Origin of the sequence: uncultured Sneathiella sp. (assembly GCF_963973085.1) — a bacterium.
Taxonomy (GTDB): Bacteria; Pseudomonadota; Alphaproteobacteria; order Sneathiellales; family Sneathiellaceae; genus Sneathiella.
Genome location: NZ_CAXAXA010000006.1, coordinates 169,298 through 226,968, shown reverse-complemented (window position 1 = coordinate 226,968; position 57,671 = coordinate 169,298). Strand labels below are relative to the sequence as shown.

General features: G+C 56.4%; 51 protein-coding genes and 2 tRNA genes (2 of these 53 running past the window's edge). 29 read left to right on the top strand and 24 right to left on the bottom strand.

The window, feature by feature from the left end:
- Positions 1 to 377 carry the 5' end (the start) of a glucose 1-dehydrogenase gene (locus AACZ19_RS15400; RefSeq protein WP_339635366.1) on the bottom strand. It extends 391 nt beyond the left edge of the window, so the window shows 377 of its 768 coding nt (coding positions 1-377); the start codon lies at positions 375 to 377; its stop codon lies off the left edge, out of view.
- A 200-nt stretch (positions 378 to 577) separates the two neighbouring features.
- On the opposite strand from AACZ19_RS15400, the gene AACZ19_RS15395 reads away from it, so the two are divergent.
- Together AACZ19_RS15395 and AACZ19_RS15390 are read left to right on the top strand one after the other, a co-directional pair.
- Entirely contained in the window at positions 578 to 1,882 is a 1,305-nt protein-coding gene (locus AACZ19_RS15395; RefSeq protein ID WP_339635365.1) for a diguanylate cyclase, read from the top strand.
- Between the two features lie 71 nt (positions 1,883 to 1,953).
- Entirely contained in the window at positions 1,954 to 2,598 is a 645-nt protein-coding gene (locus AACZ19_RS15390; protein ID WP_339635364.1) for a DsbA family oxidoreductase, read from the top strand.
- On the opposite strand, the gene mfd is transcribed toward AACZ19_RS15390, so the two are convergent.
- Entirely contained in the window at positions 2,599 to 6,093 is a 3,495-nt protein-coding gene (gene mfd / locus AACZ19_RS15385; RefSeq protein WP_339635363.1) for a transcription-repair coupling factor, read from the bottom strand.
- Between the two features lie 6 nt (positions 6,094 to 6,099).
- The gene (locus AACZ19_RS15380) at positions 6,100 to 6,378 is read right to left on the bottom strand and encodes a succinate dehydrogenase assembly factor 2 (RefSeq protein WP_339635362.1); all 279 of its coding nucleotides are present in this window, start codon (positions 6,376 to 6,378) and stop codon (positions 6,100 to 6,102) included.
- 154 nt (positions 6,379 to 6,532) lie between these two features.
- Between AACZ19_RS15380 and recG the strand changes: the two genes are divergently transcribed.
- The gene (gene recG, locus AACZ19_RS15375; protein ID WP_339635361.1) at positions 6,533 to 8,623 is read left to right on the top strand and encodes an ATP-dependent DNA helicase RecG; all 2,091 of its coding nucleotides are present in this window, start codon (positions 6,533 to 6,535) and stop codon (positions 8,621 to 8,623) included.
- Here recG and AACZ19_RS15370 read toward each other — a convergent pair.
- The gene (locus AACZ19_RS15370) at positions 8,615 to 9,385 is read right to left on the bottom strand and encodes a DUF502 domain-containing protein (protein WP_339635360.1); all 771 of its coding nucleotides are present in this window, start codon (positions 9,383 to 9,385) and stop codon (positions 8,615 to 8,617) included. The genes recG and AACZ19_RS15370 overlap by 9 nt on opposite strands.
- Before the next feature lie 182 nt (positions 9,386 to 9,567).
- Here AACZ19_RS15370 and AACZ19_RS15365 point away from each other — a divergent pair, with 182 nt between their 5' ends.
- The 3 genes from AACZ19_RS15365 (at position 9,568) to AACZ19_RS15355 (ending at position 12,630) form a co-directional block, all read left to right on the top strand.
- Positions 9,568 to 11,325: an ATP-binding protein gene (locus AACZ19_RS15365; protein WP_339635359.1), complete on the top strand. Its 1,758-nt coding sequence runs from the start codon at positions 9,568 to 9,570 to the stop codon at positions 11,323 to 11,325.
- A gap of 98 nt (positions 11,326 to 11,423) precedes the next feature.
- A complete protein-coding gene (locus AACZ19_RS15360; protein WP_339635358.1) occupies positions 11,424 to 12,179 on the top strand; it encodes a glucose 1-dehydrogenase in 756 nt (251 codons plus the stop codon).
- Entirely contained in the window at positions 12,172 to 12,630 is a 459-nt protein-coding gene (locus tag AACZ19_RS15355) for a cupin domain-containing protein (protein WP_339635357.1), read from the top strand. Before AACZ19_RS15360 ends, AACZ19_RS15355 begins: the two co-directional genes overlap by 8 nt.
- 5 nt (positions 12,631 to 12,635) lie before the next feature.
- Here AACZ19_RS15355 and AACZ19_RS15350 read toward each other — a convergent pair whose 3' ends face one another.
- The gene (locus AACZ19_RS15350) at positions 12,636 to 13,199 is read right to left on the bottom strand and encodes a peptidylprolyl isomerase (RefSeq protein WP_339635356.1); all 564 of its coding nucleotides are present in this window, start codon (positions 13,197 to 13,199) and stop codon (positions 12,636 to 12,638) included.
- A 229-nt stretch (positions 13,200 to 13,428) separates the two neighbouring features.
- Here AACZ19_RS15350 and AACZ19_RS15345 point away from each other — a divergent pair.
- Both AACZ19_RS15345 and AACZ19_RS15340 read left to right on the top strand, forming a co-directional pair.
- A tRNA-Lys gene (locus tag AACZ19_RS15345) sits at positions 13,429 to 13,504 on the top strand.
- Positions 13,505 to 13,646: 142 nt separating this feature from the next.
- Entirely contained in the window at positions 13,647 to 14,279 is a 633-nt protein-coding gene (locus tag AACZ19_RS15340) for a MarC family protein (protein ID WP_339635355.1), read from the top strand.
- A gap of 10 nt (positions 14,280 to 14,289) precedes the next feature.
- On the opposite strand, the gene AACZ19_RS15335 is transcribed toward AACZ19_RS15340, so the two are convergent.
- The 4 genes from AACZ19_RS15335 to AACZ19_RS15320 all read right to left on the bottom strand — a co-directional run bounded on the left by AACZ19_RS15335 (position 14,290) and on the right by AACZ19_RS15320 (position 17,775).
- Positions 14,290 to 14,946, bottom strand: a complete 657-nt coding sequence (locus AACZ19_RS15335) for a hypothetical protein (RefSeq protein ID WP_339635354.1) — start codon at positions 14,944 to 14,946, stop codon at positions 14,290 to 14,292.
- Between the two features lie 94 nt (positions 14,947 to 15,040).
- Positions 15,041 to 16,375 (bottom strand): ABC transporter substrate-binding protein, encoded by a 1,335-nt coding sequence (locus AACZ19_RS15330; protein ID WP_339635353.1) that lies wholly within the window; start codon positions 16,373 to 16,375, stop codon positions 15,041 to 15,043.
- A 75-nt stretch (positions 16,376 to 16,450) separates the two neighbouring features.
- Positions 16,451 to 17,650 carry a cytochrome P450 gene (locus AACZ19_RS15325; RefSeq protein ID WP_339635352.1) on the bottom strand — a complete coding sequence of 400 codons (1,200 nt, stop codon included), beginning with the start codon at positions 17,648 to 17,650 and terminating at the stop codon, positions 16,451 to 16,453.
- A 38-nt stretch (positions 17,651 to 17,688) separates the two neighbouring features.
- Positions 17,689 to 17,775: transfer RNA gene (locus AACZ19_RS15320), tRNA-Leu, on the bottom strand.
- A gap of 232 nt (positions 17,776 to 18,007) precedes the next feature.
- On the opposite strand from AACZ19_RS15320, the gene AACZ19_RS15315 reads away from it, so the two are divergent.
- Positions 18,008 to 18,529, top strand: coding sequence for a fasciclin domain-containing protein (locus AACZ19_RS15315; RefSeq protein ID WP_339635351.1), 522 nt, complete (start codon positions 18,008 to 18,010; stop codon positions 18,527 to 18,529).
- A 103-nt stretch (positions 18,530 to 18,632) separates the two neighbouring features.
- On the opposite strand, the gene AACZ19_RS15310 is transcribed toward AACZ19_RS15315, so the two are convergent.
- A complete protein-coding gene (locus AACZ19_RS15310) occupies positions 18,633 to 19,406 on the bottom strand; it encodes a competence/damage-inducible protein A (RefSeq protein WP_339635350.1) in 774 nt (257 codons plus the stop codon).
- Between the two features lie 108 nt (positions 19,407 to 19,514).
- On the opposite strand from AACZ19_RS15310, the gene sfsA reads away from it, so the two are divergent.
- The 4 genes from sfsA to purB all read left to right on the top strand — a co-directional run bounded on the left by sfsA (position 19,515) and on the right by purB (position 23,253).
- A complete protein-coding gene (gene sfsA / locus AACZ19_RS15305) occupies positions 19,515 to 20,216 on the top strand; it encodes a DNA/RNA nuclease SfsA (RefSeq protein ID WP_339635349.1) in 702 nt (233 codons plus the stop codon).
- A gap of 54 nt (positions 20,217 to 20,270) precedes the next feature.
- A complete protein-coding gene (map, locus tag AACZ19_RS15300; protein ID WP_339635348.1) occupies positions 20,271 to 21,095 on the top strand; it encodes a type I methionyl aminopeptidase in 825 nt (274 codons plus the stop codon).
- Entirely contained in the window at positions 21,085 to 21,864 is a 780-nt protein-coding gene (radC, locus tag AACZ19_RS15295; RefSeq protein WP_339635347.1) for a DNA repair protein RadC, read from the top strand. The genes map and radC overlap by 11 nt, the downstream gene beginning before the upstream one ends.
- Before the next feature lie 93 nt (positions 21,865 to 21,957).
- A complete protein-coding gene (gene purB / locus AACZ19_RS15290) occupies positions 21,958 to 23,253 on the top strand; it encodes an adenylosuccinate lyase (RefSeq protein ID WP_339635346.1) in 1,296 nt (431 codons plus the stop codon).
- A 53-nt stretch (positions 23,254 to 23,306) separates the two neighbouring features.
- Here the strand turns inward: purB and AACZ19_RS15285 are convergent, their stop codons facing one another.
- Positions 23,307 to 23,630, bottom strand: a complete 324-nt coding sequence (locus AACZ19_RS15285; protein ID WP_339635345.1) for a DUF1476 domain-containing protein — start codon at positions 23,628 to 23,630, stop codon at positions 23,307 to 23,309.
- Positions 23,631 to 23,923: 293 nt separating this feature from the next.
- Between AACZ19_RS15285 and purC the strand changes: the two genes are divergently transcribed.
- The 7 genes from purC to AACZ19_RS15250 are packed head-to-tail and all read left to right on the top strand — an operon-like array spanning position 23,924 to position 29,585.
- Positions 23,924 to 24,688: a phosphoribosylaminoimidazolesuccinocarboxamide synthase gene (gene purC, locus AACZ19_RS15280; RefSeq protein WP_339635344.1), complete on the top strand. Its 765-nt coding sequence runs from the start codon at positions 23,924 to 23,926 to the stop codon at positions 24,686 to 24,688.
- Positions 24,689 to 24,729: 41 nt separating this feature from the next.
- Positions 24,730 to 24,972, top strand: a complete 243-nt coding sequence (gene purS / locus AACZ19_RS15275; protein WP_339635343.1) for a phosphoribosylformylglycinamidine synthase subunit PurS — start codon at positions 24,730 to 24,732, stop codon at positions 24,970 to 24,972.
- Between the two features lie 21 nt (positions 24,973 to 24,993).
- Complete coding sequence (gene purQ, locus AACZ19_RS15270) at positions 24,994 to 25,683, top strand: phosphoribosylformylglycinamidine synthase subunit PurQ (RefSeq protein ID WP_339635342.1); 690 nt, start codon at positions 24,994 to 24,996, stop codon at positions 25,681 to 25,683.
- Positions 25,684 to 25,691: 8 nt separating this feature from the next.
- Positions 25,692 to 27,893, top strand: coding sequence for a phosphoribosylformylglycinamidine synthase subunit PurL (gene purL / locus AACZ19_RS15265; protein ID WP_339635341.1), 2,202 nt, complete (start codon positions 25,692 to 25,694; stop codon positions 27,891 to 27,893).
- An 11-nt stretch (positions 27,894 to 27,904) separates the two neighbouring features.
- Complete coding sequence (locus tag AACZ19_RS15260; RefSeq protein ID WP_293959716.1) at positions 27,905 to 28,144, top strand: BolA family transcriptional regulator; 240 nt, start codon at positions 27,905 to 27,907, stop codon at positions 28,142 to 28,144.
- Positions 28,145 to 28,172: 28 nt separating this feature from the next.
- Positions 28,173 to 28,511: a Grx4 family monothiol glutaredoxin gene (gene grxD / locus AACZ19_RS15255; protein ID WP_339635340.1), complete on the top strand. Its 339-nt coding sequence runs from the start codon at positions 28,173 to 28,175 to the stop codon at positions 28,509 to 28,511.
- A 39-nt stretch (positions 28,512 to 28,550) separates the two neighbouring features.
- Complete coding sequence (locus tag AACZ19_RS15250) at positions 28,551 to 29,585, top strand: alpha/beta hydrolase (protein WP_339635339.1); 1,035 nt, start codon at positions 28,551 to 28,553, stop codon at positions 29,583 to 29,585.
- Here the strand turns inward: AACZ19_RS15250 and prfB are convergent.
- From prfB to AACZ19_RS15235, 3 genes are all read right to left on the bottom strand, one after another.
- A protein-coding gene (prfB, locus tag AACZ19_RS15245; RefSeq protein ID WP_339635338.1) for a peptide chain release factor 2 occupies positions 29,582 to 30,698 on the bottom strand; the annotation gives its coding sequence in 2 pieces (ribosomal slippage) (positions 29,582 to 30,628 and positions 30,630 to 30,698; 1,116 coding nt in all). The genes AACZ19_RS15250 and prfB overlap by 4 nt on opposite strands.
- A 57-nt stretch (positions 30,699 to 30,755) precedes the next feature.
- Complete coding sequence (locus AACZ19_RS15240) at positions 30,756 to 33,194, bottom strand: penicillin-binding protein 1A (protein ID WP_339635337.1); 2,439 nt, start codon at positions 33,192 to 33,194, stop codon at positions 30,756 to 30,758.
- Positions 33,195 to 33,306: 112 nt separating this feature from the next.
- Positions 33,307 to 34,503: an N-acetylmuramoyl-L-alanine amidase gene (locus AACZ19_RS15235; protein ID WP_339635336.1), complete on the bottom strand. Its 1,197-nt coding sequence runs from the start codon at positions 34,501 to 34,503 to the stop codon at positions 33,307 to 33,309.
- 514 nt (positions 34,504 to 35,017) lie between these two features.
- On the opposite strand from AACZ19_RS15235, the gene AACZ19_RS15230 reads away from it, so the two are divergent.
- A complete protein-coding gene (locus AACZ19_RS15230) occupies positions 35,018 to 37,642 on the top strand; it encodes an Rne/Rng family ribonuclease (RefSeq protein ID WP_339635335.1) in 2,625 nt (874 codons plus the stop codon).
- Positions 37,643 to 37,674: 32 nt separating this feature from the next.
- On the opposite strand, the gene AACZ19_RS15225 is transcribed toward AACZ19_RS15230, so the two are convergent.
- Positions 37,675 to 38,835: an aminotransferase class I/II-fold pyridoxal phosphate-dependent enzyme gene (locus tag AACZ19_RS15225; RefSeq protein ID WP_339635334.1), complete on the bottom strand. Its 1,161-nt coding sequence runs from the start codon at positions 38,833 to 38,835 to the stop codon at positions 37,675 to 37,677.
- Between the two features lie 18 nt (positions 38,836 to 38,853).
- Positions 38,854 to 40,317: a gamma-glutamyltransferase gene (locus tag AACZ19_RS15220; RefSeq protein WP_339635333.1), complete on the bottom strand. Its 1,464-nt coding sequence runs from the start codon at positions 40,315 to 40,317 to the stop codon at positions 38,854 to 38,856.
- Between the two features lie 40 nt (positions 40,318 to 40,357).
- On the opposite strand from AACZ19_RS15220, the gene AACZ19_RS15215 reads away from it, so the two are divergent.
- On the top strand, positions 40,358 to 41,707 hold the full coding sequence (locus AACZ19_RS15215) for a M48 family metalloprotease (RefSeq protein ID WP_339635332.1): 1,350 nt from the start codon (positions 40,358 to 40,360) through the stop codon (positions 41,705 to 41,707).
- 17 nt (positions 41,708 to 41,724) lie between these two features.
- On the opposite strand, the gene mscL is transcribed toward AACZ19_RS15215, so the two are convergent.
- Complete coding sequence (gene mscL / locus AACZ19_RS15210) at positions 41,725 to 42,147, bottom strand: large-conductance mechanosensitive channel protein MscL (protein WP_339635331.1); 423 nt, start codon at positions 42,145 to 42,147, stop codon at positions 41,725 to 41,727.
- Between the two features lie 233 nt (positions 42,148 to 42,380).
- On the opposite strand from mscL, the gene AACZ19_RS15205 reads away from it, so the two are divergent.
- A complete protein-coding gene (locus AACZ19_RS15205; RefSeq protein ID WP_339635330.1) occupies positions 42,381 to 43,166 on the top strand; it encodes a DsbA family protein in 786 nt (261 codons plus the stop codon).
- A 15-nt stretch (positions 43,167 to 43,181) separates the two neighbouring features.
- On the opposite strand, the gene hppD is transcribed toward AACZ19_RS15205, so the two are convergent.
- Complete coding sequence (gene hppD / locus AACZ19_RS15200; protein WP_339635329.1) at positions 43,182 to 44,240, bottom strand: 4-hydroxyphenylpyruvate dioxygenase; 1,059 nt, start codon at positions 44,238 to 44,240, stop codon at positions 43,182 to 43,184.
- A 63-nt stretch (positions 44,241 to 44,303) separates the two neighbouring features.
- Between hppD and AACZ19_RS15195 the strand changes: the two genes are divergently transcribed.
- Positions 44,304 to 44,789, top strand: coding sequence for a MarR family transcriptional regulator (locus AACZ19_RS15195; RefSeq protein WP_339635328.1), 486 nt, complete (start codon positions 44,304 to 44,306; stop codon positions 44,787 to 44,789).
- On the opposite strand, the gene AACZ19_RS15190 is transcribed toward AACZ19_RS15195, so the two are convergent.
- On the bottom strand, positions 44,786 to 45,556 hold the full coding sequence (locus tag AACZ19_RS15190; protein ID WP_339635327.1) for a DUF3750 domain-containing protein: 771 nt from the start codon (positions 45,554 to 45,556) through the stop codon (positions 44,786 to 44,788). The genes AACZ19_RS15195 and AACZ19_RS15190 overlap by 4 nt on opposite strands.
- A gap of 710 nt (positions 45,557 to 46,266) precedes the next feature.
- On the opposite strand from AACZ19_RS15190, the gene aroQ reads away from it, so the two are divergent.
- Genes aroQ through aat form a run of 4 tightly spaced genes read left to right on the top strand, consistent with a single transcriptional unit; the run spans position 46,267 to position 49,204 of the window.
- Positions 46,267 to 46,704 (top strand): type II 3-dehydroquinate dehydratase, encoded by a 438-nt coding sequence (aroQ, locus tag AACZ19_RS15185; RefSeq protein WP_339635326.1) that lies wholly within the window; start codon positions 46,267 to 46,269, stop codon positions 46,702 to 46,704.
- Positions 46,705 to 46,725: 21 nt separating this feature from the next.
- Positions 46,726 to 47,184, top strand: coding sequence for an acetyl-CoA carboxylase biotin carboxyl carrier protein (accB, locus tag AACZ19_RS15180; RefSeq protein ID WP_339635325.1), 459 nt, complete (start codon positions 46,726 to 46,728; stop codon positions 47,182 to 47,184).
- A 14-nt stretch (positions 47,185 to 47,198) separates the two neighbouring features.
- A complete protein-coding gene (accC, locus tag AACZ19_RS15175) occupies positions 47,199 to 48,539 on the top strand; it encodes an acetyl-CoA carboxylase biotin carboxylase subunit (protein WP_339635324.1) in 1,341 nt (446 codons plus the stop codon).
- Between the two features lie 14 nt (positions 48,540 to 48,553).
- Positions 48,554 to 49,204: a leucyl/phenylalanyl-tRNA--protein transferase gene (gene aat / locus AACZ19_RS15170; RefSeq protein ID WP_339635323.1), complete on the top strand. Its 651-nt coding sequence runs from the start codon at positions 48,554 to 48,556 to the stop codon at positions 49,202 to 49,204.
- Here aat and AACZ19_RS15165 read toward each other — a convergent pair.
- The 3 genes from AACZ19_RS15165 to AACZ19_RS15155 are packed head-to-tail and all read right to left on the bottom strand — an operon-like array spanning position 49,141 to position 50,504.
- On the bottom strand, positions 49,141 to 49,605 hold the full coding sequence (locus tag AACZ19_RS15165; RefSeq protein WP_339635322.1) for a DUF2155 domain-containing protein: 465 nt from the start codon (positions 49,603 to 49,605) through the stop codon (positions 49,141 to 49,143). The two genes, aat and AACZ19_RS15165, sit on opposite strands and share 64 nt — an antisense overlap.
- Before the next feature lie 15 nt (positions 49,606 to 49,620).
- Positions 49,621 to 50,094, bottom strand: a complete 474-nt coding sequence (gene mlaD / locus AACZ19_RS15160; protein WP_339635321.1) for an outer membrane lipid asymmetry maintenance protein MlaD — start codon at positions 50,092 to 50,094, stop codon at positions 49,621 to 49,623.
- 47 nt (positions 50,095 to 50,141) lie between these two features.
- Entirely contained in the window at positions 50,142 to 50,504 is a 363-nt protein-coding gene (locus AACZ19_RS15155; protein WP_339635320.1) for an NADH:ubiquinone oxidoreductase subunit NDUFA12, read from the bottom strand.
- Positions 50,505 to 50,961: 457 nt separating this feature from the next.
- Between AACZ19_RS15155 and AACZ19_RS15150 the strand changes: the two genes are divergently transcribed.
- A complete protein-coding gene (locus AACZ19_RS15150; protein ID WP_339635319.1) occupies positions 50,962 to 54,624 on the top strand; it encodes a vitamin B12-dependent ribonucleotide reductase in 3,663 nt (1,220 codons plus the stop codon).
- 222 nt (positions 54,625 to 54,846) lie between these two features.
- Here the strand turns inward: AACZ19_RS15150 and AACZ19_RS15145 are convergent, their stop codons facing one another.
- Positions 54,847 to 56,529, bottom strand: a complete 1,683-nt coding sequence (locus AACZ19_RS15145; RefSeq protein ID WP_339635318.1) for an EAL domain-containing protein — start codon at positions 56,527 to 56,529, stop codon at positions 54,847 to 54,849.
- A gap of 133 nt (positions 56,530 to 56,662) precedes the next feature.
- A protein-coding gene (gene aspS, locus AACZ19_RS15140; protein ID WP_339635317.1) for an aspartate--tRNA ligase crosses the window boundary here: on the bottom strand, positions 56,663 to 57,671 show its 3' portion. Its footprint extends 776 nt past the window's final position; 1,009 of the gene's 1,785 nt are visible here — the last part of the coding sequence; its start codon lies off the right edge, out of view; the stop codon is at positions 56,663 to 56,665.

Here is a 57,671-nt window from a genome sequence, read left to right as displayed (position 1 = left end):
TGCGCAACAAAAAAGGCCCCCTTCCCGTTTGTATTCATGACGTAATCGAAATCCTCTTCCGTCACCTTTTCGGCGCGGCACTGGGCACTGACGCCGGAATTATTGACAAGGATATTGACCGGCCCCATCTCCGTCTCGGCGGCGCTCAGCGCCTCATGGATGCTGCCGACATCCGTGACATCCATCCGCACCGGCAGGGCGCGCCCGTCGAACGCCGCAATCTCCTTCGCCAGCGCCTCCAGCTTTTCGGTCCGCCGCGCCGCCAGCGTGACTTTCGCCCCCGCCCGCGCCAGCGTCAAGGCGAACTGCCAGCCGAGCCCTGAAGAAGCGCCTGTTACCAGTGCATGCCTGCCTTCGAGAGTGTGGGGCGACGTCATGTAATTTCTCCTGCTTCGAATTTGTTGTTCTTGTCTCTGACGGGCTTACATGATTTCCCCTCCTCGCGTCAAAATCAAGGTTCCTTTTCAACTTCCACCTCTTGCAACTTTCCGGATTTGGACAGATGCGCCGGAAACTCACGTATTTTTAAGATTTTTTATTTAAAACGGGAGGGATTGACTATGGGAGATCTTGTAAAATGCGTTACGCCGCCAATCTTTTGGTTGTCTCCGACAGCCCGGCCAACACCATAGAACCCTGCCTTATTGAGGCAGGATATCGCTGTACGCGGCTGTCATTTCTCGCCATGTTCGAGCAGGATTTTGGAGATCAGTCGTTTGATCTCATCCTGATAGATGGGGAGAACAACGCCGCCAATGTCAATGTGAAGGACATTGCGATGATGGCGTCAGCCCATAATTTTCCGACGCTGGTTGTGGGGCCGGCGGATATCAAATGCCGTATCCAGACTATCTCTCCTGGTTATTGCGATCTTGAGCTGCTCAGTCGTGTCCGTGCCCTCGTCCGCCTTGAAACAATGGAACAGGAGCTTGTCCGGCGCATTGCGACGACGGAAACCTATGGGGTCGATATTAGCGGTGTAACCTCGCCGGAGCCGGATATCGGGGAGGCCAATATCCTGATCGTCGGCAACAAGACAGTCGTGCTTGGAAACATTCTCCTACGTCTGGATACCCGGACGAATATCCATATCTGTAAGAACCCGGACATGGCGATCGATGATTTGCGGACGAGGCGCTTTGATGCGGTTATTCTCTCCGGGGTCGGCCATGGCGACAGCAACCTGCGTCTTTGCTATGACATCCGCGCCGACACGAAGCTTTATAACCTGCCGGTGCTGATGGTCCTTGAGAATTGTGAAAATCGCCGCGCCGCCTATGTGCATGGCGTCTCCGACATCATTCTGCATGAGACAGAGATGGATGCACTGGTCAACCGTGCGGGTCTTCAGATTCAGCAGCATCGATATCGCTTCGCCATCCAGAAACTTTTCCGCATTGCCAAGCCGCATCCGGTGGCGGACGGCCCAACAGATCTCTATTCCAGTGGCTTCATGCGGGCACATCTACCGAAGATGTTTTCCGAGCACGCGGCGCAGCACAAGGTGATGACCGTCGCCTCCCTTAAAATCGCAAATTTTGATGAGGTGACGGCGGACTATGGCTATCCGTCCGGGGACCAGCTTCTCCGACAGGTCGGCTCCACCCTCTCCAGCCTTGTGCGGGGGGAGGATTTCTGTTGCCATTACAGCACCGGTCATTTCGTGATCGCCCTGCCCGCCACCCGCCGGCAGGAGGCGATGATTGCCTTGAAACGGGTGGAGGGGGTTCTGAAAAACACAGACTTCGCGCTTCCCGGAACAGCGATGCCGATCCGGGCGGAACCGCTGATTGGTATGGCAGAAGTCAGCTCCGGTGACAGCATAGAAGATGTCGTCGAGCGCGGCCTCACGCTGCCAATGGTGGATGAGAAGGCGGCCTGAGCCCCATTTTGGCAGACTGATCGTTCCAATATTTTCTTGTCCCCCGCCTTAGCGGACCCTATATTCCGGATATGAAAATAGATATTGTCTCCGATACCGTTTGCCCATGGTGCTTCATCGGCAAGCGCAAACTAGAGGAAGCCCTGGCCGCCCGGCCGGATCTGGATGTTGAAATCACCTGGCATCCGTTTCAGCTTCATCCCGACATGCCCGCCGGTGGTGCCGATCGCAAGGAATTTATTGCGCAGAAATTCGGCAGTCAGGAGCGCGCAAAAGAGCTTTACGAGAATGTAAAGAATGCAGGGAAAGCTGTTGATATTCCTTTTGAATTTGGAAAAATAGAACGCTCTCCCAATACGCTCGATTCCCATCGGCTGCTGCGCTGGGCCCATTCGGCAGGCTGTCAGGATGCAATGGTGGAAATCCTGTTCCGGCGCTTCTTCCTTGATGGCGAAGATATCGGCGATAGAGCCGTCCTGCTTGCCGCGGCCGAGGAAGCCGGCATGGATATGGATCTGGTGGCGGAATTATTCGAGAAGGACGCCGATCGCGACCTTGTCAGCCAGGAGGATATGCGTGCCCGGCAGATGGGTATCTCCGGCGTGCCGTTCTTCATCCTGAATGACAAATATGCGCTTTCCGGCGCGCAAGATTCTTCCGCCTTTCTCGCAGCCTTCGACAAGATCGAAGCCGAGGGCGGTCGGGCGCCGGAGTAATCACGCGGCGCGAGCGATCTTCGCGAGGTTCTGCGCGAGCCAGAGCACCCCTTTCAGGCGATCCTCCGGATGCTCCCAGCTGCGGCTGTGAACCAGCTTGTGATCCCCGCGCAGTTTGGTCGATCCCGGTGCACGGGAGATGAACTCCACCAATCCACCCGGATTGTCGAACTTGTTGTCCCGGAAACTTAACACAGCTCCCTTCGGCCCGGCCTCGATCTTCTCGATATTGGCCTCGCGGCAGAAATACTTGATCGTCATCACCTCGACCAGATGGGAGACTTCGTCGGGGAGCGGCCCGAAGCGGTCCACAAGCTCGACGGCGAATGCGTTAATCTCTTCCGCCGTTTCCTGCGCCGCGATCCGCCGGTACAAATCCATCCGGAGCGAGAGATCGGCGACATAATGCTCCGGGATCAGGACGGAGGTGCCGATATTGATGCTTGGTGACCATTTATCCTCCGCCTCCCCTGCACTGCCGAGTTCCGATCCGCGCGCATTGGCGACCGCTTCTTCCAGCATTTCCTGATACAGCTCGAACCCGACTTCCTTGATATGGCCCGATTGCTCATCACCGAGCAGGTTTCCGGCCCCGCGAATATCAAGGTCATGGCTGGCCAGCGTGAACCCGGCGCCGAGTGTATCGAGCGATTGCAGCACCCGCAGGCGCTTTTCCGCGGCATCCGTCAGGCGTTTTCGGGGTGGTAGCGTCAGATAGGCATAGGCCCGGGTTTTCGATCGGCCGATACGCCCCCTGATCTGATAGAGCTGCGCCAGGCCGAACATATCCGCGCGATAGGTAATCAGCGTATTGGCGGACGGGATATCCAGACCGGATTCGACAATATTTGTCGCCACCAGCACGTCATGCGCGCCGTCATAGAACGCGTTCATCACGCTATCGAGTTCCTTCGCCGGAAGCTGGCCATGGGCGGTGACATATTTCACCTCCGGTACATTATTGCGCAGAAAATCCCCGATGGAGGGCAGATCGGAAAGCCGCGGGCAGACGATAAAGCTCTGACCACCCCGGTAATGTTCGCGCAGCAGGGCTTCGCGCAGCACTACCGGATCGAAGGGCAATACGAAAGTCCGGATGGCGAGCCGATCGACTGGCGGTGTCGCGATGATGGAAAGATCGCGAATGCCGGTCATGGCAAGTTGCAGGGTGCGCGGGATCGGTGTCGCTGTCAGCGTCAGCACATGCACATCGGCACGAAGCTCTTTCAGCCGCTCCTTATGCGCGACTCCGAAATGCTGCTCCTCATCGACGATGACAAGCCCCAGGTCCTTGAACTTGACGGATTTCGCCAGCAGTGCATGGGTGCCGATCACGATGTCCACTTTTCCGTCAGCAAGATCGGCCTTGGCCTGATTGGCTTCCTTCGTGGTGACCATGCGCGAAAGCTGGGCGATCTTTACGGGAAGATCGGCAAAGCGTTCTTTAAAGCCTTTGAAATGCTGTCGCGCCAACAGGGTCGTCGGGGTGACAATGGCCACCTGCTGTCCGGCCATGGCGGCGGTGAAGGCTGCCCGGAGCGCAACTTCCGTCTTGCCAAACCCGACATCGCCACAGATCAACCGGTCCATCGGCCGCCCGCTCGACATATCGGCGAGCGTATCCTCGATTGCCTTCTGCTGATCCTCCGTTTCCTCGAACGGGAAACCGGCGCAGAATTCAGCATAGAGCCCGTCCGGCGGCGAGAGCCGCTCGGCCTTGCGAAGCTGGCGCGCGGCGGCGATCTTGATCAGCTGGTCGGCCATTTCCATGACCCGCTTTTTCAGCTTCGCCTTGCGCGCCTGCCAGCCGGAGCCCCCGAGCTTGTCCAGAACCACCGTCATGTCGCTGCCGCCATAGCGCGACAGCATCTCGATATTCTCGACCGGCAGGTAGATCTTGTCGCCGCCCGCATAGAGCAGGGTCACGCAATCATGAGGCGCGCCGGATATCTCGATGGTCGTCAGCCCTTCATACTGGGCGATACCGTGATCGACATGGACCACATAGTCGCCAGGTGACAACTGCGAGGCTTCGGCGATGAAATTCTCGCTCCGCTTGGAGGATTTGCGCGGCCGCACCAGCCGGTCGCCGAGGACATCCTGCTCGCCGATAATGACGAAATCCGGCGTCTCGAACCCTTTTTCGAGCGGGAGAACGGCGAGATTGGGAATATTGCTCCCGGTCGTGCCTTCGAAATAATCAACCTCCCGTATGGGTTCAATGCCATGATCGGCCAGCACTGTTTTATTTCGCGCCCTTGAACCATTGGTGAAATAGCTTAGGATAACCGTCCTGTTTTCCTTCAGTTTTTCGACGACGTGACTTTTCAGATACTCATAGATATTGGCTTCATGGCGGGCCCGTTCGGGGGCGAAGTCCCGCCCAGCATGGCCATCCGCATCGATGACATGCGCGCCTTCCGCCCCGCTTTTGAAGGGCGAGAACTGACCGGCGGCCCGGCTGGTGATGACGGCCTGCCATTCCTCGGGATCGAGATAGAGCTGCGCGGGCGGAAGGGGATTGTAGTCGGCATTGCCTGTCGGCGCCGCCTCGCGCCGGCTCTCATAATAGTCCATGACCGTATCATGCCGTGCGGCGAGCGCCTCCTCGATCATATGATCGAGAAACAGGTCCGCCTCGGGAAGATAGTCGAAAATCGTTGCCATCCGTGCATGAAAGAGCGGCAGCCAATGCTCCATCCCAGCATGACGGCGTTTCTCGCTGACCGCCTCATAAAGCGGATCATCCTGGGTGATCGCGCCGAAAGCCGCTCGGTAGCCGGAGCGAAACAGCGGCACCGAGGTATCATTCAGGAGAAATTCCGATGCCGCAGTGAGCTCTAAATGGTCGAATTTCCCCGTCGATCTCTGCGTCAGGGCGTCAAATTCACGAATGCCGTCGACTTTGTCGCCAAACAGGTCAAGGCGGACAGGGTTTGCCGCGCCCGGCGCAAATATATCGATCAGGCCGCCGCGCACCGCAAATTCCCCTGGCTCCATGACCGTACCGATACGCGAAAAGCCGTTGGCCACCAGATAGGCCGTCAGCTCCTGCCCGTTTATTTTGTCCCCCACTCCCACGTTGAGACGGCTGTCTGTCACCATCTCGATCGGCGGCACCCGCTGCGTCGCGGCGTTGAGGGTGGTCAGGAAAATACGGGGCTTGGCTGCCCTGTCGGTCATGCGGCCAAGGCTTGTCATCCGGTGGGCGACAATTTCCGGGTTCGGCGACACCCGGTCATAGGGCAGGCAGTCCCACGCGGGAAAGCTGATGACATCGATATCCGGATTGAAGAAGGCAAGCGCCGCCTCACTGGCGGCCATGCGGACATCATCGCGCAGCACATAGAGAATATCGCGCTCCGATACGCGCGCAAGTTCGCCCAGCAGGAAGGCGTCATAGCCCTCCGGCACCGCTTCAATGCGAAAGGAATGATCCGCCTCTGCAAGCTTCGAAATGCGGGAGCACAGGCGAGAGGTCGTTGTATCACTCATACAGGCTTAAACTTTGCTGCGTTGCTCAAACGTGCTGAATTCCTGAAGCAATGTCATGACATCGCTCTGATATTCTTCCGGGACATCCTCCCGCCCGACAGCCCAGACATAGATGTTCGGGTCTCCGGCCTGCAGCAGTGCTTCGTAGGTATCAAGCTGATCGCTGGAAAAGCCGCCGACATATTTATTGGCGAATCCGCCCAGCAACAGGTCCGTCTCCTTCATGCCGGTATAGCGGGAACGATGAATAAGCCGTTTTCGGCGGATGGTGATATCTTCGGTCATGATCGCAAGCTCTTTTCTGGTTGAGGTTGGATATAGCCTGTCTCGCCCCTGATGTCAGCAGGAAGTGACAGGAAAAGCCATTTTCCCTCTCACGAACATTGACCTTGGCCCCCCGGAGAGATCACAATGCCCCAAATCAATCGTGAGGAATGCGGTGCGCCCGGAAATCCTGTTTCAACTCTTCTCCCCCGTCAGCAAGCTTAAAGGCATCGGGCCGCGATTGACGGCGCTGATCGAGAAGCTGGCCGGGCCGAATATCGTCGATCTGGCCTGGCATCTGCCGACGGGACTGGTGACACGCCATGAGGTGACGGCGCTGACGCCGGACCTTGTTGACCGGACTATTGTCGTCGCGCTCAAGGTCGATCATCACCTTCCATCGCGAAACCGCCGGGCGCCCTATAAAATCCAGTGCGAGGTGGGTGCGCAGCCCCTCACCCTCACCTTTTTCAATGGTCGCGAACCCTATCTGCGGCAGCAGCTTCCCGAAGGGAGCGAACGGCTGGTCAGCGGCAAGCTGGAGGAATATGGCGGTACCTATCAGATAACCCATCCCGACTATATCGCGACGCGGGAGGCTGCCTCGGATATTCCGCTGTCCGAGCCGGTGTATCCGCTGACCGCCGGGCTCACCAACCAGACCTTTATCAAGGCGGCGCGCCAGTTCCTGCCGATACTGCCCGATTTGCCGGAATGGCAGGATGCGAGCCTGCTCGCGCGGGAGGGTTGGAACGGCTGGCGGGAAAGCCTTCTCAAGGCCCATGCCCCGTCGGAGGAGGCGGATTTTGACCGCGATGCCCCGGCGCGGGCGCGCCTCGCCTATGATGAACTACTGGCGAACCAGCTGGCCCTGGAGCTGGTTCGTCGTAGCATGAAGCGAAAGCCCGGCCGGTCTCTCACCGGTACCGGGGAAATCCGGAAAAAAATCCTGAGCGCCCTGCCCTTCAGCCTGACCGGCGCGCAGAACACTGCGCTTTCAGAGATTGAGGCCGATATGGCGGGCGGACATCGCATGCTCCGACTGCTGCAGGGCGATGTCGGTAGCGGCAAGACTGTGGTCGCCCTGCTGGCGATGGCAACGGCGGTCGAGGCGGGGGCGCAAGCGACCATTATGGCGCCGACTGAAATTCTCGCCCATCAGCATTTCAATGCCATCGAGCCGCTGGCCAGCTCAGCGGGGCTCAAATGCCTGCTGATCACGGGCCGCCTCAAGGGCAAGAAACGCGCCGCCATCCTTGAGGAACTGGCAAGTGGCACGGTTGATCTTGTGGTCGGTACCCATGCGCTCTTTCAGGAGGATGTAAAATTCCACGACCTCGGTCTCGCCATTATCGACGAGCAGCACCGCTTCGGCGTGCATCAGCGCCTTGCCTTGAGCGCCAAGGGGCGTGATGGCAAGGGCGGTGTCGATGTCCTGGTAATGACGGCAACGCCGATCCCGCGCACCCTCGCCCTCACCGCCTATGGCGATATGGATGTGTCGATCATCGCGGAAAAACCGCCCGGACGGAAACCCGTCGATACCCGCGCTATCGATCTGGACCGGCTGGAGGCAGTGGCCGACGGTCTCGGCCGGAAGCTGGCGGCGGGGGAGCGGATTTACTGGGTCTGTCCGCTGGTCGAGGAGTCGCAGGTCCTGGATGTCGCGGCGGCGGAGGAACGGTTCGTCCATCTCAAGACGCTTTATGGCGATCAGGTCGGGCTGATCCATGGCCGCCTGAAAGCGGAGGAGAAAGACGCTACCATGCGGCGCTTCATGTCCGGAGAGATCAGCATCCTGGTCGCCACGACAGTCATCGAGGTCGGCGTCGATGTGCCCGAGGCGACCGTCATGATCATCGAGCATGCCGAGCGGTTCGGCCTCGCCCAGCTGCATCAGCTGCGCGGGCGGGTCGGCCGCGGCGGGCTGGAGGGAACCTGCTTGTTGCTTTACGCCCCGCCGCTTGGTGAGACGCAGAAGGCAAGGCTGGCGATCCTGCGGGAGACAGAGGACGGCTTTCGGATTGCAGAAGAGGATTTACGGCTGCGTGGGGCGGGCGAGATATTGGGGACCCGGCAAAGCGGCCTGCCGGAATTTCGAATTGCCGATCTGCATGATCATTCCCGCCTGCTCGCCATCGCCCACGACGACTCCCGGCTTGTGCTGGAGAAGGACGAAAAACTGTCGGGCGAACGCGGAAAGGCACTCAAAACCCTGCTGTATCTTTTCGAGCGGGACAGCGCTATCCGGTATCTGTCAGGCTGACGGTTTTTCCGTTTCCGTGTCCGCTTCGGGTGGAGGGAGTTTCTTCTTCTCCGGTGTATCGCCGTTTTTCTTGGGCGGCTCCGGCCAGATCATTCCAGCGGAAATGACGAGCTTGACCCCTTCCTCCACTGTCATGTCGAGATAAGTCAGGTCGCTTTTCGGCACGAACAGCAAGAAACCCGAGGTCGGGTTGGGCGTTGTCGGCAGAAAAATGCTGATCATGTCCTCTTCCTGCTGTGCGCTCACCTCTCCTTTCGCGGTACTGGTGACAAAGGCAAGCGCCCAGACCCCTTTTCGGGGGTACTCCAGAAGGACAACCTCACGAAAAGACGTGCTCGACTGCGCCAGCACCGTCTCCATGATCTGTTTGAGTGCATTGTAGATTGAGCGGACAATCGGCATTCGCCCGACAATCCGTTCGCCCAGCACGAGCAGCGTACGTCCGAGATAGTTGGCCGTGAGAAAGCCGATCAGGATCAGCGCGAAAGCGGCGATAATGACCCCGAGGCCGGGAATGCCGAACGGCAGGTAGGTTTCCGGATTATACCGCGCGGGAATAAGTGGCGTGACATTGGCATCGACGAAGGAAACGAACACATAGGTCAGGTAGATGGTAATCGCAATCGGTGCCGTCACCACAATACCGGTCAGGAAATAGGTTCTCAGGCGCGCCAGCGGCCGCGGCTTCGTCGGGGGTTCCACCAGGATAGTTTTACGTTCGGTTTCGTTGGAATTTTCCGCGCCGCTCGATTTTTTGAACATCTCGACTATAACTTCTAAAACAATATAAAAACTATTGACTTAACAACTGTCCCCGGTGAATGGCACACCTTACCACGAAGGCGAATTTCTGTCTTTTGAAATTTAAAGCTGCGTGTGAAGCAGTATCTCCGGGCGTAAACCTACTATTAATACAAAGGGTTTAGACTGGTCAGGAAACCGGGATGCCGTTTGTGGTGCATCCGCAAATGAAGGCTGATCTACGGTCGATGAACGCTCGAAAAATGGAAAATACGCTCTGGACGCGCGGGGCTGCCATGGTTGCCGGGACACTCGGTACGGTTCTTCTGCTGTTCTCGCTTGCCGGATTTTCCCCGACGCCCTATCTCTCTCTCCTTGCCATGGGCAGCCTGATGGTGTGTTTTACACTGATCTTCCTGCAGTCAAGTCAAGCGAAAAAGGAAAACCGGACCCTGATATCCCGGGAAACACTTCTTGATACTGTCTTTGAAAATGTCGCAGTCGGGATCGGTGTGTATGACGAGAATTACAAGCTGGTGAAATGGAACCGGAAGTATATCGACTTGGTCGGTCTTGACGAGGCCCAGCTAACGCCGGATACCACATTTCATGAGGTGCTTGATTTATGTTTCGATCATTATGTGAATGTCGGTGATGACAAGGACCAGTTTATCGCCGGGGTGGTTGAAGCAATTGAAAACTTGCCCACCGGAGTGGTTGACAGACATTTCACCGATGGCCGGATTGTTAAAAGCGCTTTCAACAAACGACCTGAAGGCGGATTTGTACTGACTCTGAATGACGTTACCACAAACCGGATGGCGCAGCAGGCGCTTCGGGAGAATGAGGATCGCTATCGCAGCATGGTGGAGCTTTCCCCCGATGCAATTGTGGCGCACAAGGGCGGTTTTATCATCTATGTCAACGAAGCGGCGCTTGATCTGTTTAAGGTCAAAGGCCGCCATGACCTGATCGGTCAGAAGATTTCCAGTTATTTTCCCTTCTCCGATGGCGAGGGGCTGGCCCCTTATTTCAGCGATGCGGAAGATGCCGGGATGGTGAATAACCTGCCGTCGCTAAAATCGAAGGTCATTCGGGAAGACGGAACCCAAACAAATGTTGAAATGGAGGCCTCTGCCCTGCTCTATGGGGAACGGAATGTCCTGCAACTTGTTATCCGTGACATTTCCGCTCAGATGCAGATTGAGGAATTTCTGAAGCAGGCAAAGGATGAAGCGGAATATGCGGCTCAGCTTAAAGGCAAGTTCCTCGCAAACATGAGCCATGAACTGAGGACGCCTCTCAACGCCGTTATCGGCTTTTCAGAAGTAATCATCAGCCAGATTTTTGGCGCCGTCGGTAATCCCAAATATCTGGAATATGCCCATGACATCAATTCGAGCGGGCACCACCTTCTCGACCTGATCAATGACATTCTGGATTTTTCCAAGATCGAAGCCGGAGAGCAAAAGATCAAGGAAGAGGAAGTCGAAATTGATGTACTGGTCAATGAATGCATTCGACTGACGCAGCAAAACGCCATCGACAATGATATCAATATCAAGCTGGAATTTGATCCGCTGCTGCCGCAGATTTTCGCTGATCGCCGCATGATCAAGCAGATCCTGATCAACCTGCTGTCCAATGCGATCAAATTCACGCCGACCGGTGGGCGCATAATCACTTCTGTCCATGTGCTGGAAAATGCGGGTGTTAGAATCAGTGTAAGCGACAATGGCATCGGTATCCGTGAAGATGATATCGAACGGGCTTTAACCCCGTTTGTGCAGGTAGATAACGATAAGAGCCGCAAATATCACGGCACAGGCCTCGGTCTGCCGCTGTCCAAAAATCTTGCAGAATTGCATGACGGTCGGCTGGAGCTAAGCAGCAGATACGGTGAGGGAACAGAAGTCAGCCTCTATCTTCCGCAGGATCGCGTTCGCCGCAAGGCCGCCTGATCACTTCCCCGTCTCCTTTTCGGAAACTTTTTTGCTTCCTACTCTTGCCAATTGTCGGCCAAAGGTGAAGTATCCTGCGAGATGACAGGAGGAAATTCATGCGATTAAAAGATAAAGTGGCCATCATCACCGGTGCGGGCTCGGGTTTTGGCGAGGCAATGGCAAAACTGTTCGCGGCTGAAGGCGCGAAAGTGGTGGTTAGCGATATAAATGGTGCGGCCGCAGCCGCTGTGGCCAAAAGCATTACTGACGACGGCGGTGTTGCCATCAGCAGCGAAACCGATGTCACCAGTGCCGACGATATCGCGGCCATGACGAAGCAGACCCTCGATAATTTCCAGAAGATTGATGTTCTTGTGAATAACGCCGGGATGCCGCAACGGAACGGGTCCATGTTCGATGTTGATGAAGGCACCTTCGACAAGATCTTCGAAGTGAATGTCAAAAGCCTTTTCCTCACGACCAAGGCAATCGCGCCTCATATGCTGGAGAAGGGTGGCAATATCGTCAATATCTCCTCCACGGCAGCCTTGAGCCCCCGTCCCGGCCTCACCTGGTATAATGCGAGCAAGGGCGCGGTTCTCACCATGTCAAAATCCATGGCGGTCGAGTTGGCGCCAAAGCAGGTGCGGGTCAATGCGCTTTGCCCTGTGTTTGCCCATACCCCGATGGCGGTTGAGTTCATGGGCGGCGTCGATACCCAGGAAATCCGCGACAAGTTTGTCTCCACCATTCCGCTCGGGCGGGAGAATACGCCGCGCGATCTGGCGCACGCTGCGCTCTGGCTGGCCTCGGACGATGCTTCCTTCATCACCGGCGTTGCACTGGAAGTGGATGGCGGCCGCTGTGTCTAGACATAAACAGGGAATGAAGGAGGCGATTGTGGCAGGGAGCAAGCTGGAGACAGGGAAAGTCCAGAACGTGCCGCCCTCGGGTGGCCGCCGGTATGACATGGGCGGCATGACGAGCTATTTCCTGGCCGACGAGGCGGAAACGGAGGCCAGTTACTCCATTTCGGAATGGTGGCTGGCGCCGCATCAATCCGGCTCCGGTCCGCATTCCCATGAAAGTGAGGATGATATCTTTTTCGTCCTTGAGGGAACAGTCACCTTCTATCTGGATGGAGAGGAGATTGAGGCGCCAAAGGGAACTTTTCTTCGGGTTCCCGTCGACGTCACTCATGATTTTGCAAACAAGACTGACGCCCGCGCCGGGTTTCTCAATATTTTCATTCCCGGCGGGTTCGAGCGGGACATGCCCGCCATAGTCCAGTGGTTTGCCGACAATCCGCCGCCCGGGAGATAATCCGGCTACTCCGCGTCCGCCGCGACCTGCATCTTGACGATGATGTCCGGCTCACCCGGGACCATACCGCTTTGCCCGACGCCTTTCTTGATCAGGTCGACATATTCCATTCCTTCGATCACACGTCCCCAGACCGTATATCCCAGCTTGTCCAGATGCGGCGCGTCCGCCAGAACGATGAAAAACTGGCTGTCCGCACTATGCGGCGACTGGGCTCGCGCCATGGAAACAGTGCCGCGAACATGGGGCGTATTGGAGAATTCAGCCCGGAGCTTGCGACCGGACCCCCCCCGGCCTGTCCCTGTCGGATCACCCGTCTGGGCCATGAAATCCTGGATCACGCGATGGAACTTCACGCCATCATAAAACCCTTCGCGTGTCAGTTCCTTGATCCGGGCGACATGAGTGGGCGCAAGGTCGGGCCGCATCTCGATCACCACCCGTCCGTATTGCAGATCAAGATAAAGCGTGTTTTCCGGATCCGCGGCGAGCGCGTTTTTCATCGGCAGGCTGGTCATGCCGATCAACGCGAAAACCAGAAACATTCGGGACAAAAACTTCGAAACCATTCGCTTCCTCTTTTATTAACTGTAAAAGCTTCTTTTTTCTGCCATTTAGAGGCGACGACGTCCATATTTAAAACGCTAATGTGGCAAATAACCGCAAATTCCGCACCGGCCCAAAAAAAACAAAATGGATGCTTGACCATCCGTTGAGACGACCCTATGTTGCAGCCGCATTGCGACACTACGGGGCATATTTGCACGGAGCTTGGTTGCGATACATACCGCAAATAGTGGGCCCGTAGCTCAGTTGGTAGAGCAGCTGACTTTTAATCAGCGGGTCACAGGTTCGAATCCTGTCGGGCTCACCATTTTCTCTCCCCTGATTTGTCATCCCCATCCTTGCGCTCCTCCACCTTCTATTCCTTCCGCGAAAGGGGATGGATTTTTGCGCCTCAATGGCTATAAATTGACCCAGTGATTTAGATCAGATGCAAACAGCAGGGACAGCAAATGATGACGGAACCGGAGTTGATGGCGATTGTGGCGGCTCTATTTTCCATGATGAACCCGATCGGCAATGTCGGCATTTTTGCCGGACTGACAGCGGGATACTCCGGCCCGGACGCGCGCAATGTTGCCATTCGGAGCGCCATCGCCTGCGCTGTCATCCTGCTGGTTGTTGTCTGGACTGGCGGCCTGTTGCTCAAGTTCTTCGGCATTAATGTGAACGAGCTTCGCGCGGCGGGCGGCATCATCGTCCTGATGATCGGGCTGCATATGCTGTTCAACAAGACGGAGCACAAGACAAGCCAAGAGGAAACAGAGGATGCAAAGGAACGTGCCTCCGTTGCCATCGTTCCCATTGCCATCCCCATTGTCGCCGGTCCCGGCACCATGGCGACGGCGCTGGTCGGAGCGGAGCGCTATCCCGATATCATGGCGAAAGTGGAGATTTCCGTTGCGGTTGTTGTGCTCTCCGCGCTTGTCGGGCTGTTGTTTGCCTTTTCACGACCGCTCTCGACGCGGCTCGGGGAAAGCGGCATGGCGGTGGTGACCCGGATTATGGGAATGGTGCTGGTGGCGCTTTCCGTGGGTATGCTGACGTCCGGGATCACCGCCCTGATCCCTGCCCTGTCGAAATAGCTGTGGGGTCCTAGCGGACCGGAGTTGCCGGAAAGGAAAGTTCCTCCCGGGCGCGCCATTTATCCGTGACATAATTGACGATCAGGGTCTTGCGGGTGCCGTTGATCGGGCGCGGCTTGAACCCGTGCCAGCTGTGCGGGGACGGCACGAAGACGATGGCGCAGTTGCTCTTGAAAGGCACATTGCGCACGAAGGTCTGGTTGTCTTTATAGACCGAGGAACCCCAGCTCCCCGCCTCCTCATCGCGCGAGAGATATATCTGCAGGGTGAATTTCTTCACCCCGATATCCGTATGCGGCTCCAGCCAGAAACTCTCCCGGTCCTGCGTGTATTCAATGCGGAGGAAAGTCCCCGTAAGGTCGATATCGAATTTCTTCTCGATATTGGCAACGGTCTCCGGGGACTGGAACAGCTCGGCGACGCTTTTGACGACCGGTGTGCTGGCCTGCCGTTCGACATCGAAATAATTGCGCTTGTCGTTATTGATCTCGCGGCGGCCGATCCGGTAATCCATCTCGCCGGGCCCGATCTCAAGCGCGAGCAGGTCATCCACCACCGGGACCGGAAAAAGATCGCTCAGCTCCCACAGGTCATAGGGATCGTCTGTATGCGCCGCCTGATCGAGGCTGGTCTTGAATGTGGATTCCAGATTTTTCAGCGCCGTCACGATAATGTCCACCCGGGTTGTTTGTAGTGCAGGAATGACTATGCGCCAACTCCTAGCAGAAACCACCCCACCCCACAACTCTTTCCGCCCTCTCCTACTGCGGTTTGAAGTCGTTGGCGAGGGTTTCGGCGCGGGTTATGTCGGCGTTGGACATGCGGCTTCGATAGAGCTTTTCCCATTCTTCCGCCTCGACGATATCCTCGCGCGCGGCAAGGATGGCCCATTTCAGGGCCTCGACATCATTCTGCGGGACGCCCTCTCCCTTGCCGTATCGGGTCGCGAGTTTTTCCTGCGCCCTGCCATGCCCCTGACGGGCCGATTTCTCGAACCATTCGACAGACGCAACATTATCCGCCTCCGTTCCATAGCCGTCACGATAGGCCTTGCCGAGATTATATTGCGCCGGTGCCAGGCCCGCCTCCGCCGCCTGCCGGATATAGTCGAAGGCGCGCGGCGCATCCTCTTTCACGCCGATGCCGTAGCTGTACATCTTGCCGAGCGTATATTGGGACGGGGCAAAATTATTTTTCGCGGATTTTTCCAAAAGGGCAATGGCTGCCCCCTCCTCCTTGCTGGCCAGCATGGTCAGCGCGTGGTTGTGGATGGCGGGTGCATAGTTTGCCGCCCGTGCCTTTTTATTCCAGAATTCAGCCGCCTTGCTGTCGGGATCGACGCCGCGACCCTGGTCGTACATGACGGAGAGGTTGTACTGCGCCTTGGGATCGCCCTTGCGGGCAAGCTCTTCCCATATGGCCACGGCATCGGCGAAGCGTCCCTGCTCGAACAAATCCTGACCGGCAGCATAGTCGCGCGTTTCCGTATCAAGGCGTTCGGCGCGGATCTTGAACAGGGTAATCAGCCCTTCCATGCCGTCGCTGGCTATCACCTGATTGAAGCTTTCACGATGGCTGATGGCGACGCTCGTCCCGTTGATCAGCAGATCGATGATCAGCGGCCGTCCCAGCACCTCGCGAATTCGCCAGTCGAGGGTGATCGTCTCCCGCTTCGGCCGGGTGAGCGTGGTCCGGACGAAAGCATCGCGGGAGCCTTTCTCGGCGACCGAGAGGATGACGAACTCATCATCCGGATAGCCGCCAAGCTGACTGCCGTAGGAGGAGAGAAAGAAATCACGGAAAAGATCGAGAAACTCCTGACGCTGATCATGCGGCAGTTTTTCCCAGCCTGGTCCGATCACCAGTTCCGCAATCAGGGTAAAATGAAAATTTCTGCCAATGGTGGCGATAAGGTGCCGTTCCCGCTCTGCCAGCGGCTTGCCGGGCTGGGAGAGAATGCTTTTGGCCTTTTCGGAAATCGAGAGGATCGCCGCTTCTGCGCGGGCGCCCCTGTTATCCGCATGGACGGCCGCAGTCCATCCGAGGGCCAGCGCGCCTAGACCGAGGGCGAGCGTCATTTTGCGAATTGTCCCCACTTGGCCGTCCTTCAGCTGTCGTTACGGTTAACCATCTTGGTATATTATGGCTTTGCCGGAAAATTGCAAAAATCTTTATCGGGCGGGCGTGAGTTTAAGCGGCAGCGCGACCGGAGACCGGAGATTGACATTGTGGCCGAATTTTACGTCGTCGGTCGCAAGCACTATGTCCGAGAAGGTTTCCAGCAACACCTCGAACGCGATCCGCCCTTCCAGCCGGGCCAGCTGGATCCCGGCGCAGATATGATGGCCACTACCGAAACTGACATGATGGTTCGGATGGCGATCGACATGCAACTCGTCCGGCGCCTCAAAGGTTTTGGGATCCCGTCCCGCCGCGCCAAGGGCCAGCAGCACCAGATCCCCCTCACCTATGGTTACCCCGCCAAATTCAATCTCTTCCGCTGCCATGCGGCCAATGAACTGGGGTGGGCTGTCGAAACGGAGCAATTCTTCCACCGCTGTCCGGATCAGCTCTGGGTTTTCCCGAAGCTGCGCCATTTCGCGTGGATTACGAAGCAGCGCCAGCGTTCCGTTGGTTAGCAGGCAGGAGGTGGTTTCGTTTCCGGCATTCAATAGCAGCAATGTGTTGGCAACCAGCTCGTCAAGGCTGAGCTTTTCCCCGTCCTCCTCCGCATGGACAAGGGCGGAGAGCAGGTTATCTTCCGGCTCCCGGTGGAGTTTTTCGATCTTCTCCTGAAGGTAATCGGTGAATTCCTGAACCGCCGTCGCGCCCGCTTGCAGTTCTTCATCTGAGATATTGGCGTAGAAATTGAGCGCAACGATGGAAAAGGCGTCACACCAGGCCTTGACCTGCTTGCGGTCCTCCGCCGGAATGCCGACGATCTCGGAAATCACCAGGATGGGGAGCGGCACGGCATAGTCCGAGACCAGCTCCATCGTCCCGGATTGAATAGCCGGTGCCAGAAGCTCCCGCGCCAGCCGCCGGATGCTGTCGTCGTAATTCTCCACCGCCGCCCGCTTGAACGCGTAATGCACAAGATTGCGCAGCCGCGTATGGTCCGGCTCGTCCCGCTGCAGCATCAGCAGCGACAGCGTATGGAACAGCGGTTTCAACTTTTTATCGGAAAATTTACCGCGAAATTTCGACACCCTGTCCGAGGAAAGCCGTGCATCCTTGAACGCTGCCACCACCAGATCATGCTCCAGCACGATCCAGGCCTTCATCTCCTCTTCGAAATAAATGCCATGCTTCTCCCGCTGGGCGGCATAATGAGGATAGGGATTGTCGATATGCTCAAGGCTGAAAATCATAATCGGTCCCTCCCCAACCGAAATAATTGCCAAAGCGATGGTGCCCGCACCCGGAATTGAACCGGGAAGCCCTTACGGGCGGCAGATTTTAAGTCTACTGTGTTTACCAATTTCACCATGCGGGCAGCGTTTTGCAACCTAATCAAAGCGGTATTGCGAGACAAGAAGATATTGCCCCCTTGCCCAATTTTTTAGGGAAAAATATTTTCTCTCTCCGCGATAATCATCACGTACTTCACAAAACAGTGATCGTAAATCGAAGATACTGATGATCCGAAATGAACCCTCCCCCGTAATTCTTTCCAAACGCGGATCACATCTGGGTTTTGAAACCAACTACTAACCCGAGGAGGGGAAATGTCCAGAATTCTGAAAATCGTTACCACCATCATGTTTGTCGGCGTTTTTGCGGCGGCGTGTGCGCAAGATAAAAAAATGGCTGAAAAGCCGATGCCGATGGAAAAAGATATTGTCGAAACGGCAATTGATGCGGGCCAGTTCAATACGCTGGTCGCCGCTGTGCAGGCTGCCGGTCTGGTTGAAACCCTGCAAAGCCCGGGACCGTTCACAGTTTTTGCACCAACAGACGCGGCCTTTGCAAAACTTCCTGCGGGCACAGTTGAAAGCCTGCTGAAGCCGGAAAATAAGGATAAGCTTGTTGAAATCCTGACTTACCACGTCGTATCCGGTAAAGTTCCGGCCTCTGCTGTTGTCGGCAAGAAAATGGATGCTGCCAGCGTTCAGGGCAGCCCCATCATGATCGACGGCACAGACGGAGTGATGTTGAATGCCTCTGCCAAGGTCATTGCGGCAGATGTTATGGCCAGCAATGGTGTGATCCATGTAATTGACACGGTTATTCTGCCGCCGGTAAAATAGTCTCTATCAAGTCAGCCCTTAGCTGACCGAAAGCGCCGGGCAAGGGTACCAGGAAGATGTTTCTCTCCATCTCCTCTTCTTGGTCCCTGTAGCCCGGTGTTTTTTATGTGGTCTCGATCGCCACCGCGCCAAGTTCCGCCACAGCCTGCATCAGTTCATCGAACGCGCGATTGAGGGCGGCAACGTCGGTCGAGCGCAGCACGAGGTTGGTTCCTACCTCCCCTTGCCGGAAATAGGGATAGGATCCCATCGAGACATCGGGATAGCGGGACTGCAATTCGCCGAGTGCATCAGCCACCTTGCCTTCGGGCACGCCGGCGCCGATGGTCCGGCTCTGCATCTTCGCGCCGCCTTTAAGTTCGGGCGCAATTTCCTCGAACATCGCCTGCATGATGGTCGGGACCCCGGCCATGACATAGACATTTTCAAGCCGGAAGCCCGGCGCCTTGCTGACCGGGTTATTGATCAGGCTGGCGCCATCGGGAATACGTGCCATTCGCTTTCGGGCAGTATTGAACTCGATCCCGCTGGTCTCGTAATGGCGGGTGAGAATGGCCATCGCTTCGGGATGATGATCAATACTAACGCCGAAGGCTGCGGCCATGGAATCGGCGGTAATATCGTCATGGGTTGGCCCGATCCCACCGGTAGTAAAGACATAGTCGAACTTGGCTCGGAGAGTATTTACCGCGGCAACAATCTCCGCCTCGATATCCGGCACGACCCGGGCTTCCCGGAGCTGGACGCCGATCTCAGTCAGGCGTCCGGCCATCCAGGCCATGTTCTTGTCCTGCGTCCGTCCGGAGAGGATTTCATCACCGATTAGAAGAACGGCGGCGGTCACGGTCTTCGATGAAGAGCTGGTCGGGTCGGACATTGAGTGTACCTGTTAATTCTGGACTCGGGCTTGCCGTTATCATAGCAAACAGATTACAAAGGGCATCTGCTATTTTCATCCCACTTGAATATTGTTCGGCGACGACACATGAAATTTCCCTCACCTCTCATCAGGGGCCGCCTGATGAAACGCTATAAACGCTTTCTGGCGGACGTTGAGCTTGAAACCGGGGAGGTCATCACCGCTCATGTCGCCAACCCCGGTTCAATGATGGGGCTGAAGGACGCCGGGATGACGGTCTGGCTTTCCCCGGCCAACAACCCCAAGCGGAAGCTGCAATTTAGCTGGGAACTGGTAGAGGCGGACGGCGCCCTTGTCGGGATCAATACTGCCCATCCGAACGGTATTGTCGCCGAAGCGATTACAAACGGCGAGGTAGAGGCGCTTGCCGGCTATGACACCCTCACCCGCGAGGTCAAATACGGGACGAATTCGCGCATTGACATGCTGCTGTCCGGCGGTGGCAAACCCGATTGCTATGTCGAGGTTAAGAATGTCACCCTGATGCGCGGCGGTGAAATTGCGGAATTTCCGGATTCCGTAACCGCCCGCGGCACCAAGCATTTGCAGGAACTCGCGAACATGGTGGCGGAGGGCAAGCGCGCCGTCATGTTCTATCTGGTGCAGAGAGCCGACTGCACGGCCTTTCGTCTTGCTGCGGATATCGACCCCGCTTATGCCGACGCCTTTCGGGTTGCACAGGAGGCGGGCGTTGAAATTTTATGTTATGACTGCCATATAACCACCAGCGAAATAGGTCTGGGTTCGCCCATTCCGATTAATCCCTAGCTTTTTTTTCGAGGGCAGATAGGGTATTATTCCAGAAAACTGAAGAGCGCTTGAATGAGATATGAAACAAGTATAGCCGCGCCGAACCGCAATACCGGCGTCATAAAACTCCATGGACCGGAAGGGTTCGAAGGTATGCGCGTGGCCGGACGGCTTGCCGCGGAAACGCTGGATATGATCGCGGAACATGTGGTGCCGGGTGTCACGACTGACGAGTTGAACACGCTCTGTGCGGATTTCATCGCCGAGCGTGGCGGTATTTCGGCCCCGCTCAACTATCGCGGCTTTCCCAAATCCATCTGCACCTCTATCAACCATGTTGTCTGCCATGGTATCCCGGGTCCGAAGAAGCTGAAGAACGGGGATATCGTCAATATAGACGTGACTCCGACTGTCAATGGCTGGCACGGCGATACCAGCCGCATGTTCGTGGCAGGCAAGCCAAGCGTCAAGGCGGAACGGCTGATCGATATTACCTATGAATCGCTGATGCGCGGGATCGAGGTGGTGAAACCCGGCGCGACGACCGGCGACATCGGCTATGCCATCCAGAACTTTGCCGAAGGCAAGCGCTGTTCCGTTGTTCGCGATTTCTGCGGCCATGGCCTGGGGCAGGTATTCCATGATGTGCCGAATATTGTGCATTACGGCACGCCCGGCGAAGGGGTGGAACTCAAGGCGGGCATGATCTTCACGATCGAACCGATGATCAATCTCGGCACCTGGCAGGTCAAGGTGCTGGAAGATGGCTGGACGGCGGTGACCAAAGACCGTTCCCTCTCCGCCCAGTTCGAGCATTCCCTCGGCGTGACCGAAACGGGATACGAGATTTTCACCCTGTCGCCCAAGGGACTGGATCGCCCGCCCTATGCCGTCTAAGCCGAAACAGCCGGACAGGAATGCAAGCCTTCAGGAACTGGAGACGCCGGAATTCACGCTCGGCCTTGCGGACGAACCGCCGAAAGTAGGGGCGAAAGACGATCACCGGCTCGGCCATCGGGAAAGAATGCGCGAACGGGTCATCTCTGCCGGTGCGCGCAGCCTTGCGGATTACCAGCTCCTTGAAATGCTGCTCTTTGCCGCCTCCCCGCGCGGCGATACCAAACCGCTGGCGAAAAAATTGCTGGCGGAATTCGGCAGTCTTGCAAAGGTCCTGAAAGCGGAACCGCAGGCGCTTCGCAAGATCGACAAGGTTGGCGATGCGGTGATCGCGACCCTCAAAGTTGCCGAGACGCTGGGCGAGAAAATCCTCCGCTCCGAGATTGAGAAGAAAAACGTGCTGGGATCGTGGCAGGCACTTCTGGAATATTGTCAGGGCGTGATGAGCGACCGGGGAATTGAGCATTTTCGCATCCTGTTCCTGAACAACAAGAATCACCTGATTTCAGACGAAGTGCAGCAGACCGGCACCGTCAACCATACCGCCGTTTATCCGCGTGAAGTGGTGAAACGTGCGCTGGAGCTTGGCGCAACGGCGCTGATTCTGGTGCATAATCATCCGTCGGGCGATGTGACGCCGTCCAAGGCCGATATCGACATGACCAATGAAATCATGACAGCGGCGAGTGCGCTCGGTATCAAGATCCATGATCATCTCATCGTCGGGAATCAGGACAGCGCCAGTTTCAAGTCGCTGGGGTTGATGTAAAGTTCCGGTGCCTGTCAGAAGTGGTTGAGCTTTTGTGTTATCTCTGCTAGTCACCCCTTCTTCCGATACCTGTTTCAGAAAGTTAGACCCACCATGATTCCCCGTTATGCCCGTGAAGAAATGACCGCCATCTGGGAGCCGGAAAGCAAGTTCCGCATCTGGTTCGAGATCGAGGCCCATGCTTGTGATGCGCAAGCCAAGCTTGGCGTTATCCCTGAGGCGGCGGCCAAGGCGGTGTGGGAACGGGGCCAGTTCGATATCGACCGGATTGACGAGATTGAGCGGGAAACCAAGCATGACGTGATCGCTTTCCTCACCAACCTCGCGGAATATGTCGGCGATGAGGCCCGCTTTGTACATCAGGGCATGACCTCCTCCGATGTGCTGGATACCTGCCTGTCGGTGCAGCTGACAAAGGCCAGCGATATCCTGCTTGCGGATATGGATGCGCTTCTCGCCGCGCTCAAGGCAAAGGCCTATGCCCATAAGGATGATGTCTGTGTCGGTCGCTCCCACGGTATTCATGCGGAGCCGGTGACCTTCGGCCTCAAGATGGCGCAGGCCTATGCGGAGTTTGACCGCAATCGCGAGCGCCTTGTGAATGCACGCAAGGATATCGCGACTTGTGCCATTTCCGGCGCCGTCGGGACCTTTGCGAATATCGACCCGTTCGTCGAGGAACATGTGGCGAAATCGCTGGGCCTGACGCCGGAGCCCGCCTCGACGCAGGTGATTCCCCGCGACCGTCATGCAATGTTTTTTGCAACACTTGGTGTGATCGCGAGTTCTATAGAGCGGCTCGCCGTTGAAATCCGGCATTTGCAGCGCACCGAAGTTCTGGAAGCGGAAGAATATTTCTCGCCGGGGCAGAAAGGCTCTTCCGCCATGCCGCATAAGCGTAATCCGGTTCTGACAGAGAATCTCACCGGCCTTGCCCGCCTTGTCCGCATGGCGACGATCCCGGCAATGGAAAATGTCGCCCTCTGGCATGAGCGGGATATCTCCCATTCCTCCGTCGAGCGCGGCATCGGCCCGGATGCGACCATCACCCTTGATTTTGCGCTCGCCCGCCTGACTTCTGTGATCGAGAAGCTGGTCGTCTATCCGGAAAACATGATGGCCAATTTGAACAAGCTTGGCGGCCTGATTCATTCGCAGCGGGTGCTGCTGGCGCTTACCCAGGCCGGAGTCAGCCGTGAGGATTCCTACCGCCTCGTGCAGCGAAATGCGATGCGTGTCTGGCGCGAGGGAGAGGACTTTCTGGAGTTATTAAAAGCTGATGAGGATGTAACAAAAGCTTTATCAAATAAGGAGATCGAAGGCGTTTTTGATCTTGAGTATCATACAAAGCATGTTGATACGATCTTCAAGCGGGTCTTTGGCGAATAAAAGAGGCAAGAGGCGTCGGTCTATCCGGCGCCTCTTTCTAAATTATACCGGAATCAATTGCCTGCGGAGATCTGCTCGCGAGCGACGGACAGGAGTTCTTCCATTTGCCGACGGATGCGGTGATCCGACATTTCGACATTCGCGGCGTCGATATCGCCGCGTACCTTGCGAAAGACGTCTTCATCGCCCTTCTCTTCCATGTCCGAAATAACTACTTCCTTTGCATAGGCGTCTGCATCTGCGCCCGTCTTGCCAAGAAGTTCCGCGACCCAGATACCCAGCAACTTGTTCCGGCGCACCATGACCTTGAATTCCATTTCCTGATCATGTGCAAATTTGCCTTCCTGGCCTCTTTTCCGTTCGTCAAATCCTGACATTTTCGTTTCCTGTCCCTGAACCTTGTTTCAAAACACTAAATTACACTATGGTATGGCTTTATACCCAAGATGGCGTGTGTCGCCTAGACCTGCAAGTGAATTTCTGCGGAATTTACAACTTTTCCCTGTCAGGAATTGTTGTGTTTGCAGGATTTCTGGATTATGTTCCGCTTGCTTTTGGCGGTGACGCTTTGGCGACGGAACCAGGTGGCCTCCTCATTTCCCGAACGGGGCCGCCTTTACGATTTTTTCCATGGCGCATGACCGCCTTTTCGATGAGTTGGAGTTTATCCATGACCCGACGTAGACGTGTCTACGAAGGCAAGGCAAAAGTTCTCTTTGAAGGCCCGGAACCGGGCACGCTCGTGCAGTATTTCAAGGACGACGCCACCGCATTCAATGGTGAGAAGAAAGCAACGGTGACCGGCAAGGGTGTGCTGAATAACCGGATTTCCGAACATCTGATGACCAAGCTGGCCGAAATCGGCATCCAGAATCATTTCATCCGTCGCCTCAATATGCGCGAGCAATTGATCAAGGAAGTGGAAATCATCCCGGTTGAGGTGATCATCCGCAATATTGCTGCCGGATCGATCTGCAAGCGGCTCGGGATCAGTGAAGGCACGCCCCTGCCCCGCCCGATTATTGAATATTGTTTTAAATCCGACGACCTGAACGATCCGCTCGTCTCGGAAGAACATATCACCGCTTTTGGCTGGGCCAACCCGCTGGAGCTGGACGACATCATGAGCCAGTCGCTCCGTGTGAATGACTTCCTGCTTGGCCTGTTCGCCGGTATCGGCATCCGGCTGATCGATTTCAAGCTGGAGTTCGGCCGCTTTTTCGAAGGCGACGAGATGCAGATTATCCTGGCCGATGAAATCAGTCCGGATAATTGCCGCCTCTGGGATGCTGCGACGAACAAGAAGCTCGACAAGGACCGTTTCCGTCGTGACCTTGGTGGTGTTGAGGATGCCTATCAGGAAGTCGCGCGGCGTTTGGGGATTATTCCCGAAGGCGGCCCCGGTGACCTGCAAGGGACAACTGCAATCCAGTAAAGGCGCAAGAAAAGCGCCTTTTTTAGTCAGATGAGGATTAAATGAAAGCACGTGTCTATGTTTCCTTGAAAAACGGTGTTCTTGATCCGCAAGGAAAAGCGATTTCCCATTCCCTGCATGGTCTTGGGTTCGACAAGGTTCTCGATGTCCGTCAGGGCAAAACGATTGATCTCGATCTCGCCGACATGGATCGTGAGAATGCTGAAGCGGAAGTCGAGAAGATGTGTCAGCAGCTTCTCGCCAATACGGTGATTGAAAATTATTCCATCGAATTGCTTGATTGACCGCACAGGGAGTTTTCGACGATGAGAGCCGCCGTTATCGTATTTCCCGGATCGAACTGTGACCGTGACCTGAAAGTCGCCCTTACCCAGTCAATGGGGCGGGAGCCGGCAATGGTCTGGCACGGGGACAGCGACTTGCCCGACACGGACCTGATTGCCATTCCGGGCGGATTTTCCTACGGGGACTATCTCCGCTCAGGCGCCATGGCCGCTAATTCCCCGATCATGCGCGAGGTTGTGAAGAAAGCAGAGGGCGGCACGCCCGTTCTTGCCATATGCAACGGCTTTCAGGTGGCCACGGAAACCGGCATGTTACCCGGCGCCCTTCTTCGCAATGCCGGACAGAAGTTTGTTTGCCGCGATGTTGACCTGCTGATCACGGCTCAGAACGAACGCTTTGTTGGCGGGTTCGAGCAGGGCGAGGTCGTCCGCTTCCCCGTCGCCCATCATGACGGCAATTTCTACGCAGATGAAGATAAGCTCAATGAGCTCGAGTCTGAGGGCCAGATCGCGTTTAAATATGTCTCGGAGTCGGGCGACCTGACGGACGAGGCCAATCCCAATGGTTCACTCAAGAATATCGCCGGGATCTACAACAAAGCAGGCAATGTCCTCGGCCTGATGCCGCATCCGGAACGGTTGATCACACCGGAACTGGGCGGCACCGACGGCAAACGGTTTTTTGATCACCTCGTAAATTCCATCGGTTAAAAGAAGACATGACTGAAATTACCAAAGACATTGTTGCAGAACATGGCCTGACCGAGGGCGAGTATGACGAGGTCCTGAACATTCTGGGCCGCACGCCGAACCTGACGGAACTCGGTATTTTCTCAGTGATGTGGAGTGAGCATTGCTCCTATAAATCCTCCAAGAAATGGCTGAAGACCCTCCCCACCGAGGCACCCTGGGTGATTTGCGGGCCCGGCGAGAATGCCGGCGTGATCGATATCGGCGACGGGCAGGCTGCCATATTCAAGATGGAAAGCCATAACCACCCGTCCTTTATCGAGCCCTATCAGGGCGCGGCGACCGGCGTTGGTGGCATCATGCGCGATGTCTTCACCATGGGCGCGCGCCCTATCGCCAATATGAATGCGCTGCGGTTTGGTCGCCCCGATCATCCGAAAACCGGCCATCTGGTGTCTGGTGTTGTCGCCGGTATCGCGGGCTATGGCAACTGCATGGGGGTTCCGACCGTGGGCGGGGAGACGAATTTCCACAGCTCCTACGACGGCAATATCCTTGTGAATGCGATGACCGTCGGCCTCGCCGAGACGGACAACATCTTTTATTCCGCGGCGGCGGGCATCGGCAACCCGGTGGTTTATGTTGGCTCGAAAACCGGGCGGGACGGCATCCACGGGGCGACCATGGCCTCCGCCGAGTTCGATGACGACAGCGAGGAAAAGCGCCCGACTGTTCAGGTTGGCGATCCCTTTACCGAAAAACTCCTGCTGGAAGCCTGCCTTGAGCTGATGGCGACCGATGCGATTGTCGCGATCCAGGATATGGGCGCGGCGGGCCTCACCTCGTCTTCCTTCGAGATGGCAGACAAGGGCGGCGTCGGGATCGAGCTTAACCTTGATCTCGTGCCGATGCGCGAAGACGGCATGACGCCCTATGAGATCATGCTCTCGGAAAGTCAGGAACGCATGCTGATGGTCCTTAAACCGGGCCGCGAGGAAGAGGCCCGCAAGATTTTCGAAAAATGGGAGCTGGATTTCTCCGTCATCGGCAAGGTGACTGATACGGGCCGGATGGTTCTCACCATGAACGGCGAGATTGCCGCCGATCTTCCCGTCGCGCCGCTCGCCGATGCTGCGCCGGAATATGACCGGCCCTGGACGAAAACAGAGGCCCCAGCCGTGATCCGGGGAGAGGATGTGGCGGCACCGAATGATCTGGGCGCGGCCTTGCTGGCCCTAATGGGATCATCGGAGATCGCCAGCCGCCGCTGGATCTGGGAACAGTATGACCATATGGTCATGGGCGACACGATCCAGCGCCCTGGCGGGGATGCCGCCGTTGTTCGGGTGCATGGCACACAGAAGGCGCTCGCGATTACGACGGATTGCACGCCGCGTTATTGTTATGCCGATCCGGAAATGGGGGGTGCGCAGGCCGTTGCCGAAGCGTGGCGTAATATTACCGCAACCGGCGGCCAGCCGCTGGCCATTACCGACTGCATGAACTTCGGTAATCCGCAGCGGCCGGAGATCATGGGGCAGTTTGTCGGCTGTATCGACGGGATGCGCGCGGCCTGCACGGCGCTTGATTTTCCGGTGATTTCCGGCAATGTCTCGCTCTATAACGAAACCAACGGCACGGGTATTTATCCGACCCCGGCGATCGGCGGTGTCGGACTGTTGACGGACTATTCGAAGATGACCACCCTCGCCTTCAAGGAGGCAGAAGATGTCGTGGTTCTGGTCGGCGACTTGACCGGGGAGATGGGGCAGTCGCTGTATCTGAAGGAAATAGAGGGACGCGAGGAAGGCGCCCCGCCGCGCGTTGACCTTGAAAAAGAGCGTGAACATGGCGATTACGTCCGTGAGATGATTGAAAAAGGCCTTGTGACCGCCGCTCATGATATTTCCGATGGCGGTCTGGGCGTTGCCCTTGCCGAAATGGCGATTGCAGGCAATATCGGTGCCGAGATAACGCTGGAAACGTCGCTGCCGCTCCATGCGGCGCTGTTTGCGGAGGATCAGGCCTGTTACGTCCTGACCGTGAAGCCCGACGATGTCGAGATGATGCGCGGGTTTGCGCTTGCCGAAGATATTCCCCTACACATTATTGGAACGATCGGTCATACTGATTTGAAAATAGACGGTGCGCTTACCATATCCGTAAGTAGGCTGAAGGAAGTTCATGCGAAGTGGCTGCCCGCCCTTATGTCCCGTCCAGGCAGCGAATAGGAGTTTTTTCCATGGCGATGGATGCGAGTGAAATTGAACGGCTGATAAAGGAAGGCATTCCCGATGCGAAGGTGGAAATCACCGATCTGCGCGGGGATGGCGACCATTATGCGGCCATGGTCGTTTCCGCGAGCTTCGCCGGCCTGCCCCGGGTCCGCCAGCACCAGATGGTTTATGAGGCACTTCAGGGCAACATGGGCGAGGCGCTGCATGCGCTTGCCCTGCAAACCTCCGTGCCCGAGAGCCAGTAAACGAATTTATAGTTAGGAAGGATCGAACATGCTTGATCAAGTAACGAAAGACCGAATTTCCCAGGAAGTGTCCGGCAATGATGTCGTACTTTTCATGAAAGGATCGGCTGTCTTCCCGCAGTGCGGTTTTTCCGCAACTGTCGTGCAAATCCTTTCCCACCTCGATGTCAAGTTCAAGAGCGTGGATGTGTTGAGTGATCCCGCCATTCGCGAGGGCATCAAGGAATACAGCCAGTGGCCGACCATCCCCCAGCTTTATGTGAAGGGTGAGTTTATCGGCGGTTGCGATATCATTCGTGAGATGTTCGAAACCGGCGAGCTTCAGGAGACGTTCGAAGCCAAGCAGGTCGCCCGCGCCTCCGCGTGAATGCCCGCTTGATAACAGTATTCACGGGCGTGTGATGATATGAAGGAGCAGGTGATCCTGAAAGCGGTCGGCCTGCTGCCGGAATCCTTTTTCAGCCTCTGCTATGGCTTCAAGCCGGTGGTCATTGACGGGCAGCGTCTCGACAGCAAGGCCCGTCTCCTCTGCGATATTGACCGCAAGAACGCGACGCCGGTTCGGGACACGCCTCTGGAGACAACCCGCGCCAATCTGGAACGCTTGTCGGGCGCCCTTTCCGGACCGCGGCCAAGGTTGCACAGCGTCACCGACATTGACATCCCGACAGACATCGGCCCCCTGCCCGCGCGATTATACAAGCCGACATCTGATCGATCTCTTCCTGCTCTCGTTTATTATCATGGCGGCGGTTATATTCGCGGCTCTCTCGACCGTCATGACGGGCTCTGTGCGCGGCTGGCAAAATATGGCGGCTTCGCCGTTCTCTCCATTGATTACCGGCTTGCGCCGGAAGCGCGCTTTCCGGCCGCTGTTGACGATGCCATTGCGGCCTTTCGCTGGGCGGTGCATCACGGCGCGGATCAGGGGCTTGATCCGAAGCGGGTGGCGGTTGGTGGCGATAGTTCCGGTGGATGCCTGGCGGCGGCGGTGGCGCAGCAGGTCAAGGCCGCACAGGGCGGAGCGCCTGCCTTCCAGATGCTGCTCTATCCGACGCTCGATGCCCATCTCTCTGCCGACAGCTACAAGCTGTTCGAGGACGGCTTTTTCCTGACCTATGAGCGCATCCGCGATTATCGGGATATGTATCTGAACAACGCGGCGGAGCGGGATGACGTCCGCGCCTCCCCCATCCTCAATCCCGATCTTGCCGGGCTTCCCCCGGCGTTGATCATTACGGCGGGGTTCGATCCCTTGCGTGATGAGGCGGAAAGCTACGGCAAGGCGCTTCAGTCGGCCGGGGTCAATGTCGGGATCGTGCGGTTTCCCGCCATGGTGCACGGGTTTATGTCAATGACTGCGATCCTGCCGCAGGCCGAGAAGGCCGTCCGGCAGGCGGCCGAAGCCCTCAGCCATGTGTTTCGCGGCGAGAGTCTTTAAGCCGCGTCTTCCTCGCCGCCGATTTTCTGGGCAAGCGCCGCCGCGAGATAGTCATCGAGATCCCCGTCGAGCACGCCTTGCGCATTCCCCTTTTCCACCCCCGTCCTGAGATCCTTGACCATCTGGTAGGGATGCAGAACGTAGGAGCGGATCTGATGGCCCCAGCCGATATCGGTCTGGCCGTCGCGGGTTTCCTGCGCCGCCGCCTCGCGTTTTTGCAGTTCCAGCTCATAGAGTCGTGATTTCAGCATCTTCATCGCCTCGGCGCGGTTCTTGTGCTGGGACCGGTCATTCTGGCACTGAACAACAACATTCGTTGGAATATGGGTAATGCGGATCGCCGATTCCGTCCGGTTGACATGCTGTCCTCCGGCGCCGGACGCGCGATAGGTATCGATGCGCAGGTCCTTGTCGTCAATCTCGATGTCGATGTCGTCATCGATCACCGGATAGACCCCGACCGAGCAGAAACTGGTATGGCGCCGGGCATTGGAATCAAACGGGGAGATGCGCACCAGCCGGTGGACCCCGCTCTCCGTCTTCAGCCAGCCATAAGCGTTTTCACCAGAAACCTCGATGGTGACGGATTTAAGGCCCGCCTCTTCCCCGGCGCTTTCCTCCAGCACCTTGACCTTGTGGCCATGCTGGTCGGCCCAGCGCATATACATCCGGAGCAGCATCTGCGTCCAGTCCTGGGATTCGGTGCCGCCCGCGCCGGAATGGATTTCCACATAACAGTCGTTGGCATCGACCTCGCCCGACAGCATGCTTTCCAGCCGCCGCCGGTTGACATCGGCAAGAAGGGCGTCTAGTCCGGCTTCCGCCTCGGCGAGGGTTTCCTCGTCCTCCTCCTCTTCGGCGAGGCCGATAAGCTCGACGTTGTCCTCAAGCTCCTGCTCGATCCGCTGGTAGCCGTTCAGAGCATTCTCGAGACTGGTCCGCTCGCGCATCAGGCCTTGGGCCTTGCTCGCGTCATTCCAGAGGTCGGGGTCTTCAACGAGTGAGTTCAGTTCCTCAAGACGGCGGGTTGCGTTTTCCCAGTCAAAGATACCTCCTCAGCAAGGCCATGCCCTGCTTGATCTCATCGACTAATGACTGGTGTTCTGCACGCATTCTTTACTCCAACGACAACGGAAAATTTTCAGGCGGAAGGTAATCTGATTTTGCGGATCAGTAAAGCCCGCCGGTGCCGGAGCGGACAGCCTTTTCCGGAACCGTGCCCGTCGAGACCGGCGAGAAGCCGGAATCGGAGCCATCGAGGACGCCGCTGCTGGTCAACCGGCTGCTACTGGTCTTGAAGGCTTCCAGAATGACATTCCTGTCCCCCTGCTGGGCAAGTTCCCCGGTTTCCCCGTTAATCCGGACAAGGCGGATACCCTCGGGCACGCGGAACGGGGTCGCGGGCTGGTCCTTCAGCGCCTCGGCCATGAAATCCCTGAAAATCGGCGCCGCGACGGATGACCCGGTTTCCTTCTTGCCGAGGCTTTGCGGTGTATCGAATCCGACATAAACGCCGACCGCGAGGTCAGGCGAGAAACCCATGAACCAGGTATCCTGACTTTCATTCGTGGTGCCGGTCTTGCCGCCGATAGGTTTGCCGATGACGCTTATGGAGCGCCCCGTTCCCCGATCGACCACGCCTTCCAGCATTGAAGTCACCTGATAGGCGGTGGTGGCGGGCAGGATCTGTTCGCGGGTATCGGGCAGTTCCGGTTCGTCCTGATCATCCCAGACCTCGACATTGCATTCCTCGCACGGGCGTTTGTCGTGGCGGTAGATCGTCAAGCCACGGCGGTCCTGTATCCGGTCGATCATGGTCGGGGTGATCTTCTTGCCACCATTGACGAGTTCCGCATAGGCCGTTGTCAGTTTCAGTAAGGTCGTCTCTCCCGCGCCGAGCGCCATGGACAGCGACGGCATCAGGTTGTCTGTGATGCCGAACCGCCGGGCATAATCGACGACTTCCTCCATGCCGATGGCGCGGGCCAGCCGCACCGTCATCAGGTTGCGTGATTTCTCGATCCCGAGGCGCAATGTGCTGGGACCATAGAAGCGGTTGGAATAGTTGGAGGGCTTCCAGCGTTCGCCATTCGGCTGGGTCAGCACGAAAGGCCCGTCCATGATCTTGTCAGCGGGCGTAAAGCCGTTATCGAGCGCGGCGGCATAAACAAAAGGCTTGAAGGCCGAACCTGGTTGCCGATAGGCCTGTACGGCGCGGTTAAACTGGGATGATTCCGAACTCCAGCCGCCGACAATGGCAAGAACACGGCCTGTATGCGGGTCCATTGCGACGAGACCGCCGGAGACTTTTGGGATTTGTTCAAGGCTGAACAGCCTGTCCTTGGCCTCGCTCTCCTCTTTCGGGGCGACAGCAATAATATCACCTACGTTCAGGACATCGGACGGTTTCTCAATGGACGGTCCCTTCTCGTCCACACCGATCCATTCGCGTGCCCAGGTCATGTCTTCGAGCAGGATTTCTCCCGTTGTGGTATCGGAAAAGCCGATGGAGGCGCCCTTGTCGTCAAGCTCCAGCACGACAGCGATATGCCAGTCTTCCAGTCCTTTCGGCCGCGGGAACTTGATGAGCTGGACCGCCCAGTCCTCACCGACCTCGATAGTGGAAAGCGGGCCGCGCCAGCCGTGGCGGCGGTCATAGGCGCGCAAGCCTTCGCGCAGGATTCGCTCCCCCGTCTGCTGAAGGGAGGTCTGCATGGTCGTACGTACGGAGAGACCGCCGTCATAGAGCGCCTTCTCGCCGTAAATGTCATAAAGTTCCCGGCGGACCTGCTCGACGAACCATTCGGCCTGGATCACCTGCGCATCGCCGCCCTTGCGCGCCAGCAACGGTGTGGCCAAAGCCTCGTCGGCCTGTTCCGGGGTTATATAGCCATCCTCCAGCATCCGGCCGATAACGTAGTTGCGGCGATTGACCGCGCGTTCAGGATTTCTGAAGGGATTATAGTTATTGGGCGCCTTCGGCAGCGCACCGAGATAGGCCGCCTCGGCAATCGTCAGCTGATCAAGCGGCTTGTCGAAATAGTAAAGAGCCGCTGCGGCCACACCATAGGCCCGGTGACCGAGATAAATCTCGTTCAGGTATAGCTCCAGCACCTGATCCTTGGTGAGTGCCCGATCGATCCGGAGCGCGAGAATGGCCTCTTTCGCCTTGCGCTCATAAGAAACCTCGTTCGTTAGCAGCATGTTCTTCGCGACTTGCTGGGTAATGGTGGAGGCACCGACCAGCCGCCGCCCCTGGCCGAGGTTCTTGACGTTTGTCGTCATTGCCCGGGCGATACCGAGGAAATCAACGCCCGGATGCTCGTAGTAATTCTGGTCCTCCGCCGCGATGAAGGCTTGCTTGACGAATTCGGGAATGGTTTCAATCGGGACAAACAAGCGCCGCTGATGCGCATATTCCGCAATCAGGCTGCCATCGCCGGCATGGACGCGGGTCATGACCGGCGGCTCATACTGGGTGAGCTGATCATACTCTGGCAGGCCCTTGCCGAAATGATAGAGGCCATAGCCGATAGCCCCGGCACCAATCACACCGAAAAAGATCAGCAGGCTGAAACAGAGAAAAAGAAATTTTGCGAAACGCGACATGGGCTAACTAATCTCAAAATACATGATCAAACTGTAAATATAGAACAGATTTGGTTTTTTTCAGGTAGAAATAACCGTTTTCCCGAAAATCTGTCGTTTTATGGATTTTATCTTACGGATCGATTGTTTCAAAATACTTATCAACCGCATTGGCAATAGCCTGCGCGAGCCGTTGCTGGCCTGTGTTGGATTTCAGGATTTTTTCATCCTCGCGATTGGACAGATAGCCAAGCTCCACCAGAACCGAGGGAACATCCGGCGCCTTCAGCACTCGAAATCCGGCAAAGCGATGCGACCGTCCACGTGTTTTCATACCGGACTTGGCAATTTCCGGCGTTACCATCTCAGCGAATTTGACAGAGAAATTCATGGTTTCACGCTGTGCAAGGTCGATCAGGATGCCCTGCACCGTATCGTCCTGGACGCTAAGGTCGACCCCGGCAATGAGATCGGACTTGTTTTCGCTTTTCGCTAGCTCCGCTGCCTCATCATCGGAGGCGTTCTCGGAAAGGGTATAGACCGCGGCACCCCGGAAATTGGCACGACCGATGGAATCCGCATGAATGGAGATGAATAGATCCGCTTTCGCCTGCCGCCCAAAGGTTACCCGCTCGCGCAGGCTGAGGAAGGTATCGTCATCGCGGGTCAGGATCGGATTGTATTTGCTGTTTTTCGAGAGAATCTTGTGAATTCTCTTGGAAACCGCCAGGGTGATTTTCTTCTCATAAACCCCACTCTTGCCGATGGCGCCGGGATCGATTCCGCCATGCCCCGGATCGATGACAATGGTGTATTTGCGGCTGGGCGCCGGGGGTTCGGGGGCGACCAGCGCAATGCTTCTCTCGGACAGATTGCTGCGCCGTTCCGCAAGTTCCCTCTGGAAGGATACCTCGTCAGTTTTCTGGATATCGATGAAAAAACGGTACGGCTTGCCCGAAGATGGCGGCAGGATTACCGTGCGGAGAATTGTGACCGGCCCGCCGACATCGAGCACGACGCGGGAAGTATCCTTCTTGAAAAGACCGAATCGATAGTTCTGGACAATTCCTTTCTGGCGTCCGCCGGAGTCATCCGCGCGCCAGTCAAGTTCCGGCAGGTCGATAACGATACGATAAGGATCGGCGAGGAGAAAGACGTCATATTTCGGCTCGGCGCTCATCTCCATGACGAAGCGCGTCTTGTCCTCATGCAGGCCCAGCCGGACGGAGGAAACGTCGATAGCCGGTTCTGCCATGACCGGACCCGAAAGAATGTTACCTGTAATGATCAGGAGGGCCATCAAGGCGAAACGGAAAAAGCGATTAAACATATCCATATCCGGACTATAAACTCTTTTGCGTAGTGGTACTTCTCACCCCCACGCGATGATCGATCCGGCCTAAATTAGCGACTCCCTGCCCCGTAATCAATGCATGCGGTTTCATTATCGAGAATAAATTCGCCCGGTGATCATTATTCACTTGGTATGTCCGACATTATGGCGCTATTATGACAGAGTGAGTTCCTGTGGTCAGTTCCATACTCATATATATATGAGACAGGGCGGCGCCGTTTCCGACAGCTTTTGCAGGCATTGAGTATTTTTCAATCCCCGGAGCGTCTGGTGGCAGCGCTTAAGACAATGCAGTGAAAAAAGTTGAAACAGAAATCGTATCTGACCATCAATGTCGAAGGCAGATTCCGGCAGCCAGAAATTCAAACCGATTTTAAGCCGGTTTGAGACATGTTTTATCAATTAAAACGGGAAGCGCCGACCGATTTCCACAGAAATAGGTTGATATCCTTTTACTCATAGGAAGGATAGCCAGCCACGGAGCTGATATATGGCTACGCGTATGCTAATCGACGCGTCTCATGATGAGGAGACACGCGTCGTTATCGTAAAGGGTACCCGTCTTGAAGAATTTGATTACGAGACGGCCACCAGAAAACAACTTAAAGGCAACATCTATCTTGCGAAAGTAACCCGGGTCGAACCGTCCCTTCAGGCGGCCTTTGTGGAATATGGCGGCAACCGTCACGGCTTTCTCCCCTTCAATGAAATTCATCCCGACTATTACCAGGTACCGATCTCGGACCGGGAAGTTCTGATCGAGCAGGAAGCTGCCGCCGAGCGTGAAGCGAGCGATCTTGAAGAGGCGGCGATCGACGAGAAGACAGTGAAAGACGCCAAGGCGTCCTCCAAGGACAATGACGACGAACCCGAGGTCATGACCGACTCTGAAACATCCGTTGAAGATGATGATGAAGACGGGATTATCGATGATGCGGACGATACCATCGGTGGCCTTGAGGTTGTGGACAGGGATGATGACGATGTCGTTGAAAATCTGGGTGGTGAGGATGATGTAGACGACCGCCGCGCCACGCCGCCCCGTCGCAACTACAAAATCCAGGAAGTGATCAAGCGGCGGCAGATTCTGCTGGTGCAGGTGGTCAAGGAAGAGCGCGGCAACAAGGGCGCGGCACTGACGACCTATATCTCGCTTCCGGGCCGCTATAGCGTGCTGATGCCGAACACCGGTCGCGGCGGCGGAATCAGTCGCAAGATCAGCAATCCCGCCGACCGCAAGCGGTTGAAGAAAATCGCGAACGAGTTGGAGGTGCCGGAAGGCATTGGCGTGATTATCCGCACGGCTGGTCTCAGCCGGACCAAGGTCGAGATCAAGCGCGACTATGAATTCCTGATGCGCCTGTGGGACGATATCCGCGAGCTGACGCTCAAATCCATTGCCCCTTATTGCGTGTATGAAGAGGCGAATCTGATCAAGCGCTGCATCCGCGATCTTTATAACAAGGAAGTCAGCGAAGTCCTGGTCGAGGGCGACAACGGCTACAAGGTGGCCAAGGACTTCATGCGCAAGCTGATGCCCAGCCATGCGAAGAAGGTTCAGCCCTACAAGGACAAGATCCCCCTCTTCCACCGGTTCCAGGTCGAGCAGCAGTTCGCTTCGATGTATAACCCGGAAGTGCAGCTCAAGTCCGGCGGCTATATCGTTATCAATCCAACCGAGGCGCTTGTCTCCATTGACGTCAACTCCGGCAAGGCAACGCGGGAGCGGAATGTCGAGGATACGGCGACCAAGACCAACCTTGAGGCGGCCGAGGAAATTGCCCGGCAGCTGCGCCTCCGTGATCTTGCCGGTCTTGTCGTCATCGACTTCATCGATATGGATGACAACCGCAACAACCGCGCCGTTGAACGGCGGATGAAGGATTGCCTGAAATCCGACCGCGCCCGCATTCAGGTGGGCCGGATCAGTCCTTTTGGTCTGATGGAAATGTCGCGGCAACGCCTGCGGCCGAGCTTCCTTGAGACCAGTACGAATGTCTGTCATACCTGTGGCGGGTCGGGCTTCGTCCGCTCCATCGAGTCAACGGCATTGCTGATTATTCGTACGCTGGAAGAGGAAGGCGTGCGCGAACTTGTCGCCAAGGTTACGGTGAAAGTCCATACGGATGTGGCGATTTACCTGCTCAACCAGAAACGCGCGGTTATACAGGAACTGGAAAATCTCTATGGCATGACGATCCTGATCCTTGCGGATCCGGCCGCCAACCTCAATGATCACGAGATTGAGCGTGAAAAAGGCAAGCCCGGTGACCTGACGCCGATCACCCGCGATGTCACACCCGCCTATATCGCCGACGCGGAGGATGAGGAAGACGACAACGACAATAAATCCGCCGCACAGGATGACGATAGCGAGGACGGCACTGCGCCCAAACGGCGTCGGCGTCGGCGTCGGCGGAAACCACGCGATGAGAATGCGCAGCAGCAGGATGCTGGCTCTGAGGAGCAACCTCAGGAAGCACGTTCTTCTGAGGGAGAGGATGACAATGACGGCGGTGAGCCGTCCAAACGGCGTCGGCGCGGCAAGCGCGGCGGTCGTCGCCGGTCCCGCAATACGTCGCAGGACGATCAGCAACAGACAAATGACGGCGAGTCCGGACAGGATGACAGCGCTAATGAGGCACCGGAAGCGGTCGTAATCCCGATTACGGTAAAGGCAGACGATGCGGGCGAAGTGGCGAATGTCGCCGAAAAAGCCGATGTTGTCGAAGAAGTTGTGGAGAAGAAGCCGCGCCGCTCCCGCCGGAAGCCGAAGGCCGAAGAGGCCGAGCAGACAGAGCAGGCTGCGAGCCCTGAGGCGGAAGTGCCCACTGAAGCAGCTGCGGACACGGAAGAAAAGCCGAAACCTCGTCGCCGGAGAGCCCCGAAGAAGACGGAAGAGGTGGCGGACGCCCCTGCCCCAGTTGACGCGGATGTAAAGCCGGAACCGGATACAACACCTGAAACGCCGAGTGAAACTCCGGCGAAGAAGGAGCCGGAAGCGGCGGAAGTTGCGGACAAGCCGGTCTCGGTCACCGTCGTTACCGATGACAAAGCCGAAGAAGTCGCGGTGGAGAAGAAACCGAAGCGCAGCGGTTGGTGGCGGCGCGGCTGATCCTCGTTACAAAGTAAATTAAAAAAGGGAGCTTAACGGCTCCCTTTTTTGAGGCCCGGCCAGCTCTTAAGCTGCTCAATCGCCGCCTCGATCGTGGCAGTTGATCCGGCAAAGGAAAATCGGACATAGCCATTCCCCCGGTGTGGATCAAAATCAAGGCCGGGGGTCGCGGCGACGCCCGTTTCCGCCAGCATCCGGGTGCAGAAATCCACCGCGTCATTGGTGAAATCGCGCACATCCGCATAGATATAGAACGCTCCGTCCGCCGATGCCAGCCGGTCGAGGCCGATCTTCGGCAGTTCACTCAGCAGAAGTTCGCGGTTGCGCGCATAGACTGTCACATTTGCGTCCATCTCCGCCATGTCGTCGAAGGCGGCAATGGCCGCATACTGGCTGAGCGCGGGTGGCGAGATAAAGAGATTCTGGGCGATTTTCTCGATCAGGCCTATCATCTCCTCTGGCACTACCATCCAGCCGAGCCGCCATCCGGTCATGCAGAAGAATTTTGAGAAGGAATTGATGATAATCGCGTCATCCGTCAGTTCCAGGGCCGTCGTTGCGGGTTCGTTATAGCAAATACCGTGATAAATCTCGTCCGAGATGAACTGTATATCGCGTGCCTTGCAATAATCGATCAGCGACATTAGTTCATCCCGTTTGATCATCGTGCCGGTCGGGTTTGACGGGCTGGCAACCAGCAGACCGTCGAGAGGCCCTTCCAGGGTGTCGAGAAGTTCCGGCGTTGGCTGGAAATTTGTCTCGGCATGACAGGGCAAGCCCACCGCGTCAAGATCGAGGGAGGAAAGGATGTTGCGATAGGCCGGATAGCCCGGCTCGGCGAGGACGATGCGCGCGCCCTTTTTAAATGCGGCAAGGAACGTCAGCAGGAAACCGCCTGATGATCCGGTGGTGACGACAACCCTCTTCGGCGATACCTCCACCCCGTAGAAATCACGATAATGCTGTGCGATGGCGGCACGCAGCGGCGGAATACCGAGCGCGTCCGTATAGCCGATCTGTTGACTGTCGAGTGCTGCCTTCGCCGCTGCAATCACCTTCTTCGGCGCCGGTGTGCCGGGCTGGCCGACTTCCATATGAAAGACCGGATCGCCCGCCTGCTCCCGCTGGTTCGCGGCCTTCAGGACCTCCATGGCAATAAAGGGACTGATCTCGCGGCCCGATGGATTGGTCATGATATTCCTCCGGCGGGGTCAGTTTTCGATCAGGGAGAGGCCGTATCCGCGCGGATCATGGCGGGAAATGCAGTTGGGTACCTTGCCGTTCCGGCAATAAATGGCATTGACGGACGCCAACCGGTCCACTTCGACCATCACAGGGAAATCGCCGCTCAGACTGTTTATGGTCTCCGCCTCCATGGAGGATTCATAGAGTAGCGGCAGGTTCTGTCCCATGGTGAACAGCCGCGGTGCATCCATCGCCGGATCGAGATTGTTTCCTTTGGCAAAGACATTAAGCGCCGTTGTGACCGAGGCCACGGTTCCCGCCGCGCCGCCGGTAGCCGCGCTCGCATAATAGAAATCCTTGTTCGGGATATTGACGACCAGCATCGGGGACGTGAGGAATTCACGCTGTTCCGGCGGCAGGTTGCCCGCCATGACCATGCCGGTGATCTCGCCCATCTGGCCGGAGCCGAACGGAAAACCCAGCCCGACAACGCAGGCGACGGCATTGCCCTGGTTATCTGTGGTGACGAAAGAGGTTGCGCCATGGCTGATAAAGGGTGAGATATTGCTTGTTTCGGAGAACACGCTTGCTGTCGCGGCGGCTATCTCGGCCTGGGGAATGGCGACATCGACACCGAGGATTCCCTTGCCGTCATAGAGCGCGCTCCAAAGTTTGCGGTATAGATCACCAGAGGCGGTGGTGGACACCCCTACCATGTTGTTATCGACGCGGAAGCTGGACGCCTCCTGCCAGACCGGCTTGTAATTGATCATATCGGAGACGGTGATTTTGCCACCGGCATTGGTGGCATCCTCGATGAAGGTGCGGGCCCAGGTGCCGCTATAGAAGACCGCCCCGCCTTCGGAGCGGAGCGTTGAGAGCAGGCTGGCGAGGCGAACTTGCCGGATTTTTGTCCCCTCTGCCACAAACTCACCTTGTTTATCCTTGAAAATGCTCTGAAGATTATAGTCGAGGAACAGTTGATCCTCATTCAGGACCATTGCCATATGCTGCGCGCGCGACAGCGGTTCACCGAAATTGGCTATCTGTTCGGCAGGTGTCAGCAGCGAGGACCATGGCAGGCGGCCATAGCGGGCCTGAAGCGCCGCCATGCCGCGCATGTTGCCCGGAATGGCAATCGCCCCGCCCGCCGCAGGAGCTTTGTTGAAAAATTGCAGATTCTCGAGTTTGTTGGTTTCGTTGTCATAGACGATGCATTCCCCGCCCCCACCAAGGGAGGCGGCAACCGGATAGGTAACCGCGAGGGTGAAGTAAAGCGCCGTTGCGGCATCCGCCGCCGTACCGCCGGAGGAGAGAATGTCCTCTGCCACCAGGGTTGCGCGCGGCTCGTCCGAGGAAGCGCCGCCGAGAGAACCTTCTACATTGCCGACTTCGCCAAGCGGGACACTTGGCCCACCGCAGGCGGTGAGAGCCAGCGGCATAACGGCGCAAAGCGATATCAGTCGAACCATCCATTGACGGGAGCGCATTGAGTTCCTAGTTTTAGGTATTGATAAAAGGATGTTTTTCTTGATCAAACGCATATTAACGTCGGTTTCCATATTTCTGGTCCTGTTTCTGTCCCTGCAAGGGGCTGTTGCGAAACAGACGGCCCCTTCGTTCATCCGTGACGCCGAAATTGAACATACCCTTCGCGGTTACGCAAGGCCTCTGTTCAAGGCGGCGGGATTGAACAGCAGTGATGTGGAAATTTATATCATCAATAGCCGTGACCTAAACGCCTTTGTTGCGGGCGGGCAGAGATTGTTCATGTTCCGCGGCCTGCTGGAGCGGGTGGAGACGCCCGGACAGTTGAAGGGTGTGATCGCCCATGAAACGGGCCATATCGCTGGCGGTCATCTCGCCCGGACTCATGACGCCCTTGCTAATGCGAATATCAAGAGCATCGTCGGCATATTGCTGGGCGTTGTCGCGGCGGCGGCGGGCGGCGGTGAGGCCGGCGCGGCGGTGGCCATTGGATCGCAGGATGCGGCGACCAAATCCTTCCTGCAATACAGCCGGACGCAGGAATCCTCCGCCGACCAGGCGGCTATTACCTATCTGAACCGCACGGGGCAGTCCGGTCGCGGCATGGCCGAATTTCTGGAAATTATCGGTCAGGGCGAATATCAGCCGCAAAGCACCATCTCCTCCTATTACCGGAGCCATCCAGTCAGCAGCGAACGTGTCTCTGCGCTCAGCCAGCGGATAGCCGCGTCTCCCTACAAGGATGTTCCGCCGGCTGAGGAAGATGTAGTCGCGCTCAAGCGTATGCAGGCGAAACTGTTCGGATTTACCCGGCCGCTGCCTAAAACCCTCGCCAAGTATCCTCTGAGCGATACAAGTCTTGAGGCGCGCTATGCCCGCGCCATTGGTTATTTCCGCTACCCGGATCTCGACAAGGCGCTCGCCGAGATCGACAGCCTGATTGCAGAACATCCGACGGACCCCTATTTTCATGAATTAAAGGGGCAGGCGCTCTATGAGAATGGCAATATTTTTGAAGCCCTGCCCTCTCTTGAGACGGCGGTAGACCTCGCCCCAAACGAGCCGCTGCTCTTGACATTCTACGGCACGATCCTGAACGCGACGGGTGATCCGCTGAATTCGGAGAAGGCAATTGCCATCCTCAATGACAGCCTGACGTTCGATCCGAATAATGGAATGACGTGGGACCAGCTCGCCATTGCTTACAGCCGGACGGGCGATACGGGCATGCTATCCTTGGCAAGCGCGGAACGGTCCCTTCTGGAAGGTGAGTACCAGAAGGCTGTGTTTCATGCGGAGCGGGCACAGGACTTTTTTAAAGTCGGCAGTCCGACCTATCTTCGGCTGGAAGATATCATCACGCTGGCCAACCGGGCGAGCCAGAAGAACTAGCGCCCGGCCGGGTCAGGTCATTTCTGGCTTTTCAGAAGGTCGCGAATTTCCTCAAGCAAAACTTCCTCGCGTGGCGGTGCGGCAGGCTCCGCCGGTTTTTCCTCTTCTTTCGGGGTCAGTCGATTTATCTGCTTGATCAGAAGGAAGACGGCGAAGGCAACAATGATGAAGCTGATCACTGTGTTGATAAAGGCGCCGTAATTCAGCGTAACTGCCCCGGCCTCTTTCGCGGCTTCCAGTGTCGCATAGGTGCCGCCCGAGAGGGTGATGAAAAAGTCCGTGAAGTCGACGCCGCCGAGCAACATGCCGATCGGCGGCATGATAATATCCGCAACGAGTGACTTGACGATCGTACCAAATGCCGCACCAATGATGATACCGACAGCCATGTCGACAACATTGCCGCGCATGGCGAATTCCTTGAATTCCTTAAACATCATTTACCCCTCAACAATTTAATACACAAAGCGCCTCTTTAATCCCTATGGCGGGCCAAAGCGCAGAATACCCGACTTTTGGACTATAAATAGCTTCTCAATAATCCACAATGCGCATTATGCCGGGACAGCAGACCGGTTTCTTCATAACCACTTCGCGGTTCACAGAATTGTTTGTTTAATTTGTGCCCTCCCTGACGCATAATCAACCGAACACATTCTTCTGAAAGTATAATATGCCCAAACCCCGCAAACTCAGTACCCTTAGCATTGTCTCCCTCTGCGTCCTTGTCGGGCTGATTGTCTTTGGCGTCTTTCAATATGCGATCACCAAACCGCAAATGACGGAAGAAGCCTTTGGGGAGCGGGTGCGCGGCTATCTTCTGTCAAATCCGCAAGTCCTGCATGAGGTAATTGCCGAATTGAAAAAGCAGGATGAAATTGCCAGCGCCAAACAGCAGAAGGAGATGATGACAACGCTTGCGGCGGATCTCAAGAATGACGGATACAGCTATGTGGCGGGCAATCCGGACGGTGATGTGACCATCGTCGAGTTTTTCGATTATCGCTGCGGGTACTGCAAGAAGAGCTTTCCCGATCTGATGAAAACTGTCGAGGAAGATGGCAATATCCGGCTGGTTTTAAAGGAGTTCCCCATACTCGGGCCAGAGTCCATCCTCGCCTCCCAGGCGGCGATCGCCGCGATCGAGCAGGACAAATATATGGAACTTCACACCGCGCTGATGACTTCCCGTGGCGGGCTCTCAATTGATCGCATCCGTACGCTTGCGACCGACGTCGGCATTGATGTTGAAAAGCTTGAAGTCGATATGCAGGCCGACGAGGTGCGCGAGACCGTCGAGAAAAACTACCGGCTTGCCAAGCAGCTCGGGATCGACGGCACCCCCGCCTTTGTCATCAATGAGGAATTCATTCCCGGCTTGATTTCAGGCGCGGAGATGAAGCAGATTGTCGCGGAAGTCCGCGAAAAAGCGAAAACCGCTGACGACAGCGAATCCTGAGCGCGCGGCCCGTGTCTAGATAACGCCGCGGCGGATCTGGTCAAGCTCGATCGATTCGAACAATGCCTGGAAATTCCCTTCGCCGAAGCCCTCATTGCCCTTCCGCTGGATAATCTCGAAAAAGATCGGACCGATAACATTCTGGGTGAAAATCTGCAGCAGAAGCCCCTGGCCCTCCGTTGGGGCGCCATCGATCAGGACTTGCAGCTCCTTCAGCCGTGCCACATCTTCCCCGTGGTCCTTTACCCGCTCGTCCACCTGTTCGAAATAGGTATCCGGTGTGCTCTGGAACAGGGTTCCTGTCTCGCGCATCGCCTTGACCGTCGAGTAGATATCATTGGTACCAAGAGCGATATGCTGGATTCCCTCCCCGTGATAGGCGTTGAGATATTCCTGGATTTGTGACTTGTCGTCGGAGCTTTCATTGATCGGGATACGGATTTTGCCGCAGGGGCTGGTCATGGCCTTGCTCTTGAGGCCGGTCAGCTTGCCCTCAATATCGAAATAGCGGATTTCCCGGAAATTGAACAGCCGTTCATAGAACTCGGACCATTCCGCCATGCGCCCCCGATGCACATTGTGGGTCAGATGGTCAATATAGGTAAGGCCGGTGCCTTCGGGATGCCGCTCCTCCCCCTCAATGGGCAGAAAATCAACGTCATAGATAGAGCCCTTGTCACCATAGCGATCGACCAGATAGATCAGCGAATCCCCGATCCCCTTGATCGCCGGGATATTCAGCTCCATCGGTCCCGCATCGGACGGCACGACCCAGGCGCCGAGTTCCTCTGCTCGCTTGACCGCCTTCGCCGCATCCTTCACCCGAAAGGCCATGGCGCAGGCGCAGGGCCCGTGAATGCGAGCGAAAGACTGGGCGAAGCTGTTCGGCTCCGCGTTGACGATGAAATTCACATCGCCCTGACGATACAGCGTCACATCCTTCGAGCGATGCCTGGCGACGGGACGAAAGCCCATGGAAGTAAAAAGTGCGCCCAGCGCCTCCGGGTCCGGCGCGGCATATTCGACAAATTCGAAGCCGTCGGTTGCCATCGGGTTTTCCCATAAATCCGCCATCTCTTTCCCTCCTGCAAAAAAGTAGTTTCATTTGAAACTTTATCCGATAAAATGGAGCCAGTTATGAATAAAGTCAAGGCCGCATCCGTGAATGATTTGAAACGCATCCTCTATCTGCCCCGCTTCCTGCCCTATCGCCTGACCAAGCTGTCGGGGACGGTTAGTCGTGATCTCGCCGCGCAATATTCAGCGACGTTCGACCTGACGATCCCGGAATGGCGAATTGTTGCGCTTCTTGGCTCCCGTCCCGGGCTTACTGCACGAGAGATCGCGCCGCTCGCGTCCCTCGACAAGGTGAGCATCAGCCGCGCCGTAGAGCGTCTGGTGACGTCGAAACGGCTGAAAAAACGCACCCTTGATGGAGATCGCCGCTCGGCGGCGCTTTATCTCACCGAGGCGGGAATGACTTGCCTTCGCAAGATTATCCCGATTGCGCAGCAGTATGAGGATCAGCTGCTCGAAGGTTTCACGCCAGAGGAGATAGAACAGCTCGATGGGTTCCTGAACCGTCTGGATGCGAAAGCGGAGGCGTTAAAGAAAGGCGACTAGGGCGCCTGTCTATCGAACATCTCCAGCCGGCCGAATCCCGGCACCTTCAGTGCGCCATCATCGAGATCGAACCCGAGGGTGAGACCGAGCAGATGCAACTCAAACCCTTCCACCGGGCTGACGGCAAAACCGCCGAGGCCGAGCAGGGAAAACTGTATGCCGCGCCCGCTCACCGCGCTGCCCAGAAGATTGCTGCCGGAAATGAAATCCTTGCCGATGGCCGTCGGTGGCAGGTCAAGCTCAAGGTCCGGGATTTCACGGCCGATATGGGCGATGAAGCTGTTGGAGTTGGGCCCCGGCCAGACCTTGTATTCATATTTGTGGGGATATTCCTCGATCGCTTTTTCGATCCGTGTGATCAGGGTTTCCGTACCCGGCCCCTCATATTGCGCCAGGATTTCGGGCTTATTGCCGAACCAGTGGTTATCCGGCGCGCTTCGGCTGCTGACCAGCGCGTTGCCGCCGTTCCGCGCGCGCCAGCCGATGACCTCATAGCGCTCGTAATTCGCGGCATTCGCCCGTTTCATGGAAATCCAGGTATGGATGGCAAAATTCCCGCGCCAGCCCCAGGTGCGCGCGCCGAAGACCTGGATAATGGCCTCCTTGTGCGTATCGGGCGACGGAGAGAGCCCGGTCGCGTCCCGCCGCGCGGAGGACCAGCTCAGCCCGTCCGGCGACATGCCGAGCGCAACCGACAGCAATTGCGGCATCGCAAACAGCACCACCGCACATAAAATTACCAGAAACCCCTTCCGAACCGCCGCCATACCACCCGTCATCCCGCACTGCACAAAACCAGAGTATAAGGGTAAGGCCGCAATCCGTAAAATCAATCCTGCGTGTGCTGTAATCTGGAAAAAATCATTAAAGCACCATTCGAAAGAGTAGATATCACTTTATCTAAACAGTAAATTATCATTGGAACGATATTACAAAACTTTATAAAATTTGCTATGACATACCGAACAAAATGTAATTGGTGGCTGTTGTTCTCCTACATAGGCGGAGTCATTGGAGGACTTTATACTTTTTCGCTAGTTTCTCTTGGAAAAGTGGATAGCCTTCTTCCCTTGGTAGTGCTTTTTGCATTCATTTTTTCAGCTCCAATCTTCATTTTATATTTGTTTTATGTAATAATTATTTTGTTAAAATGGTTGAAAATATTTACCTCTGGACATTTATTTCACCTTTCGCGATATGCTTATTCTGGTTCACGCTTGAGTTGATTCTATTTGATATTACCAGTGATAATTCTCTGGTCAGGATAAAAATGGTTTTTTTTTGCTCGATAATTGGGTCAGCGATTTTCTCATTGGGGGCAATCATAACCAAAAATGAAAGAGGCGTTTAACCTCCACTCCCGCATCGACTAATTTTCACAACTGCTTTAAACTTGGGGAAGACTTCTGTATAAGGGGGCAGTTTGGCAGGTGGCGGGGGTGCCGCGGGCATTTGGCGGAGAGTTGCGGGGACATGTATGGGTAAGTCAGTTATCATCATCAACGGGCCTAATCTGAATATGCTCGGCCGCCGCGAGCCGGAAATCTACGGAAGCACTACGCTTGCCGATATCGAGGCGCTCACCCGCGCCCATGGCGAGACGCTCGGGATGGAGATCGATTTTTTCCAGAGCAATAACGAGGGTGAGCTGGTCAGTGCCATTCAGGGCGCGGCGGAGCGTCACGGCGGCATTATCCTGAACGCCGCCGCCTATACCCATACCTCCATCGCGTTGCAGGATGCGATCAAGGCGACCGGGGTTCCGACCATCGAGGTGCATCTCTCGAACGTTTTTTCGCGTGAAGAATTCCGCCATCACAGCTATATATCCGCTGTTGCCGCTGGCGTTATCTGCGGATTTGGGGCAAAAGGTTATGTGCTGGCCCTCGATGCGCTTGCCGACATTATAGATTAAGTAAACCGAGACTTGGACATTATGAATAAACTCAACATCGACAAGAAGGCGATCCGTGAACTGGCCGAGATCATGAATGAGACCGGCCTGGGCGAGATCGAGATTGAAACCGGAGACCATCGCCTGCGTGTTTCGCGCGGTTCCTCGGCGAGCGCTGCGGCACCGGAGATGGTGCAGGCGGTTGTTCCTGCCGCCGCTCCTGCTGCCGCTGTCGCTGCTCCGGCCGCTCCGGATGCCAGCAACCACCCGGGCGCTGTAAAATCCCCCATGGTGGGCACGGCGTATCTCTCGCCGGAGCCGGGCGCGGCGCCTTTTGTGCGCGTTGGCGATACCGTTGATGAGGGACAGACGCTGGTCATTGTCGAGGCCATGAAGACCATGAACCCGATAGCGTCGACAAAGGCCGGCAAGGTGGTCGAGATTCTGGTGGACGACAAGGAACCGGTCGAATACGGCCAACCGCTCGTCATTGTTGAATAACGATAGCAGGTTTGATGTTTGAAAAAATTCTGATTGCCAATCGCGGCGAAATTGCTCTCCGTATCCATCGTGCCTGTCGGGAGATGGGTATCAAGACGGTGGCGGTGCATTCCTCCGCCGATGCGAATGCCATGCATGTCCGCCTGGCCGACGAGAGTGTCTGTATCGGTCCGCCAAGCTCGGCCGAGAGCTACCTGAACATTCCCTCCATTATCGCCGCGGCGGAAGTGACCAACGCGGATGCCATCCATCCGGGCTACGGGTTCCTGTCGGAAAATGCGAAGTTCGTCGATATCGTCACCGCCCACGGGATCAAGTTCATCGGCCCGTCCGCCGACCATATCCGCATGATGGGCGACAAGATCACGGCGAAGGAAACAATGCGCAAGCTCGGCGTGCCCTGTGTGCCGGGATCGGAAGGGGAAGTCCATACCCTTGCCGAGGCCGAGAGTGAAGCCGAGAAGATGGGCTACCCTGTGATCATCAAGGCTTCCGCCGGGGGCGGCGGTCGCGGCATGAAGGTCGCGACGAGCAAGGCGGCCCTGTCGGAAGCCTTTTCCTCCGCCCGCTCGGAAGCCAAGCTCGCTTTCGGCGATGATGCGGTCTATATGGAGAAATACCTGAGCGGTCCACGCCATATCGAGGTGCAGATCCTCGCTGACGGCAAAGGCAATGTGGTGCATTTGGGCGAGCGCGACTGCTCGCTCCAGCGGCGGCACCAGAAGGCCCTCGAAGAGAGCCCCTCACCCGCCATCACCGATGAACTGCGCACGCGGATCGGCAAGACGGTTTCCGACGCCATCCGCGATATGCGCTATGAAGGCGTCGGCACGATCGAGTTTTTGTTCGAAAATGATGAGTTCTATTTCATCGAGATGAACACCCGCCTGCAGGTCGAGCATCCGGTGACTGAAATGATCACCGGGATCGACCTCGTTCAGGCGCAGATCAATGTCGCGGCGGGCTTTCCGCTGGAGCTGACGCAGGAGGATATCAAATTCTCCGGCCACTCCATTGAGTGCCGGGTGACGGCGGAAGACCCGGTGACCTTCGCAGCAAGCCCCGGTCCGGTAACGGAATTCCATGTGCCCGGCGGCCTTGGCGTGCGCGTCGATAGTGCGCTCTATGCAGGTTATAACATCCCGCCCTATTACGACAGCCTGATTGCCAAGCTGATTGTCCATGCGAAAACCCGTGAGGAATGCCTGCTGCGCCTGAACCGCGCGCTTGAGGAATTTGTTGTCAGCGGGATCAAAACGACACTGCCGCTGCATCAGGAGATCATCCATAATCAGGAATTCCGTGACGGCCATTTCGACATCCACTGGCTGGAAAAATTCATTGCCTCGCGGTAACGCCCGGCTCTGACATGACCTCCATAACGGCTGAAACGATCCTCGCCGCCTATCGCATCGGAATATTCCCGATGGCCGACAGTGCTGACGATCCGTCCCTGTTCTGGGTCGATCCGGACCGGCGGGGAATTTTTCCGCTGGATAAATTCCATGTGCCGAAACGTCTGACCAAGTCCATTCGCAAAGATCCGTTCGAGGTGACCATCGACCTTGATTTTCGCGGTGTCATGCGGGCTTGTGCCGCGCCGCGCCGCGATGGCGGAGATACCTGGATCAATCCGGAAATTATGGAGCGCTATAGTGAACTCCATGACCTTGGCTATGCCCACAGCGTTGAATGTCGGCGGGACGGCGAGCTGGTCGGCGGCCTCTATGGCTTTGCCTTTGACAGTGTGTTCTGCGGGGAGAGTATGTTCACAAAAGTCACGGACGCCAGCAAGGTCGCGCTCGTCTATCTGGTGGCGCGGTTGATCCATGGCGGATATACGCTGCTCGATGCGCAGTTCCTGAACCCGCATCTCGAAACCTTCGGCGCCGAGGAGATCAGCCGGGAGGAATATCAGGCGCGTTTACGCCTTGGATTGCAGTCACTCGGAGATTTTTATTCCTTGCCTGAAGGGCTTTCCGGCTCAGACATCTTGCAATCGATCACCCAGACATCATAGACCGGATGCTCTAGCGCATTGATGCCGGGGCTGGAGGCGAACATCCAGCCATTAAACAGGCGCGGTCCTTCTTCCCCATCGTGAATTTCGGTGATTTCCAGAAAGGTTGAGGTTTCGGGCGTTTCTTCCGGCGGACGTTTCAGGCATTTGCGCGGTCGGATGGCGATGCTGCCATAAATGACCGTCTCCCCGATCGGAACGGAGAGATCCTGCGTGCGTGCCGTCACCTTGTCCAGCGCCCGGAGCACGACAATCTCCCCTTCCGGTCGCTCGACCTCTTTCTTGAGCTGGGATTGGGTCTGGGCGAAAGAGTCCGCATACGTCAGGGTCAGCAGCGCGACAAACAGGGCGGCAGCGGTGCCGCGCCGACTGTGCCGGAGAAACTGGAAAAAATGAAACAATGCGGGGGCCGTCCGTTATTTGTCGTCGCTGCTTTTGCTGCCGCCACTGCCACTGCTGAAGACCGCCTGGGCGATCAGGTCCTGAATATTCACTGCGCCCTGAGTGTAGGAAATAGTGCCGCCGTTCGCCAGCATGTCGTCCGAGCCGCCGGGGGTGAGCTGCAGGTAATTGTTGCCGAGCAGGCTGCTTGACGTGATCTTGGCGGAGCTGTCTTCCGGCAGTTCGACAGTTTCATCGAGGCTGATTTTCAGGACGGCGCGGTAGGTCTTCGGGTCAAGCTCCTGTGCCGTGACCGCCCCGATCTTGATGCCGCTCATCCGGACATCGCTGCCAACGCTCAACCCGTCCACATTGTCGAAGGAGGCCGACAACGTGAACCCGCCGCTGCCCGTTGTGATATCCGCGGTGCGATAGGCAAACACCAGGAAAATTGCCGCGAAGGCCAGAACCACGGCGCCAATGACAGTTTCGACAATATTGCTACTCATAGTCTCTCCTCTGCCCGGGCCTGATCAAAGACCCCGGATAATCCAATTTACGGTTTCCACGCTTCGTAATCCGGTGTCCCCGGCTTGCGGTCCACCCCTTTTGCGATGGAGCCGTCGGGATGATAGGCAAATTCAGTTCCGGTCAGGTTCGGCATATGCTCTTCCTGCCAGGGGGCCTGTGGCAAGTCCTGTTGGTCGGGCAGGTTGTCCGTCGTGTAATGCAGCCAGATGTGCCACGCCGGCGGCACTTTCGAGGCTTCGGGCGTGCCCTTATAAAGTACCCAGCGACGTTCCCGTCCAACAGGGCCCGTCGGCTTGCCCTTTTCCCGATAGTAACGGTTGCCAAACTGGTCCTCTCCGACCTGTTCGCCATGCCACCATGTGTACAGCCTTGTGCCAATCGTCGCCATTTGAATCATCTCACTGAATAAGATCACATATATTTGCCCGGAATATGGCATTGTGCGCCCCATTCGTCCAGTCTAACTTTGCACAATACCCCGTCGGCAAAGGCCTCTTTTTCAGTTCTTGATTCTGGTTTTCGCGCTTCGGCCGGATGCGGATGTTGCTTTTGTGCAACCTGTTTTGGATTTTTTGTTAACCATAATAACACTCAATTGTCATCAAACCGCCATATTCAGCGACATCTCGCTATCGATAAAATTTTAGCTACTAGATATAGTATTTTTGCTGTTGACTTCAAGAAATCTCGCCGACATGATCCTATGCGTTGAGGGGGAATTTCCTACTATATATGGTAGGTGCTGGAAATGAGGTAGCCGTTGCTGACCCTGCGTTTTCCGGCGATAAACCGCAAATTCCCCGCTTGATGATAACGACAATGAACTGGTGATTGGAAGGTACAAGATGCGTATTGAGCGACGGTTTACAAATAAAGATTCTTCTCCTTACGCGAGCGTGAAATTCAGGCAGACCACCAGTGAAATCAGAAATCCCGACGGTTCGATCGTTTTCAAGCTGGAAGATATCGACGTACCGGCCGAATGGTCGCAAGTTGCCTGCGACATCATTGCGCAGAAGTACTTCCGAAAAGCTGGCGTCCCTGCCCGCCTGAAACCGGTCACCGAAAAAGAGGTGCCGGAATGGCTGTGGCGTCAGGAAGCGGACAAGAAGGCGCTTGATACGCTGCCGGAAGAGGAACGCTATATCGGCGAAACATCCTCCACCGAAGTCTTTGACCGGCTCGCCGGGACCTGGACCTATTGGGGCTGGAAGGGCGGTTATTTCGATGGCGAAGATGACGCTCGTGCCTATTTCGATGAAATGCGCTACATGCTGGCCCGCCAGATGGGCGCGCCCAATTCGCCGCAGTGGTTCAATACCGGCCTGCACTGGGCCTATGGCATCGACGGTCCGGCGCAGGGGCATTCCTATGTCGATTTCAAGACCGGCAAGCTGAAGAAATCCGTGAACTCCTATGAGCATCCGCAGCCCCATGCCTGCTTCATCCAGTCCGTCGATGACGATCTGGTGAATGAAGGTGGCATCATGGACCTCTGGGTGCGCGAGGCGCGGCTGTTCAAATACGGCTCCGGCACCGGCACCAATTTTTCAAACCTGCGCAGCGAGGGCGAGAGCCTGTCCGGCGGCGGCAAGTCCTCGGGCTTGATGAGCTTTCTCAAGATCGGTGACCGGGCGGCAGGCGCGATCAAGTCCGGCGGAACAACGCGCCGTGCGGCGAAGATGGTCACGCTCGATATCGATCATCCGGATATTGAGGAGTATATCGGCTGGAAAGCCGTCGAAGAACAGAAAGTTGCGGCTCTCGTCGCCGGATCGAAGCTGTGCAATATTCATCTGAACAATGTGATCAAGGCCTGTCATGAAATAAAGGGCGATGAGGCCTTTATCCCGGCGGAAAACCCGGCCCTGCGCAAATCCATTATTGGCGCGCGGAAAGCCATGGTGCCCGAGAACTATATCCAGAGGGTGATCCAGTTCGCCAAGCAGGGCTATACGGAGGTTGAGTTCCCGACCTATGACACAGACTGGGATTCAAACGCCTATCTCACGGTATCGGGGCAGAACTCCAATAACTCGGTCCGTATCACCGATGCCTTTATCGAAGCCGTCCTGAAAGACGGTAATTGGGACCTGATCCGCCGCACTGACGGCAAGGTCGCGAAGTCGGTCAAGGCCCGTGACCTGTGGGAGCAGATCGGCGAAAGCGCCTGGCAGTCCGCTGATCCGGGCTTGCAATATGACACCACGATCAACGACTGGCACACCTGCCCCGAGGATGGCCGGATCAATGCATCCAACCCATGCTCGGAATATATGTTCTTGGACGATACGGCCTGCAACCTCGCGTCGCTCAACCTGATGACTTTCCGCCGCGCTGACAAGAGCTTCGATATCGAAGCCTTCGAGCATGCGGTGCGAATCTGGACGGTTACACTGGAAATCTCCGTCCTGATGGCGCAGTTCCCGTCCGAGGAGATCGCCAAGCTGAGCTACAAGTTCCGCACTCTCGGTCTTGGCTTTGCCAATATCGGCGGCCTGCTGATGGCGCAAGGCTTGTCCTATGATTCGAAGGAAGGTCGCGCGCTCTGCGGGGCGATTACAGCGGTCATGACCGGCGTCGCCTATAAGACCAGCGCCGAAATGGCCAGTGAGCTGGGTGCGTTTCCGGGTTACAAGAAGAACGCGAACCATATGCTGCGGGTCATCCGCAATCACCGCAACGCCGCCTATGGGCTGAGCGAGGGTTATGAAGGGCTCAATGTCATTCCGGTTGCGCTCGATGCGATCAACTGCCCTGAAGAAGGCCTGACGGAATCCGCCAAGAATGCCTGGGATGCCGCCCTTGATCTTGGCAAGAAGCACGGCTTCAGGAATGCGCAGACGACCGTGATTGCGCCGACGGGCACCATCGGGCTGGTCATGGACTGCGATACAACGGGGATCGAGCCTGATTTTGCCATCGTCAAGTTCAAGAAGCTGGCCGGCGGCGGCTATTTCAAGATCATCAACCGCACGGTGCCGGAAGCACTCAATCATCTCGGCTACAGCCGCAGCGAGACCAAGGCAATCATTGATTATGCGGTCGGTCATGGCACGCTGGAAGACGCGCCCGGCGTCAATCATGAGGCTTTGCGGGCGAAAGGCTTTACCGACGAGATCCTGGCGAAGGTTGAGAGCGGATTGGCGACCAGCTTCGACATCAAGTTCGCTTTCAACAAATTCTCCATTGGGGAGGCTTTCTGCACGGACGTGCTGGGCCTGAATGCCGCAAGCCTGAACGATTATAATTACGATATGCTTGCCGCCCTTGGATTCACCAAGAAAGAGATTGAGGCAGCGAACAATTACTGCTGCGGTGCCATGACATTGGAAGGCGCTCCTCTATTAAAGGATGAGCATCTGCCGGTCTTCGATTGCGCCAACCCTTGCGGCCGGATCGGCAAGCGGTTGCTCTCGGTCGAGAGCCATATCCTGATGATGGCAGCGGCGCAGCCGTTTATTTCAGGGGCGATCTCGAAAACCATCAATATGGCCAACAGTGCCACGGTGGAGGATTGCAAGGATGCGTATCTCCTCTCCTGGAAGCTCGGCCTGAAGGCAAACGCACTTTATCGCGACGGCTCCAAGCTTAGCCAGCCCCTCTCCGCCCTCTCCTTCGACGAGGACGATCTTGAAGACATGAACGAGGAAATCCGCACGTCCCCGACGGCGGCCAGCAATGTCGTCGCCGAGCGGATTGTCGAACGCATCGTGTCGGAGCGCAAGAAGCTGCCAACCCGGCGCAAGGGCTACACCCAGAAGGCAGTTGTCGGCGGGCACAAGGTCTATCTTCGCACCGGCGAATATGATGACGGCGGTGTCGGCGAGATTTTTATCGATATGCACAAGGAAGGCGCCGCTTTCCGCAGCCTGATGAACAATTTCGCCATCGCCATATCCATCGGGCTGCAATATGGCGTGCCGCTTGAGGAATTCGTCGAGGCGTATACCTTCACCCGGTTCGAACCATCGGGCATTGTCGAGGGCAATGACGCGATCAAGATGTCGACCTCGATCCTCGACTACCTCTTCCGCGAACTGGCGATTTCCTATCTCGGCCGGAATGATCTCGCGCATGTCAATCTGGATGACCTGCGCAATGACAGCATGGGTACCGGTGACGATCAGGCGAAAATCACCGAGGATGAATATTCCGAGCGGCAATCCGCCTTCGATAACGTGATCAACCTCGCCTCAACCGGCTATGTCCGGGCAAATAATTTTGAGGTGTTGCAAGGCGGACTGTCCGCCATGTCCCTCAACCTCGCGCAAGGCCAGGCAAGCGTTGCGGCGGCAAGCGTAGGCGCCGCAGGGGCAGTGGCGGCGGCCAGTGTATCCACAGGGGGACCAGCTTCCACCGGCCCGGATAAACTCAGCCGGTCGATGGAGGCCCGCATGAAGGGCTATGAAGGGGACAGCTGCGGTGAATGCGGAAACTTCACCCTTGTCCGCAATGGCACCTGCATGAAATGCGATACCTGTGGCGGCACAAGTGGGTGTTCGTAAATAGTTTGAGTTCAGTTGCTTGACCGGTTTGTTTAATCTGTCAGATCAAGAGTTTTGTTGCGTAATCAGTAGAGTAAAAGAGTAGCGTATCCAGTAGCGTAGAACGTAAATTTACGTTGAGTAAAGTTAGAGAGTGCAGGGTTTCAGTTCTCCAAGATTGCTTACCTGTTAGTCTTACCTCAAAGAAAAGAGCATGTTTCCGGAAACATGCTCTTTTTTATGTCAGGCCCAGCTTGTGGCGAAGCCCTTGCGCTTCAGGTTTTTCGAGATGGACCGCGATTTCCGTTTGGTCTCGATATCCGGTTGCGGCTTGCCGAAGTACCATCCCTGCCCGTAATTGACCCCGAGGACATTGAGGACGTGAAGCTGTTCCTTGGTTTCCACCATTTCGGCGATGGTCCCGATGTCAAGCTCCTGACAAAGGCGGGAGAGTGCCTTGAGAATAGCCGCGTCGCGCTTGTTCGTCAGCACTTCCTTGATATAGGTACCGTCGATCTTGATGTAATCGACGGTCATGGCGCGGATATACTGGAAGGAAGCGGAACCGGAGCCCATATCATCAAGGGCGATTTCCATGCCGCTTGAGCGCAGTGTCTGGATCACGTTTTCAGCCCGATCCAGATCCTTGATCCGGCTGGTTTCGGTAACTTCCAGACCGATATTTGTGCGAATTTCTTCATTGTCCTGATAGAGAGCGAGCAGATTGTCGATAAAGCTGTCAGATTCGAGTGAATAGCCCGAAATATTGAAGGCAAGCCGCGGCAGGACATCGCCGCGCTTCTGGTATTCCAACAGTTTATTCTTCGTTTTCTGCGCAACGCCAAGATCGAGATCCTGAATAATTCCCGTTTCCTCGGCGAAGGTGACCGTTTCATAGGGGCTTTCCCCATCCTTGAATCGGGACAGGACCTCGTAATGGTGAACTTCCTTGTCGGAAATTCGGACAATTGGCTGATACACCAGCTTGAACTTGTAATTCTGGAAGACCGACTTGAGCGCCAGCATGCGATTCATTGTGGTCTCAAGACGATTGTCCATGCCTTCGGCCAGCGTCTTGATATTGAAATCCTTGGTATCGCTCTCGACGAAGCGGTTGATGACATACATCAGTGCCTGCGTTGCATCGCCGGTGGAAAGCTGCCCTTTCACCAGATCAATTGTATTGCGCTGTACCGTCAGGTTCGCTTTCGGATCGGCCTCGTGGGTAAGCGTCGTGATCTGATCTTCCAGGTTTTTCTCGTCCATCGAACTACTGTGCATGACGCCATATTTGTCGTCGTAGAGACGGCCCGCGGAATCACCCCCCAAGGAGTAACGGCGGAGCAGAACGCCAATCCTGTCAAGAAAGAGCGACATTCTCTCTTCATCCAGATGCTCCTGAAGCGTCGCCATGCCATTCAGATGCAGCAGCGTCAGCTCGGCTTTCTGGCCGGATTCGGCGTTGGCCGCCAGATGTTTGTCTGCCAGTTTCAGGAAATCCTTGCGATCAAGAAGACCGGTGTCGCTGTCGCGATATTCCGCGTTGGAGCGGGCCGCGGCGACACTGGAGACATTGAGCGCGAGATAAATATGGTCGTTATGTTTGGGAAGCTTGCAGGCGCCGAGAATGGCCGCCACCTTGGTTTTTTCCATTTTCGCGGACACCGGTGTGATGCGGTCCCCAACCTTCATGGTTTCGAGAATATTCGCAACGACGGCCTTATCCTGCTGGGCCACGACATCGGAAAAGGCGACGCCTTTGAGGTCCGCCATCTCATAACCCGTAATTCCCTTTGCCGCACCTGAGGCGAAAACGACCACGCCTTTTTCGTCCAGCTCGATGAGCAAATCCGCGGCAGCGAAGGAAAACGCGACGAAGCGTTCTTTCTCTGTGCGCAATGTGTCTAGCTTGTTGTCTTGTGTCACCTTGAAGCCTTTTGGTTAATACCGCCTCAGGTTACGCCGTCATTTATTAACAAATCTGAAAAATGGTAAAAAAAAGGGAATAAAAAAACCCGCGTTTTGGCGGGTTTTTTCATAAAATGATGGTTAAGATCGCCTATTCCTCGGTTTTTGGCTTCGGCAAGACGGTCCGGATATGCAACTCCCGCAGGTTTTTCGGCGGTACTTCTGCCGGGGCCTGCATCATCAGGTCCTGTGCCTGCTGGTTCATCGGGAAGAGGATGACTTCGCGGATATTCGGTTCATCCGCCAGCAGCATGACGATGCGGTCAACCCCTGGGGCAATGCCCCCATGCGGCGGCGCGCCGTAGCGGAAAGCGTTCAGCATGCCACCGAAACGGTCTTCAACAACCTGCGCCTCATATCCGGCAATCTCGAAGGCCTTCATCATAATATCCGGGCGATGGTTCCGGATCGCTCCCGACGACAGCTCGATACCGTTGCAGACGATATCATACTGATATCCCTTGATATCGAGCGGGTCCATGGTTTCAAGCGCCTCGAGTCCACCCTGCGGCATGGAGAAGGGGTTATGGCTAAAATCGATTTTCTTCTCGGTTTCGTCATATTCGAACATCGGAAAATCAATGACCCAGCAGAAGCGGAAGACATTTTTCTCCGAGACATCCAGCTCTTCGCCGATGCGCACCCGCGCCTTGCCGGCGATATCCGCCGCGCCCGCGGCCTTGTCGCAGGCGAAGAAGACGGCATCCCCCTCGCCCACGCCGGTAATCTCGCGGATCTTGGCAATGCGTTCCTCATCAAGGTTTTTGGCAATCGGGCCCTTGGCCTCGCCATCCTTGAAGATGATATAACCAAGGCCCCCGGCGCCTTCCTTCCGTGCCCAGTCATTCATCTTGTCATAGAAGCTGCGCGGACGGTCGGCAGCGCCCGGCGCTGGAATGGCGCGGACGACAGAGCCTTTCTCGATATTTTTCGCGAACAGCCCGAAGCCGGACCCGGTAAAGGGCTCCGTCGCATCGCTGATAATGATGGGGTTGCGCAAATCCGGCTTGTCCGTGCCGTATTTCAGCATCGCCTCGTCAAAGGGAATGCGCTCGAACGGGGTGACGACCTTGCGATCCCCCGCGAACTGCTGGAACACA

Coding starts and splice junctions, on each gene's coding strand:
- AACZ19_RS15395 (WP_339635365.1), top strand. CDS start 578: ATGCGTTACGCCGCCAATCTTTTGGTTGTCTCCGACAGCCCGGCCAAC.
- AACZ19_RS15390 (WP_339635364.1), top strand. CDS start 1,954: ATGAAAATAGATATTGTCTCCGATACCGTTTGCCCATGGTGCTTCATC.
- mfd (WP_339635363.1), bottom strand. CDS start 6,093: ATGAGTGATACAACGACCTCTCGCCTGTGCTCCCGCATTTCGAAGCTT.
- AACZ19_RS15380 (WP_339635362.1), bottom strand. CDS start 6,378: ATGACCGAAGATATCACCATCCGCCGAAAACGGCTTATTCATCGTTCC.
- AACZ19_RS15370 (WP_339635360.1), bottom strand. CDS start 9,385: ATGTTCAAAAAATCGAGCGGCGCGGAAAATTCCAACGAAACCGAACGT.
- AACZ19_RS15365 (WP_339635359.1), top strand. CDS start 9,568: ATGCCGTTTGTGGTGCATCCGCAAATGAAGGCTGATCTACGGTCGATG.
- AACZ19_RS15360 (WP_339635358.1), top strand. CDS start 11,424: ATGCGATTAAAAGATAAAGTGGCCATCATCACCGGTGCGGGCTCGGGT.
- AACZ19_RS15350 (WP_339635356.1), bottom strand. CDS start 13,199: ATGGTTTCGAAGTTTTTGTCCCGAATGTTTCTGGTTTTCGCGTTGATC.
- AACZ19_RS15340 (WP_339635355.1), top strand. CDS start 13,647: ATGATGACGGAACCGGAGTTGATGGCGATTGTGGCGGCTCTATTTTCC.
- AACZ19_RS15325 (WP_339635352.1), bottom strand. CDS start 17,650: ATGATTTTCAGCCTTGAGCATATCGACAATCCCTATCCTCATTATGCC.
- AACZ19_RS15315 (WP_339635351.1), top strand. CDS start 18,008: ATGTCCAGAATTCTGAAAATCGTTACCACCATCATGTTTGTCGGCGTT.
- AACZ19_RS15310 (WP_339635350.1), bottom strand. CDS start 19,406: ATGTCCGACCCGACCAGCTCTTCATCGAAGACCGTGACCGCCGCCGTT.
- sfsA (WP_339635349.1), top strand. CDS start 19,515: ATGAAATTTCCCTCACCTCTCATCAGGGGCCGCCTGATGAAACGCTAT.
- map (WP_339635348.1), top strand. CDS start 20,271: ATGAGATATGAAACAAGTATAGCCGCGCCGAACCGCAATACCGGCGTC.
- radC (WP_339635347.1), top strand. CDS start 21,085: ATGCCGTCTAAGCCGAAACAGCCGGACAGGAATGCAAGCCTTCAGGAA.
- purB (WP_339635346.1), top strand. CDS start 21,958: ATGATTCCCCGTTATGCCCGTGAAGAAATGACCGCCATCTGGGAGCCG.
- AACZ19_RS15285 (WP_339635345.1), bottom strand. CDS start 23,630: ATGTCAGGATTTGACGAACGGAAAAGAGGCCAGGAAGGCAAATTTGCA.
- purC (WP_339635344.1), top strand. CDS start 23,924: ATGACCCGACGTAGACGTGTCTACGAAGGCAAGGCAAAAGTTCTCTTT.
- purS (WP_339635343.1), top strand. CDS start 24,730: ATGAAAGCACGTGTCTATGTTTCCTTGAAAAACGGTGTTCTTGATCCG.
- purQ (WP_339635342.1), top strand. CDS start 24,994: ATGAGAGCCGCCGTTATCGTATTTCCCGGATCGAACTGTGACCGTGAC.
- purL (WP_339635341.1), top strand. CDS start 25,692: ATGACTGAAATTACCAAAGACATTGTTGCAGAACATGGCCTGACCGAG.
- AACZ19_RS15260 (WP_293959716.1), top strand. CDS start 27,905: ATGGCGATGGATGCGAGTGAAATTGAACGGCTGATAAAGGAAGGCATT.
- grxD (WP_339635340.1), top strand. CDS start 28,173: ATGCTTGATCAAGTAACGAAAGACCGAATTTCCCAGGAAGTGTCCGGC.
- AACZ19_RS15250 (WP_339635339.1), top strand. CDS start 28,551: ATGAAGGAGCAGGTGATCCTGAAAGCGGTCGGCCTGCTGCCGGAATCC.
- AACZ19_RS15240 (WP_339635337.1), bottom strand. CDS start 33,194: ATGTCGCGTTTCGCAAAATTTCTTTTTCTCTGTTTCAGCCTGCTGATC.
- AACZ19_RS15235 (WP_339635336.1), bottom strand. CDS start 34,503: ATGTTTAATCGCTTTTTCCGTTTCGCCTTGATGGCCCTCCTGATCATT.
- AACZ19_RS15230 (WP_339635335.1), top strand. CDS start 35,018: ATGGCTACGCGTATGCTAATCGACGCGTCTCATGATGAGGAGACACGC.
- AACZ19_RS15225 (WP_339635334.1), bottom strand. CDS start 38,835: ATGACCAATCCATCGGGCCGCGAGATCAGTCCCTTTATTGCCATGGAG.
- AACZ19_RS15220 (WP_339635333.1), bottom strand. CDS start 40,317: ATGCGCTCCCGTCAATGGATGGTTCGACTGATATCGCTTTGCGCCGTT.
- mscL (WP_339635331.1), bottom strand. CDS start 42,147: ATGATGTTTAAGGAATTCAAGGAATTCGCCATGCGCGGCAATGTTGTC.
- AACZ19_RS15205 (WP_339635330.1), top strand. CDS start 42,381: ATGCCCAAACCCCGCAAACTCAGTACCCTTAGCATTGTCTCCCTCTGC.
- hppD (WP_339635329.1), bottom strand. CDS start 44,240: ATGGCGGATTTATGGGAAAACCCGATGGCAACCGACGGCTTCGAATTT.
- AACZ19_RS15195 (WP_339635328.1), top strand. CDS start 44,304: ATGAATAAAGTCAAGGCCGCATCCGTGAATGATTTGAAACGCATCCTC.
- AACZ19_RS15190 (WP_339635327.1), bottom strand. CDS start 45,556: ATGGCGGCGGTTCGGAAGGGGTTTCTGGTAATTTTATGTGCGGTGGTG.
- aroQ (WP_339635326.1), top strand. CDS start 46,267: ATGGGTAAGTCAGTTATCATCATCAACGGGCCTAATCTGAATATGCTC.
- accB (WP_339635325.1), top strand. CDS start 46,726: ATGAATAAACTCAACATCGACAAGAAGGCGATCCGTGAACTGGCCGAG.
- accC (WP_339635324.1), top strand. CDS start 47,199: ATGTTTGAAAAAATTCTGATTGCCAATCGCGGCGAAATTGCTCTCCGT.
- aat (WP_339635323.1), top strand. CDS start 48,554: ATGACCTCCATAACGGCTGAAACGATCCTCGCCGCCTATCGCATCGGA.
- mlaD (WP_339635321.1), bottom strand. CDS start 50,094: ATGAGTAGCAATATTGTCGAAACTGTCATTGGCGCCGTGGTTCTGGCC.
- AACZ19_RS15155 (WP_339635320.1), bottom strand. CDS start 50,504: ATGGCGACGATTGGCACAAGGCTGTACACATGGTGGCATGGCGAACAG.
- AACZ19_RS15150 (WP_339635319.1), top strand. CDS start 50,962: ATGCGTATTGAGCGACGGTTTACAAATAAAGATTCTTCTCCTTACGCG.